Source organism: Candidatus Villigracilis sp., from assembly GCF_057083605.1.
The window spans coordinates 1-54403 of the sequence record NZ_JBXMTI010000079.1; the positions used below are offsets into that span (position 1 = coordinate 1).

The window sequence follows — 54403 nt, forward strand, 5'->3', positions numbered from 1 at the left end:
CCGCGTGTGGTGCGGATCAGGAAGGCATTCATGTTCATGAAGATGCGAATCAAGAAGTCTTTCATTCAAGCCACTCAAACAAGTATTTTACTTCATGATCAAATTGGAGTTTTTTTGAGGAAATATATATATTTTTCATTGAAAAGCCTGTCTTTCGTGACCTTGTCCTTGGGTTTAAGAGATAAGTTCGAAAGTTCCATCCAAATGCAGATAGAAGGATTCCACTTTTAATTTTGGGAATAACACCTTGATCTTGGTTTGCGCATCCATCAGGTCGTGCTTGTGACGTTTATAAGTCCCGTCACGCCCGTAGGCGCGGCAATCTTCGTGGTTGATCAGGCAAACTGTTTCAATGCTGTGGATCTGGTCCGCGAGTTGAACGTATTTCAAAACCATTTCATAATCGTGCACGCCACCCGCTAATGAAATGATATCAAAGTTGTCATATCCAAAGCGGACCGTGATCCACGGTTGCAGGAATTTTTGCAGGCGATAATCCATGCAATGGACGACTAATGCATCGCAATGGATGATGGGTTTGGATTTTTTCATGAACTCTCAATTAAGCCTGGTGGTCGAGTAGGTCGAGGCGATAGCCGAGACCGTACACTTGCACCGTACGCAAGTACAGGTGTCGAGACCACATACTGGAATTTTATTTTTACTTTTAATTGCTGGTTTCGATATGAGCGAGAAGAGCACTCGCTCTACTCAACCAGCGAGGCAGCTATAAAACTTCACCTTCGCTGCGTTTCAAGAACTGTCCATCCCCTCGTTTGCCCAACCATTGGTCACCGGCCACGATCAATTTGCCGCGCAGGAAAACTTTTTCGGGATAACCTTTTAATTCCCAGCCTTCGTATAAATTGTAATCAGTGCGCTGGTGCGATTTCGCCACGCCATAATTCACTTTTTTATTCGGATCCCATATCACAATATCCGCATCCGCGCCTACCAGCAGTGACCCTTTGCGCGGATATAAGCCAAATATCTTCGCAGGGTTGGTGCTTGTCAATTCAACAAATTGATTCTCAGTGATTTTGCCTGTATTCACACCTTGAGTCCATAGGACGGGCAAACGGTCTTGAATACCAGGCAAGCCGTTTGGTATCTTTGTGAAATCATTTTTACCAAGCTCCTTGCCTGCAATTATGATCTTATTTCCTTCATAACTAATCGGCTTCGTGCCGTCAAAGAAAAATGGGCAGTGATCCGTGCCAACAGTTTGGATGATGCCTTCGTGTAAGCCATCCCACAACCTCGCGTTATCTTCTTCCTTTCTCATCGGCGGCGAGCAGATCCACTTTGCGCCATCGGGGCGGCGCAAATGATCCATGGTGAAAAACAAATATTGCGGACAAGTCTCGCCCATGGCTTTGACGCCGCGTTCGCGCACGTATTTGAGCATGTCCACTTCGCCGCCCATATTCATGTGGACGATGTAAACTGCCGCATCAGACTCTGCGGCCATGCCTGCTACTCGTAAAGTCGCTTCCACTGCTCCCCAGCCGGGTCTGGTCAACGCGTGCCATTCGGGTGAGGTATGCCCTGCCGCCAGCGCCTGCTCAACGAGCGTATCAATCACATCTCCGTTTTCGCAATGAGCCATTACTAACATGCCGTTTTCCCTGGCAATCTGCATGGCTTTGAAAATACTGCCATCGTCAATGCGTAATCGTCCGTTGTAAGCAGTAAAGACTTTCAGAGTCGTGATGCCCATCTCACGCAGGGATGGAATCTCCTTGGCGATCTTGTCATTGAATTGCGTGAGGTTCATGTGGAAAGAATAATCAATAGCGGCTTTTGCGGCTTTTTCCAGCCACAGATCCACGGAATACTTGAAATCACCATCACCCCAACCCCTCACCCAAGGGGTGAGGGGAACAAAATCCATAACAGTGGTTGTGCCGCCAAACGCGGCGGCTTTGTGACCTGTGTAATGGTCGTCGGATGAAACGGTGTCGAACATCGGCAAATCCAAATGGACATGTGGGTCCACGCCGCCGGGCAGGATCAGCTTGTCAGTGGCATCCACCAGTTGATCAGAATCAACTTCCAGATTAAGTCCGAGGCGGGCGATCTTTTCATCCTCAATCAAAATATCTGATTGAAATGTATCAGCGGCGGTAATCAACGTTCCATTTTTGATCAGAATTTTCATGGCGTTCCTCTTTCCTCCTTATTTTATACCGAAAACGAATCTGATATATAATGCCCGTAACGGGTATAATTTTCCAAATGAATCCAAAGCGTTTTATTACCCTCTTAACCCTTGTTGGTTTGCTCCTGCTTGGGTTGTGGCTGCCAGTGAATGCCGCGCCCAGTGTGCAGCAGTTTTCCACGCCCACCCCGGGGCCAGATGGCCGCATCATTTATATTGTGCAGCCAGGTGATAATTGTTTTCGCGTGGCGGCTATAAATAGTATCTCCGTGGAACAACTTCGCCAGCTAAATGCAAACCTGGATGAGAACTGCACGCTGATTGAAGGACAGGAATTGCTGATCGGGATCATCTCTGTAGCGGCGACTCCTGCTGCCGGTGCATCTCCCACACCCGGGGCGCCGACGGTCACTCCTACGCCTTTATCTGGTACGACAGAAGTTTGCGTTTTGCTGTTTGACGATGTAAATGGCAACGCAATGCGTGAGGCAACCGAACCTGCTGTGGCGGGAGGCGCCGTCAGTCTGACGGAAATTAATGGCGAATATTCTGCTACTCAGGATACGATCATCCCAGCCGACCCTGAAGCGTATCAGGGAATATGTTTCACCGATATCCCCGAAGGGAATTACAACATCACAGTTGGTAAACCTGATAATTACAACCCGACCACGGAGTTGAATTATTCATTGGATGTAAACGCAGGTGACCGCGCCTCTGTGGATTTTGGGATCCAATCCAAGGATGTGGTGGTGGACCCCGGAGCGGCAGAAGAAAATGGGAAAGGCACCTCGCCACTACTTGGCATTTTTGGGGCCCTTTTCCTGCTTGGTGGCGCTGCATTAGGATATTATGCGTGGCGCTCCGGTAAACCTGAAAGCAAACTTTCGGGCGGTGGCTTCCTGAAAAGGTGAACGATGTAGCGCAGGATCAACCCTGCGTTATTTTGAATGTTTTTCGATGGATGGGGGAGTAACCTAGCTCGGCGATCTTCGATCTATGCCAGAGTGTGCCGTAACCTTTGTGGCGTGAAAAACCATACTCAGGATATTTTTCATCCAGTTCGATCATCAATGCATCACGGGCGGTCTTCGCAAGAATGGATGCGCTTGCAATGCTCAATGAACGCTGGTCCCCTTTGACCAGCGCGGTTTGTGAAATATCCAATTCGGGGAGTTCGAGGCGGAAATCTGTCAGTAAAAAGTTGGGGGTGAGTGAGAGCATTTCCAATGCACAGCTTGCGGCAAGCCTTGTGGCTGGTACGATGCCCATCAAATCAATATCCTCTGCGGAGGCAAAGCCAACTCCCCAAGCAAGGGCGGCTTCTTTGATGATGGGCGTAAGTTGGTAGCGCTTGCGGGGCGTCAACTGTTTGGAATCGCGTGCACCGCTCAAGGTTTGAGAGAGAAGCGGGTTGTCATCTGGCAGGATCACCGCACCCACGCAGACAGGTCCAGCCAGGGCGCCGCGTCCTGCTTCATCCAGCCCTGCAATATGTTTGTATGACAGCCAGAGTTGTTGCTCGTGGGAGAGGTCAGGGTTTGAGATCATACTTGCCGCGTATTGCATTGAGATGAATGCGGAAGATGTCGCCGATCATGCGCAGGGCATCGCGGATGGCATTGACCTTACTATCCGCGTCGAAATACCAATCGATTGGGATTTCTTTGATCCTGAATTTTTTTCGGCGGGCGAGATAAAGAAGCTCGATATCAAAGGACCAACCTGTAAGCGTTTGCTGGCGGAAAAGATCTTCGGTGATTTCTGCACGAAAACATTTGAAGCCGCATTGGGTGTCATTCAACCCCGGCAGAATGAATAATTGGATCACAAAATTAATGGCGCGCCCGCCCAAATGTCGATAGGATGGCTCGTTATAACGGATGGCACCTGGTGCTTCGCGTGAGGCGATGGCTATATCGAAATTATTCAAAGCAGGGGGGATGAATTTTTGAACTTCTTCAATCGGCATCGAGAGGTCGGCATCACAAATAAACCGATATTGGCCGTGTGCTGCCAACATGCCGAGGCGCACAGCGTTGCCTTTACCAGGTTGTTCTTCTTTATAAACAATCAAGTTTGGTTGGTGCAGGGCAAATTCTTGCGCGAGCTCAAGTGTGCGATCTGAGCTGCCGTTTTCAACAATGATGACTTCGTATGAATAATTTTGTTTCTCAAGAAAAGAAAAAATCTGCCCAAGCGTGCGGGGCAGGCGGCTTTCTTCATTATGGGCCGGTATGACTATGGATAGGAATGTAGTGGACAATTCGAGTTATTGGTTGAATGAAAAGAGAACAGCGCCAAACCCGATCAGAATACAAAATTCAATGATCGCCATGCCAACCAGCAAAACGAGCTGGGCATTGGTCATGCCGAATGTTCTTTTGACAGGCACAGGTTTTGGAGCGGGCAGTGGAATAGCTGGGTTCGGTTCGCGCAAATTTGGCGGAACAGCCTGCTGGGCGGATGTGGCGTTATCTTCTTCAAATGCAAAACCGAGGTCATTAGGGTCGAAGGATTTTGAAGGTTCGGAAGCATTGAAGATGGCTTGGGCACGAGAGACAGGTTGCTCTGGGGGAGGGGCTGCTTCTCTGCGCAGGCTTGGGTCCATGATCTGGTCTGCAAGATCATAGATCATGCCGGGAGACATAACGGGGCGTGCCTGCAAAAGCGAAGTGGCAAATTGCTTGATCGCATCACTTCTGACCACGCGCGCAACGGGGCGCAGCGATTCGATTTGCGCACCTGGGTCACTTGCGATCAAAACAGGCTCTATCGGCGCGGATAGATTGAATTTATTGATCTCCAAATATTTTTGAAAAGCGCGGTTCAATTGTGCCAGGCGGCTCAACAAATTAATGCTGGCAGGTTGTGTGCGTCCATTGCTGACTGTATTCCATTGATCCCCTTTGGCCTCAAAGAAACCCTTTGCATTGGTTACATAAATAACGAAGATACCACCCGTCCCAACCAGAATGATCGGAATCACGATCTCACTGTTTGGCAGGGTGAAATTGCGGATTAAAACAAATCCTTTTTCAAGCATGCGATCCAATTGTGCGATCACTGCTTTTTGAGCCTCAAGCTCGGCATACCAGTTCAATCCGTACTTCAATGTCCCCTGGATACGGGCCACAAAACTGATATTGCCATTTTCGTCTTGCAACGGGGTTTTATCAATAATCTTCATCAAAAATTCACTTAAAAGACCGGCATATCCTCAAGCTCATCACTGGCTGCGTTTTCACGTGTGGCAAGAAAATTATGATTATTATCCTTCACCACCAGGACGGGTTTTCCAACTTCGAAAGTACCTGCAAGCAGTTCCTTTCGTGTGCCGGTGACATATTGTTCACCTTTTTGAAGGCGTTCCAAAAGTGTTTTGCGGTCTAATAATACACGATCTGAAAATGTTGCGCCCCGCCGTTCATATGCACGAACTAATGTGATTTGCCCATTTTTGATACGGACTGCTTCGATAACGCCGTCAATCTTTTTTGCCATATTTGTCCTCTGGGGTAATTTTAGCACACACGCTTTAAAATATTAGAGACACAAGCAATCGAGTTAACTCTAAGCTTGTGTCTCTTTTTTGCTTTCAGTCGGGGCGAGAGGATTTGAACCTCCGACCTCTTGCACCCCATGCAAGCGCGCTAGCCGGACTGCGCCACGCCCCGATTTAGTGATTGGATGAGGTTGTCAGACTCGACATTGAAAGCGCCACGCGCTAGCTCTGTCTTTGACACTGCAACCACACCCCGATTGAGCGAAGCGGATTATAGCCTTGTTTCTTTTTTCTGGCAAATCGAATTTTCTTTCCCATTTCTTATCTTACAGCCAGGTGCTTTCTTCGGTCTTTATGCTAAAATATAAGTATTGGAGTTCCTATGTCAGATATGGTTGAAGTGATCATTGATAGTATTCGTGTGCACTTAATGGCACCGCAGCGCGTGGTCGTTCTTAAGCAGATCAATACCGAACGCTATCTTACCATTTGGGTTGGCCCCTACGAAGCGGAGGCAATCACCGTCGCTTTACAGGAAGTTGAAATGATGCGCCCGCTGACGCACGACTTGCTCAAAAATATCTTTGGTGCTTTCAATGCCCGTGTGATTCGCGTGGAGGTTGTCAAATTGCAGGATGATATTTTCTTTGGCAACATCGTTGCAGAAGTGGATGGGCGCGAGATCCATGTTGACTCTCGTCCCTCGGATGCGATTGCAATCGCTGTGCGTGCGCACGTACCCATCCTTGTCCATAGCAGCGTGATGGATGCGGCCAGCATGACGCCCGATCAGGATATGCCCGAGACCACCGCTCCCGCTAGAAATGAACCGCCGCCTCCGCTATCCGAAGAAGCCAGTGACAGATTATCCGTATTCAAGGATTTCATTGACAAGCTGGATATTGATAACCCCGACAAAGACAAACCCGATTCAGACTCAACGTGAAGCTGATACACCCAAATGACAGATTATTTTCCCCCCGAAGATTCAGCTCCCGCCCCCGCCAGCCCAATATCAACGGTAGTCCCGCATAGCCGGGAAGCCGAAGAAGCAGTTGTAGGGGCGGTGTTGATTAACTCCGAAGCCTATTACGACGTTGCCCAATTCCTGGCTGCTGATGATTTCTATATTCATCGCAATAAATGGATCTGGGAGGCATTTGCCCGTTTGCACGAGCAGCGCATCCCCGTAGACTTGCTGACCCTGGCCGAAGAATTGGACCGCGCAGGTCAGCTTGCGGAGATTGGCGGATCTGCCTATCTCACTTCGCTGATCAACCAGGTCCCGACTTCTCTGAATGCAGAAGCATACGGGCGGATCGTGGAGGAGAATTCAATCCGCCGCAAGATGATCAATGCGGCGAATCAAATTGCGTCTCTGGCGTACAAAGGTAACACCATAGACAACGTCATGAACGAGGCTGAAAAAGCCGTGTTCAATGTCAGCGAAAAACGGCTAAAGCATGACCTGTTACCGATTCGTTCTGTCCTCTCCGCTTATTATGACAGAATAGATGACCTCTCCAAACGACCCGATGATTTTCATGGAGTGCCCACAGGCTTTTATGATCTCGATAAATTATTGGGCGGTTTGCAGCCATCTGATCTGCTGATCATCGCGGGCCGTCCTGGTCAGGGTAAAACTGGTTTCCTGCTTTCGATTGCAAAGAACGCGGCACTGACACATAAGAAACATGTTGCTATCTTTTCCTTGGAAATGTCCAATGAGCAGGTGGTTCAGCGTTTGATCGCACAGGAAACAGGTATTGACTCGCAGCGCCTAAGGACAGGGAAATTGCAGGAGAGCGAATGGCCCCTGTTCACCCATGCCATTGAAGTATTTTCTGACACCCATATTTACCTCGATGATACGCCTGCCATCACGCCTCTCCAATTAAGAACCAAATGCCGTCGTCTGCATATGGAATTCGGTGTTGACCTCGTGATTGTCGATTACTTGCAACTGATGGGCGGTGACACTCGCAACGACAACCGTGTGCAGGAAGTCTCGCATATTTCACGCAGTTTGAAAGTGCTGGCGCGTGAGTTGAATGTACCTGTGCTCACGGCTGCGCAATTAAGCCGTGCTGTGGAACAACGTACTGATAAACGCCCTGTGCTTTCGGACTTACGTGAGTCGGGGAGTCTGGAGCAGGACGCCGACATTGTCATGTTCATTTATCGTCCTGATCAATATGAAAAGAATTCCGATAAACAGAACGTGGCCCAGATCCTTGTTTCCAAACATCGCAATGGCCCCGTGGGTGAAGTGGAATTGATCTTCCGCGGCGCGTTGGCAAAATTCGAGAACGCCGCCACGAAAGTGTTTAGACCAAATGAGTAGCCCTCGTCATTGCGAGGAGAGTGTTCGTCTCGACGAAGCAATCTCCCTCAATCTAGTTGGGGATTGCTTCGGGGCTATCGCCCCTCGCAATGACGAAAGACACACACTATGAATTCCTTCAACGGCTTCACCTCCTCTGAAGCATTTACCCAGCTGCCTGATTCGTTCATCCGGTTGATGAATGAGATCGACGATATTGCCGAATTGAAGGTGACCCTTTATGCCATCTGGCGCATCGAGCATATTGAAGGCAACTTTCGAGCATTGTGTGAAACGGATTTCGAGGCTGAGTCGCTTGGGTTGAGTCTTGATGAGATTCAGCGCGGGCTGGGAAAAAGCGTTGAGAGGGGAACCCTGCTCAAAGCTCGCCCTGAGCGTTTAGTCGAAGGGGCGGAGCACGAAGCGGATGTTTTCTACTTCCTCAACTCGCCGCGTGGACGTCTTGCAGCGGAGGCGTTTGCAAATGGTCAATGGCGCGAGGCTGGCAGGATCATGTCTGAACCTTTGAAAAAATCCAATGTGTTCAAATTGTATGAAGAGAATATTGGTCCGCTGACACCTTTATTATCAGACATGCTGCGTGAAGCTGAAAAAAAATATCCGAGTGCGTGGTTTGAAGAAGCCTTTGAAATCGCCGTGAGTCGCAACATCCGCAATTGGAAATATGTGCAAGCGATCCTGACGCGCTGGAAGGAAAATGGGAAAGATGAAAGAAAAGATCGACAAGACCCTGTCAAAGATGCAGACCGATACACCGACAGCGAGTTCTCAGAATTTATCAACCGAGAGTAATCTTGTGAAGACCCTTGGCGATCCGAACTGCCCACACTGCGGAGGTGCGGGCTACGTGCGTTATGACGTGCCAATTGGGCATGAGAAGTTCGGCAAATTGGAATCATGCGTATGCCGCGCAAAAGATGTGGCTGAAAGCGCGCGTTCGCGTTTGTTCGCCATGAGCAACTTGAATCGGCTGAGTCACTTAACATTTGAAAACTTTAATGCTTCTGGAAATGACAGAGCCAAGTTCATGTCTGCGCAGGACCGCGATAATTTGCATAAGGCATTTGAATTTGCCGAAGAATTTGCACGCAATCCCAAAGGCTGGCTTTTGCTCGAAGGCGGATATGGTTGTGGCAAGACTCACCTTGCGGCGGCGATTGCCAATTTTGCGGTGAATAATGGCACACCCACTTTATTCATCACTGTGCCAGACCTGCTGGATTCATTACGCTTTGCTTATGCTGACCCTGAAACTACATTTGAACAGCGCTTTGAAGAGATCCGTAATGCAGAATTATTGATATTGGATGACTTCGGCACGCAGAATGCCACGGCCTGGGCGCAGGAAAAATTATTTCAGATCATCAATTATCGTTATATCAACAAGCTGCCCACCGTCATTACGACTAATTTGATGTTGGATGAAATCGAAGGTCGCATCCGTTCGCGTTTGCAGGATGAAGATTTTGTGAATCATATTATGATCACCGCGCCAGATTACCGCCGTCCTGAAGAGACCAGCAACCCTGGTATTTCCATGCTCTCGCTGCCAGAGATGAAAGCGATGACCTTCAAGACTTTTCAAATGCGCGAAGATGAGATTGGGCAGGAAGCGGTCACCACCACAATCACGGAAAAATCCGATAAGTTTGGAAATAAATATAAAGACAAAGAGATCACCCGCATCAAGGTGACAAAAGAAGATGTGAGGACTCTGCACGAAGCCTATAGTGCAGCGGCGGGCTTTTCTGAAGAACCGAATGGCTGGCTTGTATTTTTGGGTCAATCGTTTAGCGGCAAGACTCATCTTGCTGCCGCCATTGGAAATTACCGCATCGCGCTTGGCGGCCAGGCACTGCTTGTGGAAGTAACAGCCCTGCTCGATTATCTGCGCCAAACTTTTCGCCCCAGTTCGGATGTCTCATTTGACAGACGCTTTCACGAAATCCGCACCACGCCTTTATTGATCCTGGATGATCTAAAAGAAAGCGGCGCAAGCTCGGTTTGGGCCGAAGATAAATTGTATAGCGTGTTAAATTATCGCTACAATGCACACTTGCCCACTGTGTTAACTTCCACCATGCGTCCTGATTCCTTTGCGCTTAGTTACCCTAACTTATGGAACAAACTGCTGGACCCATCCAAGTGCCAGGTGCTTGTGATCAACATGCCGCCCTACCGCCGCGTGGTGAAGGGCAGCAAGGCAACTTTACAGAAGAAGAAATAACACTCTGGAGTCAGGCAGCGAGCTGCCTGACAAATCCATCAGCACTCGCAGGGCAGTGAGCCGATAGACTCCAGAGCTATTCGTTCAAGCCGCCGTCCTCGGCGGCGAGGTTAGCGAAAAAAGATGATTGATGAACAGGCTGCGAGTTCAGTGTGAACTCGCAGCCTGTTTTTTGTTACAAAGTGCCCACAAGGGTATACTAGGATAATGAACACACTTCCCATCCCCTCTTTTTTTGAACCAGCCCGCGTTGGCGAAATTTGGAAAGTGGATTACGAGTCCCGCGCAAACGATGCCCGTGACTGGGCGCTTCAACATGACCTCAAGCCTGCTTCTGCCTCGAAGAAAAAGATCTGGCTGATGCTGGTCGACGTGCAAAATACATTCTGCATCCCGAACTTCGAATTGTTCGTCGCCGGGCGCAGTGGACGCGGCGCAGTGGACGATAACGTCCGTTTGTGCGAGTTTATCTATCGCAATTTGGGGAGTATTACACAGATCAGCGCCACATTGGACACTCATCTTTCACAACAAATATTTCACGCGCTATTCTTTGTGAATAAGGATGGCCATCATCCCGCGCCATATTCCGTCATTCAGGCAGAGCAGCTGGAACGGGGAGAATGGACTTTCAACCCGGCCCTGGCACCGCAGTACAAGATCACACCCGAATACGGGCAGAAGATGATGATCCACTATGCTGAAACATTACGCAAACGCGGCAAATATGCGCTGACGATCTGGCCTTATCATGCCATGCTGGGCGGAATCGGTCATGCACTGGTTCCAGCCGTGGAAGAAGCGGTCTTTTTCCACTCGGTTGCGCGGCTTTCACAACCGAAATTTGAGGTAAAAGGGAACGAACCTTTCACAGAGCATTATTCTGTCATCGGCCCGGATGTGACGAAAGGGCCAAAAGGCGAAACACTTGGAAAGCACAACCCTGCCTTTGTAAAGGAATTGCAGAATGTGGATGCCCTGATCGTAGCGGGGCAGGCCAAGAGTCATTGTGTGGCATGGACGGTTTCCGATCTGTTGGATGATATCCGTGCCATTGACCCGGACCTTGTCAGTAAGGTGCATTTGCTCGAAGATTGCACCTCCCCGGTTGTTGTCCCGGGTGCGGACTTCACCGACCAGGCCGATGAGGTATTTGAAACTTTTGCAAATGCAGGAATGAAGATCATTAGATCAACAGACCCCATTGAATGATCTATTACGCGTAATTTATGAAGTTGGATCGAGGACTGATGTCTATCTTTGACGGTAAACGGCTTACGAACGAAACTTTTAAGTTGGATATTGAACGCATGCGCCGCGGCTGGTACTCGGATAAATATTTCGAGAACATTAACCGCATGTTGATCGCATTATCAAAAGGCGGATACAGCTATTCAGGTCATTTTCATAATTTGCCGCAGGGCATGTCACCTGACAATATTGCCGTGGGTGATATTGAAGTAGAGATGCAATGGTTCACCCGTAGAATGGGCAAGACCACCGTGGTGGGTGTGGATAAAGCTCTCGCCATGCTCAGGCATTGCACAGGGTATTTCGATGGCGATAAATTCATGGATACCTCCAACAAGATTCAGGTCTGGGCGGTGCATGATGGTACGACCGTCAAATATGATGGCGATCCGACCATGATCCAACCCGTCATCAAGGTGCGCGGACGGTATCGTGACTTTGCCCTGCTCGAAACTCCAACGCTTGGCATCCTCACCAGGTCCAGCCGTGTGGCGACAAATGTTTATGAAACGCTGGTGGCTTCGCGCGGCAAACCTGTTCTCTTTTTCCCTGCTCGGTTTGACGTGCATGAAGTGCAGGCCGCGGATGGGTATGCCTATAACATTGCCCTGCAAAGATTTAATAAGGATCATGCACATGACCTGGGGGCCTTTGTCTCCACCGATGCGCAGGGTGACTGGTGGGGCGGCGCAGGCGGGGGGACAGTTGCTCATGCTGCGATTGCCTCTTTCCTAGGCGACACAGCCGAAGCGATGATGCAGTTCTCGCATATTTTGCCCGCGAAAATCCCACGTATTGCGCTGGTGGATTTTAACAATGATTCCGTCCGCGATACGTTGCGTGTATTAGATTCGATGTTTGCAAAGTATCGTGAATTGATGGATGCAGGCCAGAAGGAAGAAGCCGAGAAATATAAATTGTATGGCGTGCGTTTGGATACAAGCGGAAGCCTGCGCGACGTGTCTGTGCAGCCCTTGGGCGAGCCCGCTTTGGATTTGGGTGTTAATCCGCGGCTGGTGTTTAACGTTCGCCAGGCGTTGGATCATGCCTCAGAACGCTGGAACCTGCCCGAGGCGTGGAAGGAAGCGGCGATGGAGTTTTGTCGCAGTGTGAAGATCGTTGTCTCGGGCGGATTCAATCCAGAAAAAATTCGCAAGTTCGAAAAGCTGGAAGTCCCCGTGGATATTTATGCGGTGGGTTCGTATCTGTTCAATAATGGGAATTCGACCACCACCGATTACACGGCTGATGTGGTGCGCGTGAAAATTCACGGCGAGTGGATCGATATGGCGAAGGTGGGGCGCAAGGTGGGGGAGAACGAAAATTTGGAGAGGGTTTGGTGAATGCAATGGATGAAAGATGAAACAGGGCTGCCAATCTCGGCAGTCCTGTTTTGTTAAGTAAGTTAATTGCCACTTATTTCCCCTATATATGTTTTGATTGTATCTGCGTTACCTCCTTCCTTGGATTGATAATAATAGTGCGTGGTATCAATCCACGACAGAAAAAATCCGCCAACAGGAACAGGCGGGCTTCCATCCACTGAGCCAATAAAACCAGCAGGTGTGTTTGTGTTAGAAACAAAATGTTTGCTGTCTGGGCTCCATACACAGTTATACAGAGGCCATCCATTTTCTTCAAATGCTTGTGTGTGGCCATTGTTTAGATTTCCAAGATAATGCCATGTTGAATAGTAGCGGCTTTCTATATCTTTACCTGCAAATAATATCCAATTTCTGTCTGGGGAAATGCTCGAATTGTCGCCAAATTCACTTATGATAGTTCTATCAAGTGGTATTTGAGTTGCTGTGCCGTCTAGTATGTAGCGATAGACGGTATAAGTTGAAGGTGGTGTTGCCGGTTCGCTGTATTCACCATCGGATGCAAGAATTACTATTATTCCGCTGGAATCTGGAAGCCAATATTGTTTTGGTAAGTATTCATCGGGTTTTGTGCGCCAGTAAAGGATTGCATTTTGATATGCGATATGGCCGTCGAGAGGACCTGAAGACACGTGGTATATATCTATGTGTCCTGAGTTTGCAACAGATATATATCTTCCATTAGGGGAAACTTCAAAATTACGCTCCTGCATGGTGTTTCCGCTCAACCCTGCGAGAAATCCATCGATTTTCCCTGAATCTGTATCTATACTGTAAATACTAACTGTGCAATCAGAAGCGTTGTATAAAAATTCATGTGGATTACAAAGATAAGTATTAAAAAGCAAAAAGTGAGTGCCGGGTATAAAAATCAGAGATTTTATTTCACCTTGCCCAAGAACGGGAAGTGATTTGCTGGTTATGATCAACTGCTCACCGTTTCCATCCGTGTTGATTGAATATACGTTGTCGTTGTTTTCTCCGCGATAGAATGCAATCTTCTGTCCATCATCTGAAATAATGGGGTCTCGATCTTTTCCAGCATGGGTTAATTGTATTGACCGTCCTACACTGCTTTGAAAATATACATTACCATTTTCTATATAGACTCTATCCTTATTCATTATTGTTTGAGTGACAGGGGTTCTGATTGGCGTTGCAAAAGCGTTTTGAGTCAACCAAGATTCAATCACATCTTTGTTAACCAAGGGTGTGGGAGGCGATGTTGGTTGGTTTCGGGGATCAAAAGTTGAAAAAGGCATCAGAGTCAATGTTGGCAAAACAGTTGGCGACTCAACAACTGGTGTCACGGTTACAGTAGTTGGGATGGATGTCACTGGCGCTGATGGGGCAGTTCCACAGGCAGACACGAGTACAAGAATGACGACCCAGAAATATCGGTATACGGTTGATTTTATTTTCATTGAAACCCTCCTTTGGCTTTTCTAACAAGGATTGGTTGATTTTATCGGTGTGGATGTGTTGTTAATGGCCTTATCCGAATCTTCCCATAATGTAATCTTCAGTCTTCTTTTGTTTTGGCGTGGTGAATATCTTTTTGCCTTCATCGTATTCGATCAACTCGCCTTGTAAAAAGAATGCGGCCTGATCGGCAGTGCGTGCGGCTTGTTGAATGGAATGTGGCACAAGAATCACCGTATATTCCTTTTTCAATTCCTGTAGGGCAGCTTCTACTTTGCCAGTTGAAATGGGGTCGAGACCCGAGGTGGGTTCATCCAGCAAAACGATCTCTGGTTGAAGTGCAATGACGCGCGCAAGGCAAATGCGCTGCTGTTGCCCGCCTGAAAGCGCGATGGCAGGGTCATCCAACCTATCTTTCACTTCCTCCCAAATGGCGGAGAGTTTCAAGCTTCGTTCAACGGCTTCATCCAGCTTTGATTTGCGCTTCTCGCCCGCGAGTTCCAGCCCATAAATTACATTTTCACGAATGCTCATCGGCAAGGGGACGGGTCGCGCAAAGACCATGCCCACTTTACGGCGTAAGGCAACCACGTCCACTTTGGGGTCGAGGATGTTTTCTCCATCGATCAAAATTTGACCTGAACTGGCCTTGACCTCGGTCAGATCGTTCAAGCGATTAAGACAGCGCAGTAAAGTGGACTTCCCGCCTCCCGCCGGACCGAATAAAACTGTCACAGCGTGTTCACGGATTCCCATGCTGATACCGCGCAGTGACTCAGTGCCGTCGGAGTATTGGAGGGAGAGGTTTTCGATGATGATTTTGTTCATTTCATAAATACTCGGTGGTCGAGTAGGGCTGAGCGATAGCGAAGCCCGTATCGAGACCACGATATTAGAGAGATTATTCTTGAAATAGGTGGTCTCGATATGCCTTGCGAAGAACGCGCAAGGCTACTCGACTACCGGAGCACACTGCTACCATTGCCGCCTCGCTCTCGCCCGCGAACGAATGACTGTTGCGATGACATTCATGGTCAAGACAAAGATGAGCAATACCAGTGCTGTGCCGTATTGAATTTGGATTGGCATTTCAGGGACTTGCGTTGAGATCACGAAGAGGTGATATGGCAAGGCCATGGTTGCATCAAATGGAGATTGCGGCAGGCGTGGCAAGAAGAAGGCTGCGCCTGTGAAAAGAATGGGAGCAGTTTCACCTGCGGCACGCTCCAAGCCAAGGATGACACCAGTCAAAATTCCAGGGAGCGCTTCTTTCAGTACGATGCGGCGGATGGTCTGCCAACGGGTGGCGCCAAGGGAAATGCTGACCGTACGAAAAGCTTGCGGCACGGAACGAAGTGCCTCTTCCGCGGTGCTGATGATGACGGGCAAGGTCATGATCGAAAGTGTGAGTGATGCGGCCAGAATAGATGTGCCGAATTGCAGGAATAAAACGAAGAGTCCAAGCCCGAACAAGCCATACACCACTGAAGGAATTCCTGCCAGGTTGATAATCGCCAGGCGGATCATCCGAGTCACCTGATTGTCTTTGGCGTATTCCGCAAGATAGATAGCAGCAGCAATTCCAAGCGGGACGGAGAAGATGGCTGTGCCAATCGTCAGATACAAAGTGCCGATGATTGCTGGCAGAATTCCACCTGCGCGCATTCCGTCATGCGGGAAGCCTGAAAGGAATTCAAATGAAATAGCGGAGCTGCCTTTGAATAATATGAAGATGATCGTGCCCACGATGGGAAATACAGTCGCCACTGCTACGAGTGTGATGAGGCTAAAACCGAGTCTTTGAACAAGGTGTCGATTGCGGGATAAAAGTTTTATCATGTCTTATTAGCACGGTGGTCGAGTAGCCCGAATGTTCTTTGAGGGCGTATCGAGACTACCGATTTTCTAGGAAAGTATCCTCTCCGCTCTCTTCTTTGCGCGGAAGACCACTGAAGAGGCGATGATATTCACAACCAATGAAATGATGAAGAGCACCATGCCTATAAAGAAAAGTACATGATAGTGCGTACTGCCATTTGCAACTTCACCCATTTCTGCGGCGATGGTGGCGGTCATGGTGCGGACAGGGGAGAAGAGACTGCCAAGTTTTGTGGCTAAGACGGGCGCATTGCCTGTCACCATCATCACGGTCATGGTTTCGCCGATGGCGCGGCCAACGCCGAGCATGATGGCGGTTAGCACACCTGACTTTGCAGCAGGAAGTGTCACGCGCCAGATCGTCTGCCATTGAGTTGCACCTAGTGCCCAAGCACCTTCACGGTAGGCACGCGGGACAGCATCCAAAGCATCTTCGGCAACAGACACGACTGTTGGCACTGCGATCCCACCCAACAGCAGGGATCCTGTAAAGGCTGTCAGACCAGTTGGCAGGCCCAGAAAGACGCGCAGAAATGGCGAGAGGACGAGTATGCCAAGAAATCCCAACACCACGGAGGGAAGTCCGCCAAGCAATTCCACAAGTGGCTTTAAGATTTCACGCATCCAACGCGGGGCAATCTCGGAGATGTAAATGGCGGTGCCGATCCCAAATGGAACGGCGATAAGCGCCGCGCCGAGGGTAACGATCAGCGAACCCGTGATTAGCGGCAAAATCCCAAAATGATCTTCGATGGGATACCAGCGAATGTTGAGCAGCGACGAGGCGTCCACTTCGCTGAGGGTGGGAAGCCCCTCGCGCAGGAGAAAGAAAAAGATAAGCGCGACGAATATGATGGCTGAATAGCCAGAGGCTTGTATAAGTCTGGTGATGAGAAATTCACGAAAGGATAAAGATTTTTCCATAATTCTCCACATGTCATTGCGAGGAGCGCCCTTGCTCTTTGCGACGAAGCAATCTCCAATAACGTGAGGGAGATTGCTTCGGGTTGTCGCCCTCGCAATGACATCATTTTAGGACAGGCACAAAGCCCAAATCTGCAACGATCTGCTGCGCTTCATCAGAAAGGATCCAATCAAGATATTCTTTAATAATTCCTGTTGGCTCACCGTTTGTGTACATATAAAGATCACGTGCAATGGCATAGGATTTATCGTTGACAGTATCAATGGAAGGCAGCACATATGGCGCGCCTTCTTCTTTTGCAATACCGATCATTTTCAAATCGTCAGGCACGTACCCCAGGCCATCATAACCGATGGCATTCGGGTTATCGCGCACTTCCGAAATGATTCCCTCCGATGAAGGAAGCAGCAAGGTATCCATTGAAAATAAAGTTTTATCTTCCTTGCTTCCCAGCCGCAGAACGGTCTCCAAAAAATAAACATGCGTGCCAGAATTTGTTTCGCGCGATAGTTTTACAATAGGGCGGTCTTCGCCTCCCACCTCGCTCCAGTTGGTGATCTTGCCGCTATAAATATCTGCGATCTGTTGAAGAGTTAATTCGCTGACAGGGTTTTCTGGGTTTACGATCACCGCAATCGCATCACGCGCGATAATGTGCTCAACGGGTTCGATCCCCTTTGATCGTGCCTCTGCAATTTCTTCATCCTTGATCTGGCGCGAAGCATTCGCCAAATCCACCGTGCCATTGATCAACGCCGCAATTCCCGTGCCTGAACCACCGCCCGTTACAGAAATGCGCACGTCGGGATGTTCAGCCTGATATGCCTCAGCCCAAGCCAGCGCGAGGTTGACGATGGTATCTGAGCCTTTGTTTTCGATGTATTTTGTGGATGAGGTGGAGGTGGTTTGCGATGCAGTGGAGCTGCAGGAGGTGAGAAGGAAAGTGGAAAGAAGAAAGAAGATGGCAATACGTTTCATTGGGGTGGATTATAGCCGTTGGTAGACAGGGAAACAAGTACACAAGTTCAATCAACCAGAGACTCGCTTCGGACTCACTCTAAACTGTTCCTGCTCCAATTGGCATTCTTTCCTCTTTCATCTTTCTTTTCCATTTCATCCTTCATCATTCATCCTTTACCCTTTCTGATAAAATCACCCCATGCCCACAGACCAATCTACATTCTCCGTCCAAAACCTGGATTTTTACTACGGCACATCCAAGGCCTTGTCACAGATCAATCTTGAAGTTCAGCCGCAAAAAGTGACGGCGTTGATTGGCCCCTCAGGCTGCGGGAAGTCCACATTTTTGCGTTGCCTCAACCGCATGAATGACACCATTTCAGGCACTCGTGTGGAAGGGAAGATCCTTCTCAAAGGCGAAGACATCTATGGCGAAGATGTGGATGTGGTCAACCTGCGTCAACGGGTAGGCATGGTCTTCCAAAAGCCGAATCCATTTCCGCAATCCATTTACGACAATGTGGCCTTCGGCCCCCGTGTGATGGGCATGGAAGTGAACCTCGATGAAGTGGTGGAGAAAAGCCTGGTCGCCGCTGCCTTGTGGGATGAAGTAAAAGATGATCTGAGGTCAGACGCAATGGGGTTGTCTCTGGGTCAACAGCAAAGACTATGCATTGCGCGTGTGGTGGCTGTGCAGCCTGAAGTCATTCTGATGGATGAGTCCACTTCCGCGCTGGACCCTATCGCTACCCTGCGCGTGGAGGAGCTAATCGCAGACTTGAAGAAAGATTACACGATTGTCATTGTTACACACAATATGCAGCAAGCTGCACGCGTATCAGATTTCACGGGTCTGTTCTGGTTAGGGGAATTAGTCGAGTTCGCGCCCACCACTCAAATGTTCACAACCCCCAAAGAAGAATTAACCGAGGCATATATTACGGGCAGAATGGGATAAGTAGTTAGGTAGTTTAGTGGTTCGGTAGTTTGATAGTTTGATAGTTACTGTATTAAATCAAAACGAGTGGACAAAGACTCGCCTTATCCACTCGTTTTACGTTTCACGCATTACGTGTTACTTCTTCTGGCCTTTCCAAAACTCATCATCACTGGATTTGATCTCGGCAAATTCGCCTGTGGCAATGAATATTGTCCGCTCGCAGATGTTCGTGACGCGGTCCGCGAGGCGCTCCAGGTTATGAGCCACCCATAGCAACCAGTTTGCACGCTCGATCGATTTGGGGTCCTGAATGATGAACATCATCAACTCGTGATAGATCTGGTTGTAGAGCGCATCCACTTGATCATCTTCCACGGGAATGGCCTTCGCAGTTTCCACATCTTCGTTAATAAAGGCGGATAACGCACGATGGAGCATGTCCGTGCCAATCTGTGCCATGCGCGGGATGTCGATCAGCGGCTTGAGCAAGGGTTCCTCGCCCATGCGGATGTTGATGTTCGCGATACCTTTTGCGTAATCGCCCATGCGCTCCAACTCGGAGATGATCTCCATGCAAGAAGCCAGCAGACGCAAGTCATGTGCCATGGGCTGCTGTGTGGCGATCAGGATCATCAACTGATTCTCGATCGCGAATCGCTTTTTGTTGATCTCTTTATCTTCGGCAATAATCTTCTCGGCGCCCTTGATATCGCGTTTCTTTAACACTTCCACCGAGGCAATGATGGCATGTTCCACCATTGAGCCAAGCAGAAGCACTTCATCTTTTACCTGTTGTATCTCATGTTCAAATGTTTTACGGATCATAAGGCCTCTTTTCAAAACGACTTCCGGAGTCTGATTGTACTATTTTTTTGGTGTAATGCCTTGTTGGGTCAGCCAAAAGCGCAGGCGCTGCTCAATTTGGTCGCGCACGCGTCGGGTGGGGTCGAGGCGGGTTGCTTCGTCAAATTTTGCGGGGTCATCGAAGGGCCAGTGTTCGTGAGTCCCCATATTGAGAAAAACGGCAGGGCAGTTCTCCTCGGCATCCGCACAGACAGTGATGACATGCGCGAAGACAGCCTTGCCAAGATACTCCATCACGGATTTTGACCACTGACTTGAAATATCAATGCCCACTTCGCGCATCACCTGCTGGACCTCGGGCAGGATCCTGCCCTTCGGCTCTATGCCTGCGCTGAAAACTTCAAATTCATCCCCTGCCAATGTGCGCAGAAATCCTTCTGCCATCTGGCTGCGAGCCGAGTTGCCGGTGCATAGGAAAATTACTTTTGGTTTGTTCATCTTGGTTCCTTTTTCGTCCTGAGCGGAGCCGCGCGCAATTTTGCGGCGTAGTCGAAGGACATGCGCTTCGACTACATAAGCGCGAAGAGCACGCCCTCATTCCGCTCGGCGCGAATTACCCAAACCTTCCCGTTACATAATCTTCGGTGCGTTTGTCTTTCGGGTTGGTAAATATCTTTCTGGTCTCGTCAAATTCGATCACGCCGCCTGAGCGGTTATCGTCGATCATCATCATGGCCGTGAAATCGGAAACGCGCGCGGCCTGTTGCATGTTATGTGTGACGATGATGATCGTGTAGTTCTTCTTCAACTCCTGCATCAGTTCTTCGATGCGCAGCGTGGAGATCGGGTCAAGCGCCGAGGCGGGTTCATCCATCAGGATGATATCAGGTTGGATGGCGATGGTGCGCGCAATGCACAGGCGCTGCTGCTGCCCGCCCGAGAGTTCATAGGCGCTCTTTCTGAGTTTATCCTTCACTTCATTCCAAAGCGCCGCACTGCGCAGGGATTGCTCCACAAGTTCATCCATATTGGCTTTGTAGCCATTGATGCGCGCACCCCAGGCAATGTTTTCATAGATAGACTTGGGGAAGGGATTTGGCTTTTGAAAAACCATGCCGATCTTGCGGCGTACTTCCACGGGGTCAACTTCCTTGCTGTAGAGGTTTTGTCCATGCAAAAGGATTTCGCCGCTGACGTAGCTATTTGGCACGAATTCATTCATGCGGTTGAAAGCCCTCAACAAGGTGGACTTGCCGCATCCCGATGGGCCGATGATGGCGGTGATCTTTTGTTTTTCGATCTTTATGTTCACTTCGCTGACTGCAGCGAAACTGCCATAAAAGATGAAGAGGTTTTTTGTTTCGATTGCGTATTCTGATGTTTGAATATTTTGCATTTCTACACTTCCATTTTTATCCACAGATTTCGCAGATTATGCAGATAAAAAATCTGCCCGATCTGCGTAATCTGTGGATGTCTTAGTACTTCCTCTGAAAACGATTACGGAGCAGGATGGCTGCTGCATTCAAGGTGAGCAACAGGACGAGCAGGACAACGATGGCCCCCGCAGCGATGGCATGAAATTCAGATTGTGCGCGGGTTGTCCATTGATAGATCTGGATTGGCAGGGCAGTGAACTTGGAGAACGGTCCGCTGGGGTCTACACTGATAAAGGTAGATGCGCCCACCACAATAAGCGGCGCAGTTTCACCTAAAGCGCGGGAAAGAGCCAGAATGCTGCCTGTGAGAATGCCTGCAATCGAGTTTGGCAAAACGTGATACCAGACCGTCTGCCATTTTGTTGCACCTACACCGTACGCGGCCTGGCGCAAAGAATCAGGCACGGCTTTGATGGCCTCTTGCGCGTTGATAATGATCAGCGGCAGAACCAGCACACCCATGGTTAACCCAGCGGAGAGGATCGTGCGTCCGTTTGAATCAGTGACGCCGAACATGCTTCCGCTGGTGAGTGGCTCCAATGCGCGGACGAAGATCGCCAACCCCAACATGCCATACACAATGCTTGGCACACCCGCCAGGTTATTGATATTCATTTGAATGATGCGCGTGAACCAGTTCAACGGCGCATATTCCTGCAAGTAGATGGCCGCGCCTGTACCGATTGGCAGGGCGAAGAGAAGCGCGATTCCCACCAGCCATAATGAGCCTAATATAGCGGTGCGGACTCCAGCAAACTCCGCTTTGGATGACATGGGCGTGACCAGGAATTGCGGTGTAAGCCAGGAACGAAATTCCAAATTTGCATCTGGGTATTTCCGCGCAACTTCTGCGCGGATCTCTGCCCTGCGGATGATTGACTCTGTCATGCGCCAGGTTTGTTTGACATCGATCTGAACCAGGCGTTCGAGGAATAATGTATATAGATCCGCCTGCGAGCGGGTTTCCATGGCCTGCTCATTATCTAATTTTTTGAACGCACCAGATGAAAGGTTTTTCTTTAGTATGACGAGCAATTCATCCTTTTCCAAATCCGATAGGGGCGTGGAAGTGAAAGTTGTGGGGTCTTTTTTGTATTCAAATGCAATATAGCCAAAGGCCCCATCGATCACGTTATAGAGCAGAGCTGTCAGGCTGATAATGGCGATCAATAAACCCGAAAAGAACAACACCTGCCAAATGGATGCAATGCCATAGCGGTTCTTCAATGCGAAACGGAAGGAGTTGCCTTCAGGGTAATGCTTATGATTCAAGTTCATTCGTATCTCTCCCTGAATCTGCTCACGATCTGCTGGCTGATTAGGTTCAGCACCAATGTCACTAGGAACAGCATCAATGCAATCGCGAAGAGACTGGTGTAATCAATCGTGTTATAGGAAAGGTCACCGCCGCTGATGCGTGCGATATGTCCCGTCATCGTTTCAGCTGCCTCAAACGGATTGAAGGTGAAATTAGGCCCCGCACCCGCTGCCACTGCGACGATCATGGTTTCGCCAACGGCGCGGGAGATGCCGATGATGAGCGCCGCGCCAATGCCTGACAAAGCCGCGGGCAACACGACCTGGATACTCGTCTCAAATTTGGTTGCACCCATAGCGTAGGCTGCTTCCCGCAATGAACGCGGCACGGCACTCAGCGCATCCTCGCTCATGGAGGAGATGAGCGGCAGGATCATAATTCCCATCACGATGCCCGCAGAGGCCATGTTGTAGACTTGCACCACATCCCCAAATATTTTTTGTAAAATCGGGGTCATGAAGAGTAAGGCAAAGTAGCCATACACAACAGTTGGGATGCCTGCGAGAATTTCGAGAATGGGTTTTAACGCTGATCGTGCCCGGGGGGAGGCATATTCACTTAGAAACAGAGCAGATGCAAGCCCAAGAGGAAGCGAGATTAGCATCGCGATGAAACTAGTGATGAGGGTTGAAGTCACAAGTGACCAAATCCCGAATTGACCGATGCCAGGCTGCCAGCGCGTGGTTCCGAAGAATTTTGCAAAAGTCACATCGGGGTCGCCAAAGAAAAGCCAGGCTTCCTTGCCGAGTTCGTAAACAATCGCAACGGTGGTAAAGATGGACAAAATCCCCGCTATGAAAAGCAGGGCCTGGATCACATCTTCGCCGATGCGCGGTTTTTTACGCAGGTCGAAATTTTTGAATTGATGATTTTTCAATTCCTACATCCTTTCATCCTGAAGGCGGATGGAATGTGTTTTACAGCGTAAATGGGCTGGCCTCTGAAAATGAGGCCAGCCCTCTTTCATTTTGTTGATCGATTAGTTACCGGTGGCTGTCATCCAGGCATCCATTGCGCCTTGGAGATCAGCTTCAGGAGCGGGGAAGTAACCCACATCCACGATATTGTCGTTGACGTTGCTCAGATAGAAGTAGATGAACGCGGCCACCTGGGGTTTCTCAGCCATAATCGTTGCATCGGAGTAGATAAAGAGCGGACGAGCGAGCGGGTAGGTCCCATCGTCCACGGTGGTCTGGCTTGGTTCCACATCGTCAATCGCTACGGCTTTCAAGGCACCTTGATTCTCGTTGTAATATGCGAAGCCGAAGTAACCGATGGCATAGGGACTGCCTTCTACGCCTTGAACGAGGACGTTGTCATCTTCGGAGAACTGCGCGCCTTCGAGGGCGAGCAGGGCCTCTTCGGCAGCGGCGAGATCTGCCTTGCCATCAGCTCCAAGGGTTACAGAGCCGACCACAGATTCGATGAAGTAATCGAATGTGCCGCTGTCTGCGCCGGGGCTATAGATGCCAATGGCTTCGGCAGGGTAGGAGGGATCAACCTGGTCCCAGGTGGTGATCTCACCCTTGAAGATCTGGCCGAGCTGTTCTTTGCTGATGGATGTGAGGAAATCATTTTCAGCACTTACAACTACAGCGAGGGCATCTGTGCCAACGCGGAATTCAATCGGCTCGCGGCCAATGGCGGCACAGGCTTCCTTCTCGCTATCCTTGATAGCGCGGGAGGCATTTGCGACATCAGATTCGCCAGCGACACAGAAGCGTTCAAAACCAGCGCCTGAACCGATGCTATCCACGGTGATATTGCCGGTATAGCCTTCCTGTTGGAAGAGTTCGGCCATCCGCTCTGAAAGCGGGAATACGGTGGATGAACCAGCGGTGATGACGTCACCAGAAACGGCGTCTGGGGCATACATTGCCATCGGGTCTTCAGCGGGGGCCTCAGTGGCTGCAGCAGGAACTTCGGTGGCTGTAGGTTCAGCAACTGGTGTTTCGGTGGCGGGTGCACCGCAAGCCGCGAGCAAAAGGCTCATGGCTGTCATTACAAACATTAACGAACGAACAATTTTGGGCATTTCTCTATTTCTCCTTGTTATGTTTTTACGTTGTGATGGTATCAGTCGGGTCTTAAGGTCAAGGGAAGGATTGGTTAACGTCTTGTTAAATATTCTGCTCGTCATTGCGAGCCGCCGCTCTTGAACTTCGGCGGCGAAGCAATCTCTTACATAACGGATGAGATTGCTTCGGGTCGAAAGGCACCACCCTCGCAATGACGGGTAAAATATCCTCATGAACAAAACTCCCTTTTCCCTCGCTCCTGAATATCGTGACTATGTGTGGGGAGGAGCGAAACTCCGCCCTGAGATTGTTCCAACCGCCGAGGCGTGGATCATCTATGCCGGCAACCGCGTCGCTTCTGGACCTTATGCTGGGCGCCTCCTTTCGGAATTGGCAGAAGACTTCGGGACAGATTTGCTCGGCTCCCGCGCCATGGCGCAGACCGGGAAGCGATTTCCTGTCTTAGTCAAGATTCTGGATTGCGCTCAATGGCTGTCATTACAAGTCCACCCGAATGATGAGCAGGCGAAAAAACTGGAAGGGGAGGCAGCCTTCGGCAAGACCGAGGCCTGGCATATATTGGAGGCAGAGCCCAATGCCAAGTTGATCGCAGGCATGAAACCAAATATCACAGCTGAGATATTGGCTGATTCAATTAAGAACGGAAAAATTTTAGATACTGTTCAATCGATTGAAGTGAAAGATGGAGATACATTGTTCATAAGCCCAGGCATGATCCATGCGCTGGGGCCTGGGTTGCTAATTTATGAAATTCAACAGACATCGGATGTCACTTATCGAGTCTATGATTGGGGGCGGCCCGAAACAGAGACTCGCAAACTGCATATCGATAAGGCATTGGCAGTGTCAAACCCAAAGGCAAGCACCTCTGTTTTGCAAATGCCGCAAGTCAACGATGGCGAGGTCAAGACTCTGACTCAATGCGATTATTTCAAATTGGAAATGATTTTTGCTGAAAAGAAAACCATCGCGCTGGATACGTTGGCAGAATCCTTTCACGGGTTGACCGTGATCGAAGGACAGATTCAGGTATCGGCGGAGGGGGAGGCGTTTGTCCTCAATAAATTTGAAACGCTTTTAATTCCCGCAATTTGTGGCGCGTATCAAATCAGGCCTTTGAAAAAGAGTCATGTGTTAAAGGCGAGTGTGTAACTCTTAGTCATCCGTCATTGCGAGGGCGCACTTGTTCTTAGCCCGAAGCAATCTCCTGATCATGTTGGAGATTGCTTCGGGCTACGCCCTCCTCGCAATGACGATAAAATTTATTCTTCCTGCCACTTCCAGGTGCTCACATCGGATAAGGCGCGATAGGCAGTGAGATCAAGCTGTAGCGGGGTGACAGAAATGTAGCCTTCAGATAATACACCGACATCCGTTCCAGATTCAGGCACGCCCGTGGGGGCGTCGCCGCCGATCCAATAATAGGGACGATTGCGCGGGTCGATGCGCTCATCCAGGCGGCTGTGATAAACGCGCAATCCCTGGCGGGTGACTCGAAACCCTTTGATCTCGCTTTGTTCCAAAAAGGGGATATTAACATTTAACAAAGTGTCAGGTGGAAGACCGTGCGCGATAACGTTTCTTACGGTAATGCCTGCGGCTTGCGCGGCGGGTCCAAAATTAATTTGACCGATGAATCCTTCGGGGACTTCCAGTGAAACAGCCACGCCCGGAACCCCTGCGATCACTGCTTCCATTGCGGCGGTGACGGTTCCCGAATAAGTGACATCATGCCCCAGATTCGCGCCTACATTAATCCCCGATACAACCAGATCGAATTTCTCTTTGAAATATCCAAGCGTGGCAAGCGCCACACAATCTGAAGGTGCGCCGTCACTGGCAAAGGCTGGTGTGCCATCTTCGAGACGGAACTCACGCACACGCAGCGCGCGGTCCAATGTTTTGACATGTCCGCTGCCAGACCAGTTTCTGTCCGGCGCCAGGATGGTGACGTTGCCGAACTTTTTCATTTCCTGCGTGAGAGCCAGCAGACCTGGCGCGAGCACGCCGTCGTCATTTGTAACTAAAATTTGTTTTGTCATTTATTTGATTTCCTCATTATTCAGTCCCTCAATTTTATCCTAACCTCTTGCATAAGTATCTGTAGGTTGCCACCATACTCCCGTTGTGTCATGCTGAGGGGCGTTCTTCCCTACACCACCGTAGGACGGTGTGCCCCGAAGCATCTCTGACACCATGAACGGAGACCCTTCAGTCGCGGAAAACACGCTCCTTCACATCGTCCCGATGTCCTTCGGGAGGGTGACACGTTTCTTCTTATTCCAAGGTAGCAACTTAGGTTAGGTATCTGTAGGAGGTTTGTAACCCGCCAAAACTCAGATCTCAAAGGAGCGTCAGGCTGAAAGCCTGACCTACATGCTTTTATTCGCGCCATTTGTACATTCGTGTAATTCGCATTAAGCTTTTCCCGACTTTGCAAAAGCTGTGGCGCGGGCATTTCCAGTCATGCGCACCAAGGCGCTTTCAACATAACGATAACCCCAATTGCTGATCACGCGGAAGGCGCTCCATTCATTTTGTTTTCTAACTTTGGTTGTCCGATCTTTCAAGGCTTTTAGCAAATCCATTGCAGTGCGGCCTTCAAATTCCGTTGCGCCGAAGCCGATGGTGTCCAGCACATGCGCATCACTGTTTCCTGTTTGGGCAATATTCAATCTGTTTGCAAAGATGCGCGCGTAGTGATTGCTGACACGGTCAATCGAAGTTCCATTATATGCTTCGATGCCGATCAAGGTCTCCGCCACTTTGGGGTTACGCAATGCTTTTAAGATGCATCGAAAACTCAGGCTCGTCATGCCCATTCCGCCCGCCATGGGATGCGGCGCAATGCAGACGCCGCCAAGCTCACGAACTTTCAGAACAGTATCTATTAATGACAACCCCGCGTCCACTTTTTCGGTGATGAATAAAGCTAGCAGGTCGCCATCGGCGGTGGTGATCTCAACTCCTGGGATTACCTCCACACCATAATGAGGCGCGATCTTTACGGCTTCCAATGCGCCGCCAATTTCATCGTGGTCGGTGATCGCGATCACGTCCAGGCCAATTTCCCGCGCGCGTCGTAAAACAGCAGGGACAGTGGCCGTACCGTCATAACTGTAGATTGTGTGCAAGTGTAAATCTGCAAGTCCCATTCAAACTCCATTTCTTGATGATTAGACAAAACATCCGCAAAAAAGTTTCAACCTGCGAACGTATATTTTTTATTTCTCTGAGTGTAATCAATCGTTATTAAGAACATATCAATAGGATGTGATAATCTTGTTAACGTCAATAATGGATAAGGGAATGTGTCATGTTAAGCGCCGCTTTTCAGGCGCGAAGTATCTCGTGACTTACTTTCGAGACCCTTCAGTCGCTGAAGACCGCTCCTTCAGGGTGACACAAAGAAAATCCACCCGCCTGAGAGGGCGGGTGGAAAATAAAGGAGGAGGAGAAAGATAAGTTACGCGCGGCTTTGCTTTTGCAAAAACTCACGACGCTTGCGAGTTGCGTCTATGGTGAAGACGGTCAGCAAAGAGAGAACCAATGTAGAAGCTAAAGTTTCCATACGCAGATGATACATCAATGTTTGCATTCCGCACTTAAGAACCAGTTAACATCTGGTAAACAGTTATGCAAAGTAGAAATAGCTCAGGGCGTAGTTGGAATTTCAAAATAAAACGCACTGCCGTGCCCCTCTTCACTCTCTGCCCAAATTTTTCCGCCATGTGCTTCCACGATATGCTTTGAGATCGAAAGCCCAAGCCCCGTTCCTGAACCTGTGCGGGATCGATCCACGCGATAAAAGCGTTCAAAGATACGGGATAAACTCTCCGCTGGGATTCCGACTCCCGTATCCCGCACAGCGCATCTTACCCCGCCGTTTACTTCTTCTGCTCCGAGGATTATTTCTCCACCTGGCTTTGTGAACTTGACCGCATTGTGAATCAGATTCACAAGCACCTGCTCCAAACGCGCTTTGTCCGCGCGGACATGCGGCAGGCCCTCCTCACATACAACGGACAACTTTAATCCTGCCCGTTCGGCTTGCAATTTCATTCGGTCAGCGGCAGAAATAAGTAATTGCTTTGGAGATACAGGCGCAAGCACAAGTTCCACCTGCCCCGACTCGATGCGTGAAAGGTCGAGCAACTCCTGCGCCATTTGGGTGAGCGCGTCTACTTCAGTGGAGATTCGGCCCAGGAAACGCGGACCAGCTTCAGGGTCCAATAGAGCGCCGTTTTGTAATGTCTCGGTTAAAGCTTTGAGTGATGCGAGAGGAGTCCGCAGTTCATGTGACACATTTGAGATAAAGTCACGCCGCACGGTTTCGAGTTTACGCACGCGGGTTAGATCCTGCACGAGCAAAAGACTGCCGCCTTCATGTGTATCAGGGATGACGAACAATTGCAAAAAATGACGCCGCGCTGGCAATTCAACAGATTCGCTTTGCATCTCGCGGGTTTGTTGACAGCGCCGCCAAGCCTCAATCAACTGATGATTACGCATCACTTCAGCAACACTATGGTTGATAGGGTCGTTCATATCGAATAGTTTGCGGGCCGCAGGGTTCGCAAATTGAACCTGCCCGCTTTCATCTGCGATCAGCACACCATCGGTCAATTGCTCAAGCACAGTGGCGAGACGGGCGTTTTGAGAGTCGAGAGTTGAAAGCTGGAGGTCAAAGGTCGTTTTGAGTGAGACAATTGCGTTTGATAAATTCTCAAGACCTTTTAAATCAGTAGGGAGATTCTTCGGTTGACTGCGAATGAGACTCGCATAATCATTCATACGTCTCTTTACATCATAATATCGCCACGCAAACCAGGAAGCGATGACAATAAAAATAATGCTCAGCGACCAAAGAAATGAATTCATTATGACTTTCGACGTTTGACCTTTGACTTAGTGCTCAGCCTTCAAACCGATACCCGCCACCCCTCACCGTCACAATGCGGACTGGGTTGGCAGCGTCTTTTTCTATTTTTTGGCGAAGCCATCTTATATGAACATCCACCGTGCGGCTGTCACCGATAAAATCCCAGCCCCAGACTCTTTCCAGCACAAATTCACGTGAAAGCATTTGTCCCTTGTGTTCAGCGAAGAACAGGAGTAATTCGTATTCTTTGGGTTTGAGTTGGATGGGCTCGTTGTTAAGTATCACTTCACGGCGCGTGAGGTTGATGGTGAGATTGCCAAAATTTAGAGTCTCATGCTTCATTTCTGAAACGTTGTTTTGCCCCATTTCCTCACGCAGCATACGCGTGCGCCTGAGTTGTGCCTTCACCCGCGCCAGTAACTCGCGCATCGAAAAAGGTTTGGTCAAATAATCATCTGCGCCCACTTCAAGGCCAACGACGCGGTTAATTTCATCGTCACGTGCGGTCAGCATGAGAATGGCGGTGGTCATCTCCTTGCGAAGGATGCGCGCCACTTCAAAGCCATCCATTTCAGGGAGCATGATATCCAGCACGATCAGGTCAGGCTTCATCCTTCGAGCGGATTCCAATGCAGAGCGCCCATCTCCAACAGCCTCAACGGCATAGCCTTCTTTTTTCAGGCTATATGCGAGAGTCTCTTGCAGGGAGAGTTCATCTTCAACGATCAATATTGATTCAGTCATTGGTTGTGAATATACCACTAAAGAAATTTAACTCTGTTAAGGGTATGTTAATGGCAAATTGGTTGCAAACGTTATTCCATTGTAATGTCTCATCGCGTAAACACGAGTAAAATATTCTTCATTACCAACATCAGAGAACCTATGACAGAATATCATTACAAATGGACCTGGGATCTAACCGCCTCCCCCGAGGCGCTCTGGCCGCTTGTTTCGGATACGAACCGCTTCAATCGTGATACTGGCCTGCCGCCCATGCAATTGCTCGGCATAACCAATGGCGTAAGGCGAGTGAAGTTCAAAGTGCCAATCATCCAGGTTGAATGGGAAGAGGAACCTTTCGAGTGGACCTATCCCTATCGCTTCGGGATTTTGCGCCGCTTCCGAAAAGGTCCGCTGGCAGAAATGCGCGTAGATTGCAAACTTGAACGGCTCGTTCCCTCAGGCACACGCATTGTTTATGATGTATGGGTAAAACCTAAAAATATTTTGGGGGAGATTGCCATTCCGCTCGCGATAGGTATTGTCAGCGAGAAGAGATTTGGTAATGCCTTCAGGCTTTATGACCGCATCGCTTCACACGGCGGCTCGGTCTTGATCGTCTCAAAGGGTAGGAACCTCTCCTCGACTGGACACGCCAAGTTCAAGCTGCTGAGCGAGCGGTTAAAGTCTCAGGGTGTGAAAGAGGATGTGCTTGAACATCTTTATGAATTCCTTCACCGCGCAGATGATCTTTCCATTCAGCGCATGAGACCTTACGCACTGGCAGATGGATGGAGCTTGCCGCACCGTGATGTGTTGGAAGCATTCTTACGCGCCACACGAATCGGCATGACGGATCTCTATTGGGATTTGCTTTGCCCTGAATGTCGCGGCGTAGCGGAAGATTATGCGCGGCTGGGTGACGTTCATGCGACGGCGCATTGCAAAACCTGTCAGATCGATTTCAATGCGAATTTTGACCACAACGTTGAAGTGATCTTCCGTCCCAACCCATCTGTGCGCGCAGTGGATGCCGCAGTGGAATTTTGTGTGGGCAGTCCGCAGAGGCAGCCGCATATCATATTTTCATTGATCGTCCCGCCGCACGAAGAACTGCCACTATCTACCATGCTTCAGGAGGGACGATATGTATTGCGTGCTTCAGAATTGCCGGGGTCACAATTATTGCTGGCCACAAAAAACGGGCCTGATAAACTTGACCTGCGCGCAATGAATGGCGGCTGGCCTCAAGGCATCGTGCAATTGGGGCTTGAGCCGTATATCCGTTTGATCAACGAAACCGATCAAGCCCAGACCTTTGAACTGGAGCGAACAGCCTGGTCTGATCAGGCCGCTACGGCAGCCGATGTAACCACCTTGCAGGTATTCCGTGACCTGTTTTCAAGCGAAGTGCTGCGGCCCGGTGAAGAAATATCCGTGGGCTCAACCACGCTGATGTTCACAGATTTACGTAATTCCACCAAGTTATATCGTGAGATCGGCGACGCGCCAGCTTTCGGACGTGTGCGTGAACACTTTGAAATATTGGAGCGATCCATTGCCGCAGAAGGTGGTTCCATCGTTAAGACCATGGGCGATTCAATTATGGCGGCGTTCCGCAGCCCTGTGTCCGCAGTGCGGGCGATTTGGAGTGTGCAGAAGCAATTGTCGGTGCGGGGTGAGCCGCCCCTGTCCATCAAGGCAGGCATTCATCATGGCCCATGCATCGTCGTCAACTTGAATGAGCGGTTGGATTACTTTGGTTCCACTGTCAACATTGCAGCGCGCCTGCCGCATTTTTCGGTGGGTGGTGAAGTGATTTTCTCCGAGCCCATTCGCAATGACCCTGAAGTGGTGGAGTTTTTGGAAAAGAACGCATCTCCGAATTCACTGATCCGCTTTCAATCTGAAATTCGTGGATACGATCAGTCGATGGATTTGTGGAGAGTTAAGATGTAAACCACAACCGTCAGAGTTGCAACTCTGACGGTTGTGGTCATTGATTATTATGTGACCTTGTCAAATATCACACTTTTAATCGTGTCACCCTGAGCGACAGCGAAGGGTCTCTCCTCTTGAAAGCATAGACTCTTCGTTCGCAAAGGGCGCTCTCTCAGAGTGACACAGTATCTTGATTATGCAGGTTTATTTGGCTTGCGAGTGAACAGCTTCCAAAGCAACCAGACCAGGAATGCAGGCGGGGCAAGGATAGGGATAACCACCACAAAGATCCAGATGAGGAAATCTACAATACCTTGATATGCACGGATGACAGTTTCCTTTGCATCCTCAAAGGTTTCGCCGGGAGTCCAGGGTTTCGGTTCCGGGGTGGGGGTGGGCAGAATTTCAGGCAGTTCAGGTTCAAAATTGATCGTGATCGTGGAATAGGATGAGCGATCATCCAGATAATTCATGCGTCCCTTGATCTCCTCGATCTGGCGTTCGATCTCGGTCAACTCCGCATTGATGCGCAAAGCTTCGTCCACTGAGGTGGCACTATCAAGAAAGGATTTGATGCGTTCACGTGTGGCTTCAAGGTTGGTGAGTTGTGATTGCAAATCCACAAATTGGTCGGTCACATCTTCGCCTGAGGCGGTCTCATCCAATACTTGAACCGCGAGTCCACGCAAGCGGCTGAGAGTCCGCTCAAATTGCTGGACCGGCACGCCAATCGTGATGGTGGCATATTTATAATTCTCGCCATCATAATAAGCCTGATACCACACCCGGGAGCTAATGATATATCCGCCCGCATCGCCAACAACTTGCGTGACGCGGTCGACGGCATTGTCTGTGCTTTCAACCAGCAACTTGATCTCAGCACTTTTGATGATCATATGCGTGGTGGATGCTACAAGAGCCTCTTCCCCGATGTTATACACGGGCCCTACGGCCAAAGCAGAGGAAGGCTCGACATCCTGTTTGGCAACATCCGCGCCTGATGCACCTTCCGCCAATGGTTCTTCAGCTGCCAGGGGGGCCTCAGCTTCGATTGCATAACGCTCTACAGAAGCCTCGGTAGCTGGCGCAGCTCCACCACATGCACTCAGTAATAGCCCACCTAACAAAACGAACAAAGCAAGTATGTTGACGTGTGATTTCATTTCATCCTCCAATACAATAGAATTTAGGCGTTATGAACTAGACGAAGGATGATATGGAATGTTCCCCCAAAATGGATTGCTCAAGCTTTTGCGCTTCTTTTTCGGACTTTGAGCTGGTTGCTGCTGCGAGATATATTTCCTCCCTTTACACTTTTCTCATCTCCTTGCCTTTATTTCTTTTCCTCCAAAATGATAACGGGTTCGGCCTTCCAGCCTTCCTGGTGAGATCGAAGGACCAATTCCACCAGCTCACGCGGCAGAACGTTTTTCTTCAACGCATCTTCAAGCGGCATCCAGAGTGGAAGATATGTCCCATAAACGGGATCATAATCTCCGTATTCCTCACCTGTGCCAGTGCCAAACTCCCCGCTAAGTTTTTCTGCTAAAAAATAATACTGTGTGTTTTCGTTAAAAAACACTTCGGCTACTTTTTGTTTTATGGTGACGATGATCCCCAACTCTTCCTCAGCCTCGCGGATTGCGGTCTGCTCCGGGCTTTCCCCCTCGTCGATACCGCCGCCTGGAAAGATAAAGTAATGCAGGCCCGCGCGGTGACGTTCGATCAACGCCAGTTTGTTATCTTCGATTAGGATGATGCCAGAGCGGTTTCTCATGTGAGGATTACACGTGTCTTATCTATATCATCATGGATTTGCTCGACCAGGGCTTCGACGGAAGTAAATTTCAATTCGTCACGCAGGCGCGCCACGAACTCGAGTTTCACTTCCTCGCCATAAATATCGCGGTCAAAATCAAGTAGGTAGGGTTCGATACTTTGGATTTTCTTATCAGGTGTGAAGGTGGGGTTAAAACCAACGTTGGTGGCTGCCATGAGTCTTTCATCGCCAACGGTTGCCCAGCAGGCATAAATCCCATTGGCAGGGATGACCTTTTGCTTCGGGTAATCTATATTTGCAGTGGGGATGTTGATCCTGCGTCCGCGGCCATCGCCATGGATGACAGGGCCGCTTAAGTGATAAGGATAGCCGAGAAGTTTTGCCGCTTCTTCCACATTGCCTGTGGAAACAAGTTTGCGTATCTCTGTGGATGAGATCACACCACTTTCATCGCTTAGGGCGCTGATGACTTCAACTGCGTAATCTAATTCCCTGCCTAATTCGGTGAGGCGGGCGGCATTGCCTTCTCGTCCCTTTCCCAATGCAAAGTCATAGCCGATCAGCAGGTGGGTGAGGCCGAGAGTCGCCTTCAGACGAGACATATATTCATGGGCAGTGGCAGTTGACAGGTCCCGTGTGAAGCGTTGGGTGATGACCACATCCACACCAAGCGTCGCGAGCAAATCCGCGCGTTCATCGGGTGTGGTCAAACATCGAATCTCCTTGCCGGTAAGTACGTTGGCAGGGTGCGGATCAAAGGTGAGGACAACGGCTGGCAGGTTATTTGCATGTGCGCCGCTGACAAGCTTGTGGATGATCTCGCGATGCCCGCGATGGACGCCGTCAAAGACTCCGATGGTGAGCCATGAATTTTTCAGGGATGCCGCTTCGAGGGAATGATAATGTTGCATAGTATAAAAAAGCCGCCATGTTATGGCGGCGTAATGTCATTGCGAGGGCGTTAGCCCGAAGCAATCTCCCTTCATGTTATAGGAGATTGCTTCGTCGGGGAAATCACCCTCCTCGCAATGACGTGATATTTAATCTGATGTGAAGAAGACCTTCTTAGGCTGCCATTCGGGTGTGCCGTCTTCGCCTGTGATGAGTTCCATCAAAGCAACAAGTTCACCTTGTGTGCTTACACCACGCACCTTGGTCTCTTTGGGTTCACCAACTGCTTTTACACGATGACCGTGACGCACACCTTCCACTTCATCGGGGTTGAGTTCTATGGCAGGCCAGTCACCCAGCGCTTCGGCGGCAGGGATGAGATATTGATACCAGTTGCCTGCGGTGAAGGCTTCCTGCAATTTCCTCAGCGGCACGGAATCGCGCAATGAGAACCTTCCGCTTTTGGTGCGGCGTAAGCCCACGAGATAGGCACCACAACCGAGTTTTACGCCGAGGTCATTTGCAAGCGAGCGGACGTATGTGCCAGAGGAGCAATGAACATCGATCACTACTTCTGGCGGAGTCCATTCCAGCACTTCAAGATGATGCACGGTGATGGTGCGCGGGGCAAGGTCTACTTCTTCACCTTTGCGCGCCATTTCGTAAGCCTTCCGTCCCTGCACTTTGACGGCAGAGTAGGGTGGGGGAGTCTGTTCAATTTCACCGATAAATGATTTGAGCGCTTCTTCAAATTGAGCCTCGGTGACGGTGAGCGGGTCCTTCGATAAAGTGACCTGGCCTTCCGCGTCGAATGTATCGGTGGAACCGCCCAGGCGGATGATGGCCTGGTAGCGTTTATCTGAAGCTGAGACGTATTCGCTTAGACGTACTGCGGGGCCAACAAGGATAACGAGTACCCCGGACGCGCGTGGATCGAGAGTGCCTGTATGACCTGCGCGGCGTAACCCTGTACCGTTTCTAATAACTTGAACAACATCATGAGACGTCATCCCGACAGGCTTATCCACGACCAGTGCGCCAGAAATAGCATTCTTTATATCTTGGCTGTTCATGTTTTTATCTTCCTCCTTAATGGTTTTTTCCATACTAATTATGACATATTTATCCGAATTTTCAACAGGTGTCATCCGTACATGAGTACTATTCTTGGTTCTTTTTTCTTTACAGATTCAATAATTCGCGGGTTTTCATTAGGACTTCCTTTTGGACTTCGCTTAAACTTCCCTCGATGTCTGCTCCTGCGGCGGCGGCATGGCCCCCGCCTTTAAAGTGTTTTGCAACTGGTGAAACATCCACGCCTGGCTCCAGTGAGCGCCAGGAAATCTTTACATGATTATCACTTTGTTCGACGAAAACCATTCCGACCTTGTTCCCGTCTATGGAAGAGATCAGGTTGATCAGGTCTGCGTCGTCATTTCCACTATATCCCGATGACTTGCGGTCTGCGAGGGTGAGAGTTCCCCAGACAATTCCATGCTTGCTCTCAAGGTTTGAGAGCCCTGCGCCCCAATATTTTGCAGCGTGATAGGTTTTTCTAATAAGGGCACGCATATAGATCTCAGGCATATCTACACCGGCTTCCATCAATGTGGCGGCTTGCCTCAGCGATTCGGGTGTGGTGTTGGCTGTGCGGAAGCCAAGTGTATCTGTGATGATGCCAGTTAATAATGCGGCTGCAATGGGTTTGGTCATCTTTAATCCCCATTCTGGCATGTGGTTGGTGAGAATTGCAGCTGTGGCAACTTCGTCCGCCTCGATCAGGTTTAATTTTCCAAATTTTTCATTGGTAACATGATGATCCACATTAATATCAGGCTGGCCGAAATTTTCGAACACTTTCCCCAGGCGTTTGAAGTCGGCGCAGTCTACTGCTATGAAAGTGTCGTGATCTTCCTTAGGCTCTTTCTGAATGAGGTTGCTGCCTTCGAGATATTTGAAGGAGGATGGAACACCATCTGCGAGGATCATTTGCACAGATTTGCCTCCATCACGCAGGGCCAGGCCCAGTGCAAGTAAGGACCCGATTGCATCCCCGTCTGGTCGAACATGCGAAGCAATGACGATCTTGTTCGCGTTTGCTAATCTATCTTTTATCTCCCCTGTGAGCTGGTTATCCACTATTTCTTGTCCTCCAAAAATTTGCATGTCGTTGCGGTAGCGATGTTTTTTCGCCCTTGCAACGATATAATCTATTTCTTTTCTCTTATCTCTGTCAATATCTTTTCAATATGGTCTGCATGTTCGGGGGTTGGGTCCCAATGGAAGCGCAACCTTGGAAATGCGCGCACCTCTACTCTTGAAGCTAGGGCCCGCCTGATAAAACCAGAAGCAGATTCAAGTCCCGCGAGAACGTCAGGGGCGCGTGAAGCACCCTCCACTGCTGACACGTAGACATCCGCAAAGGCGAGTTCCCTGTCTATCTTTACGTCCGTAACAAAAATTTGTTTTAGGCGCGGGTCGCTTATCTCGCGGATGAGCATCTCTGCGAGTTCCTGTTTTACACGATCTGCAATGCGTTGTAATCGAATTCCTGATGGCATAATTTTTAGGGCGGAGTTTTCACTCCGCCCCCTGTATTTCTCTATTCTACTATGTAGCACACCAACATATCGCCTGGCTGAATGTCGTTGAAACTTTTGAAGCCCACCCCACATTCAAAGCCCTGGCGAATCTCTTTGACATCTTCTTTTTCATGACGCAGGGAGGAGAGGTCGCCTTCGTACACAATATCTGCGCCGCGTTGAAGGCGCACCTTTGCGCCGCGTCTGAGTTCTCCGTCCGTCACTTTGCATCCCGCGACTCTGCCAAATTTGGAGGCAGTGAATACCTGCAATACCTGAGCGCGACCGATGATTCTTTCCACAAGTTTGGGTTCGAGCATACCCTTAAGGGCTTTCTCGATATCCTCTGTCATGCGGTAGATGATCTCGTACAGGCGGATATCCACGCCTTCTTTTTCAGCCATGCGGCGCGCATCTACATCTGCCTGGACGTTGAAGCCAATGATAATCGCTTTTGAAGCGGATGCAAGCATGACATCATTATTGCCGATGTTACCTGTTTCAGCATGTAGAATGTGCAGGCCGATCTCGCCTTCGCCAAGTTTATTCAACTCGTTGACGATGGGGTCGAGAGATCCTTGTACGTCTGCCTTAACGATGAGATTAAGTTCCTTCGCCTCACCCGCCTGAACATTCGCGAACAGGTCTTCTAATGAAACTTTCTTGCGCATCTGAGCCTGTGTCTTAATGGCTTCAAGCCGTTCCTGCACAATGGCGCGCGCTTCCTTATCTGTTTTTACAACCTGGAAAATATCACCTGCTGAAGGGACGTCACTCAGTCCCATCACCGCCACAGGTGTGGAAGGGCCAGCTTTTTTGATCGGCTTGCCTTTGTAATCGGTGATCGCGCGTAATTTTCCGTGAGCTGTGCCAGCTACAACGTTATCGCCAGATTCGAGCGTTCCGTTTTGAACCAGCAAGGTTGCCATCACGCCCTTGGATTTATCCAATTCGGCTTCGATCACCGTGCCAATAACTTTTCCATTCGGGTTGGCCTTGATGTCTTTGCTGTCTGCAACGAGCAGGATGCCCTCGAGCAGATCGTCGATGCCCTGCTTCTGTTTGGCGGAGACCGGCACAACCATGGTGTTGCCTCCCCAGTCATCGGGGACCAGTTCCATTTCCGCTAATTGTTGTTTAACACGCTCCAGGTTGGCATTTGGTTTGTCAATTTTGTTCAAGGCGACCATGATCGGCACACGCGCAGCCTTGGCATGTGCAATCGCTTCTTTTGTCTGCGGCATCACGCCATCATCTGCAGCAACCACCAGCACGACAATATCTGCGCCTTGTGCACCGCGTGCGCGCATCTGCGTAAATGCGGCATGACCGGGTGTATCGAGGAAGGTGATGAGACGTCCCTTCTTTTCCACCTGGTAGGCACCGATATGTTGTGTAATGCCGCCCGCTTCACCTGCGGCCACTTCTGTGGAGCGGATCGCATCCAGCAGGCTGGTCTTGCCATGGTCAACGTGACCTAAAATTGTCACCACGGGGGGACGTACTTTTAGCTGTGCATTGTCTTCCCCAGCGATCATCTGACGCCACAGCGGTACTTCACCCGCTTCTTCTTTTTCTGCATCTGCTTCTGATGCTTCAAGTACGGCTTCGAATCCGTACTCGGCAACCACGATCGCCGCTGTGTCAAAATCCACAGTCTGGTTAATGGTCGCCATTACGCCGTTGGTCATCAGTTTTTTGATCAGATCAATGGGGCTTTTTTCGATTTTCTGCGCCAGATCGCGTATCACGATGTTGGCGGGTAATTCAAGTTTGTTACCGTTGCTACTCATAGGCCACCTCCTTCTCAAATTGCGGGCTTTTCTGCACATCGTTCGGTGCAGGGAAGTCCGCATATTTCTTAATTCCCAACAAGAGGTGCCTGTGAGCGAGTGGCTAATCGTTCACATGGCCGGTACTTGTTGGTCTGCACGATCCGTAGCATCGTGCGGCAGGGTGCTCATAAAATTTTCCAATTCACTGCGATCTTCAGCAGTCAATTCAGCTTTGAGCGCATGGGCCAAAGCTCCCCTCAAGCCGCGCTCCCAGCATTCGCGGCGGTCATGTAAATACGCGCCCCGGCCAGCCAGTTTACCGGTGGGATCCACACGTACACCATCAGGGGTACGCACGATCCGCAGCATTTGCCTTTTTGGCAAAACCTCGCGGCATCCCACACAAGTGCGTTGGGGCACATGCTTTACACGTTGGACGGGTTTCTTCTTCACCTTCAATCATCCCCCTCCTCCATCTAGGAGGAGGGATTAATTTCTTACCAGTCCTCGCCGCCGCCATCTTCGCCGCGCTTATGTTTCTTGCGGCCAACTACGGTGCCGAGGTCTTCGTCGAACTGCAACTCGACGCCTTTCTTCTTGACCTTCTTACCTTTTTTCTTATCAGCATCTTCCTCAACCGTTCCCGGAGTCTGGAAGATTTCTGGTTTCATCTTGAACAACTCATCCAAAGAGACGCCGTCTTTTGCATGTTCATCTTCTTCTTCGACGACTTTCTTCGCATCTTTCTTCCCCTCGGCCTGCTTCTTCTCAGCAGCCATTTCATCCTCTGGGGCAGTTTCTGCCATTACTGCTTCCGCAAGGGCAGGTTCATCAGCTTTCACCTCTTCAACCACAGGTTCAGGGAAGGTTAATCCACCGAGTACCTCTTCAATATTTTGAATGGCTTTCGAGCCAATGCCTGCAAGCCCGAGCACCTTATTCTGGTCAGTCTTCATGGCAAACATTAAACTGCCAACTGTTTCATAACCTGCTTCGGTGAGAATATTGAAGATATGTTCCTTGATGCCGGCCTGTTCGAGCAGCATGTTGAAAGCTGCAGCAGGAATCTCTGCGCGTGCGGCGGATGAGCGTTCCTCTTCCTCGCGGGCAGCCTCTTCCTTGATCTGAATAGTGCGGCGTTCAACGCGGTCCACGAATTGACCCAGTAACGTATATTCTTCCGGTGTGATCGCGCGGCTTTCCGCTTTTTTGGCTAGGATCTCTTCAATTTGCGGGACTTGTTCCACAGCTGTGGGCAGCATCGCCGCGAGCTCTGCATTGTTCTGTAACTTTTTCAGGGTATCGCCGGCAGCCTCAGACAAGGATTTGATGTCGATGCGCCAGCCTGTCAACTTGGCGGCGAGGCGGGCATTTTGTCCATCACGGCCGATGGCAAGGCTCAATTGATCTTCGCCCACCACCACCGTAGCGGTGTGCGCACCTTCATTATCAACCAGATAGACGCCATTCACGCGCGCTGGGCTGATAGCTTTGGAAATATAAACAATGGGGTCTGGATCCCATTGAATGATGTCGATCTTTTCATCGTGCAATTCCTTCACGATGGCTTGAATGCGTACACCTTTGATGCCTACACATGCACCCACAGGGTCGATGCCCGGCTGTGTGGCAGAGACAGCCACTTTTGCGCGCGCACCGGGTTCACGTGAGATCGCGCGGATTTCAACGATGCCATGATATATCTCAGGTACTTCATTCTCAAGCAATCGGCGCAGGAAGTTGCGATGTGCACGTGAGAGAATGATCTGCGGACCGCGTGTGCCGTCCTTTACTTCCATCACCACCGCGCGGATGCGGTCATGTAATTTCAGGCGCTCGCCCGGAATCTTTTGGTTATTCGGCATCACACCTTCAGCCTTCATATCCAGGCCGATGGTGACGCCTTGCGCATTAATAGCCTGCACTATACCTGAAACGATCTCGCCCACCTGGCGCTCGAAATACTGCATTTGATTCGAACGTTCGGCCTCGCGGATGCGCTGCTGGATCACCTGGCGCGCGGTCTGAGCCGCCACACGGCCAAAATCTCCGGGGGTGGTTTCAACGATAATCATGTCGCCGGGTTGAACCTCAGGGTTGACCTTGCGCGCCTCATCCAAAAGCACTTCGGTGCGTGCATCAAAGACCTTGTCTTCAACCACTTCCTTCTCGGCGTATACAGTCACGAATCCTGTTTCAGGGTCCAGTTTGGCTTCCACGTGCTGAGCCGTGGATGCGCCCACTGCGCGGCGATAGGCGGATACCATCGCCGACTCAATAGCCGAAACGACGATATCCTTGGCTAATTGTTTTTCTTCAAGCACTTCATTAAATGCTAATGCAAAATCATTTTTTGCCATGCTACTTGCTCCATTACTCCTACATAGTACCGCATAAATTACCAAAACAGAGTTGCCAGATCTTCTCACGATCTTATCAAAAGCTTGGTTATTTACACGACGGGTGGTATTAACAAGCGAAGAAGTGGGGGCTACCCACTTCTCGGTGTTTTCTTTATTGGGTTGTCCTTACACCCAAAATTTTAGCATAGAGGCCGTGAAGACGCAAGGTATAATCTTCGTCATGACTGAAAGAGACATGCAGAAAGCCGCGCTGCGCGGCGAGCCTTCCTATGTGTGGCGGGAGGGACAGCAGCGCCGCCTTGATATGATTGTGAAATTTGCAGGGGAACGCATTCATGGGTTGGTGTTGGAAAACGGCTGCGGGGTGGGAATGTATATAGAAAAAATCTCCGCCCTGAGCGGAGTTCCGAGTGATCCCCGAGGAACACAGTCGAAGGGCTATGTGATCGGTTTGGAATATGATTTTGAACGCGCCCGCGATGCCAAAGTCAATTCGGATAAGATCATCAACGCCGCAGGCGAATCCATCCCGCTTCCTGCTTTAACGTTTGACCTGATCCTCAGCCATGAAGTGATCGAACACGTACAGAGTGACCGCTTCGCGATTGAAGAGATGGTGCGCGTGCTCAAGGTGGGTGGGCGCGCGGTGATCTTTTGCCCCAACCGCGGCTACCCTTTTGAAACACATGGGGTCTTTTGGAAGGGGAAATATTATTTTGGAAACAAATTATTCGTGAATTATCTACCGCGTGCCCTGCGCGATAAACTTGCACCGCATGTGCGCGTGTATTCGCGGCGCGATCTGCAAAAATTATTTCACGGCCTGCCCGTGAAATTCATCGAACGCACAGTCATTTTCGGCGCCTACGATAACATCATCGCGCGCTTTGGCGCGTTGGGAAAATTCCTGCGCGCAGTGCTGCAATTTTTGGAAAAGACGCCATTGAAGATATTTGGTCTTTCGCATTTCTGGGTAATAGAGAAGATTTAGTAGGGCGGGTTTGCAACCTGCCATGTTTGCAGCCTCATAGAAATGTCAGGCTGCAAGCCTGACCTACCGCTACGATTAAATAAGAAACATCCGAGTTCGTTAGAACTCGGATGTTTCTTTACTCATCACCTTCACCACCTGCACTGCCGGGTTGCTCCACTCGCACAATTTCACCGTGATAATTGATGACCACCTTGAAGCCCATCATGCCGAGATAGGCGCGCATATCCTCTGGGATGCCGTTTTGCATGAGCGCATCGAATTGCTTGTCGATGTTCTTGAGCTGCTGTTCGATAATGGCTTTCGAGAAGGGATCCTCCTGCCCAAGCATTTTTGCGGTCTGCTCGGAGATGAGGTCTTCGCTGCCTTTCATCATTTCAGCCATTTGCGCCAGTACGGCTCGGTCCACTTGCTCGGCAGGGATGTGGCGTTTGAAACCAGCATCATCCACTACATAAGCGGGTTCGCTGCCAATAAAAGCGGATTCGGCAAGGTTGCCGGCTTCATCTATGACGAGTCCAGCGAAGAGGGGAGTGTTAGGCATGAGGTTCATATGTCATTCCCCATTCGGGGACGATGTGCGAGGAGGGTATTTTCCCGACGACGCAATCTTCAAATACTATGAGATTGCTTCGTCGCTAAGAGCAAGAGCGCTCCTCGCAATGACGAAGAATTAACTCTGTTTACCTTCAACCACAGCCAGAAGAATTGCGGCGGCGATGCCCATGCGGCGATCCATGATGTGAGCAACATCCATGCTGAAATCCAGGTTCAATTGATAGGCGAATGGATTAAAGTTTTGTTTCAAGTCTGCTACGCGGGTTGTACCAAAGGTGATGTCGTAGTTTTGAGGAACGAGCCCTGTCAGGAAGCGGCGTACCAGGGCAAGGCCCATGCTGTCTTCGAATAATTTACCGACAACATTATCGCTCACATCAAGCACTTCCCATTCATCACGCAGTAGGGATGCGAGTCCTTTGCGGCGCAGTGCCCCGATCTTTTGGCCCGTGGCACTGTCTACTACATCGAATGCGGCGGAGAAGTCAATGATCTGGCGCGCTTTGACCATGAGCACTTCCTGTGTTTTGCTTTCATCGGAATACACGCGGATGTCCTCGCGCAGTTTGAACATCTTTTGTTCACTGAACAAAACAAGGTTTCCACTCGGGTCATAAAAGCGGAATTTACCTGTGAATGCAAAGACCTGTCTTTTGAGCAAATACTGATTGTGTTGAAAAACTGAATTCATCTCTTCTCCTCTTTTGGTTGTTATTATTTGGAACTAAATTAGTGACCTTCATCTTATTGTGATTCCCTGAGCGGAGCGACACATGCACCGCGTTGCCGCGAAGCGTGCAGTGCGGTGAGGGTCTCTACTTCTGAAATCCAAGATTCTTCGCTTCGCTCAGAATGACACCATATAAGCTAAGTACATTATACAACCTGGACTCTTGTCCCCTGCCCAGGTTGATTTAGATAATCCTCGTTCGGTGGGACAAGGGGGTTGGTCCAGCGATAAATCCATTTAGCGACATCTGACGGCAGGTTGACACAACCATGGCTGCGCGGACGTCCATAGTCATTGTGCCAATAAGTTCCGTGAAAGGCATGGCCTGCACCTGTAAAGAAGGAAACCCACGGTACTCCGGGTAAGCTATATGGAGTATCTTCAGCATCACCCTGGTTGGTCATGTGAATGGATGGCCCTTTATGGAATGTTTCAAATTGACCTAAGGGTGTGTCGGTGCCTCTTTGTCCGCTGGCGCAACGGGCGGAGAGCACCATTTTTTCGCCTTCAAATGCGGTGACCAATTGTGTGGTGAGGTCTACGTGCAGTAATTTATCAGCGGCGGGAACTTCCGGGGAAAGCTGAGTCAGTTCATCGTCTGGGATGAGGCGCATGTTGTAGGTTGGGATGTAGAAGGAGGCCTTAAGTTCCTTGTCATAGATTTCATACCACACGCTTTTCTCTTCACGAGTGACGATGACACGATTTACCCAATGTGTGGTTCCGTAAAATAAACGATGGGCGTTCTTGGCAAACATATAAGGGGCACGATAGGTCAGGCTCATGGGCACACTGATCTCGGCCAGTTTTCCTTCAACTGGAATATCATAAACTGGTTTTTGATAATTCGTTTCCACAGGTTGTATCCAACCTGAGTACGTATAACCCCCATCCAATTGATACCAGGTCTTGTTGTATGGGTTGTCAATCGTGCCGCCTTCCACTTCACCGAGCAGGTCGACAACCGTATCTATCGGAAAGAGATAAAGTTTATTTGCGATCAAGGCGGGCGCATCATAAAGAGGAATGCCGCTCCAGGTGATGCGTCCCTGCGATGTGGGGGGAGCGGCTAAAGCGCGACCAAGGCCTAATTCGGAGAGAGCAAGCCCGAGCACGCCTGAAGCGGATAGTTTTAAAAAGTCACGGCGGGAGAGTTGAGAGATGGTCATGATTCAATTCTAATCATAAAAGTTCAGAGGAAGTTTAGAGAATGTGCCTTTCGTACTGCGACATTTATGTCGCGTTTCTCTACCGTACATGAAGTTATTTTTACCGCTAAGAGCGCAAAGAACGCAAAGAAAGAAAAGATTTTAAGGTTTTCTTAGCGTACTTAGCGAGCTTTGCGGTGTAAATTTAGGTAGCAAATCGCGTTACTCGATGATTTCAACTTTCGTTCCAATACCGCCGAAGGAAAATTCCTTATTGAGGGGCACTTGTGGAGAAGTCCAGCGGTAGAGCCATTTTGCGGCGCTTGAGGATAGGTTGATGCAGCCGTGTGAACGCGGTCTGCCGAAATCATTGTGCCAGAAGGTGCCGTGGAAGGAAATCCCACTTTCGGTTATGTATTGCACCCAGGGGACGCCAGGCAGGTCGAAACCGCTTGCGGCAATATCGCCTGCGGCCATGTGACGTGATGGACGTTTATAGTATGTGTAGAAATTTCCTGTGGGCGTCGTATAGGTTCCAACCCGCAGGATGCCGCCTGTGGAGGCTGGCGTTACGAAGACAGGAATATCGTTTTGGTAGGCAATGACAATTTGCTGATCGAGACGCACGACTATTTTTTTATTCTTGTTTGGAACTTCCGAGGAGATGGGAGCAAGCTCCTCCGCGTTCATTATGCGGATGTGTTCCCCGCGAGCATAATAGTTCTTGTCCTTTTTATCGTCCCGTACCTGATACCAAACCTGACCATCCTTCGGATTCGTGGTCACAGACTTGACCCAGTGAGTCGTTTCATAATACATGCGATAGATGACTTCGGATTCTTTATCAGGCGCTTCGAATGCATCGGTGTAAGGCACGCTGATTTCAGCCAGCAGACCTTCTTTTGGAATATCCATGCGAGGCGTGTTCAAGATGGTGCGGACAGGTTGAATATTCGCAGAGTGGACGTAGCCTTCCGTGCCGACCTGATACCAGACACGATTGTTGGCTGTGGCGTCATCGCTGATGGCGGTGTTGCTGATATCCAAAACCGCATCACGTTGACATAACCTGACTTGCTCTGCTTCTGTGGACGGATAATCATACAGCCAGACGGTGCGCACGGTCACACGTCCCTGCTGGGAGGCGAAGGGATCATCAATATCAAAATTGAGCGGAGGCGCAAATAAACCTGCCAGCCCTAGTCCGCTCAATTTTAGAAAGTCTCTTCGTGATAAGTTTGTTGAATTCATAGGATTTCGTCATTGCGAGGGCGATGCCCTTCCGCCCGAAGCAATCTCTACTATTGCGCAGGAGATTGCTTCGCCGAAGTACACGGCTCGCAATGACGTAGTATTAATAATGCACATTCACCACCGTGCCAACCTGGGTGAAGTTGTACACCCATTCGGCATCGGGGATGGTGAGGTTCACGCAACCATGACTCATGGGTGTGCCAAAATTATTATGCCAGTATGTGCCGTGGAGTCCGTAGCCCTTATAGAAATACATAATATAAGGTACGTCAGGCAAATAGTACCCAGGCCCAGACATGGCCGCCGAGCGCAGTTTGATCCAGATCTTATATTTGCCCGTCACAGTTGGGGTTTGCCATGTACCAGTTGACACGACAAATGAATTAACCATCGTATCGCCTTCATAGGCATACACGCGCTGCTCTGAAAGGTTAACGTCGATCCAATGCGCGCCGCCGTTGCCAGTGGTTGCTGCTGGTGGGACGTAAGCCAAAGCAGTTGGCGGAGGGACGTATTCAGGCGTGGGTGTATCCGGGATGATCTCCGCGGAGAGCACAACAGACTCGCCTGTCGCCTCTACGGGAGGCGGGGCAACTTCAACAAAAGGTGTATCGGTTGGCAGCACCACCGCACCAATACTTGGAAGATTTGTTGGAAGAATGTTCGCAATCTCTGGCAGTGGTTCTTGTGTTAGCGTGGCTGTCGGCAAGATCACCTGTGCCATGGGTTGCGAGGCGTCAGGCGTATAAGTCGGCTTTGCTATATCAACTTGCGCGAAGGATTGAGCAGGCGCTCTTTGCTCCTGCTTAGGTGCAGATGAAAGACTCAAGATGGATGCCAGCACCGGTGAATTCACTGCGGACCAGGCCGCGAACATAAAGACTACACATCCCATCACAATCAGGAAGATGGGAAGAATCAGACTTCGTTTCTTTTTGACATTTCCGCTTCTTACTGGACCTTTTGCCTGGCTACCGTTCCCCGAACCGACTCCACCCTGCGGCATTTTCCCATTATGCTGCGCACCTTGTTGTGCTTGAGACATGGATTTGGGTAGTTTTGAAAGAGAGTCGTTCATAGGTCACCTTTGAGAAAATCCACTATTAAATGCGTTAATAAATATTATAAACCTATATTGCTTTATGTCATTGCGAGGAGCGTACTTTGCGACGAAGCAATCTCATATACTGAGTTGGAGATTGCTTCGGGCGAAAGAACATCGCCCTCGCAATGACATGATTCATTACCACCGAATTTCAACGGGCGTACCGATCTCTGCCCAGTCATACAGCAATTGCGCTTCATCCACCCCAAGCACCACGCATCCATATGAAATGGGCACACCGAGATAGCCAGCCCACAACTGACCGCCGTTCGGCAGGATCGGCAGGGCATGGATTCCATTTTGCAAACTGCCTGCCCAATAAATGCCAAGCCAGTTGGGCATCCAAATATTCCATGTAGCTCCATAAGCGCTTGGGACTTTGTTCAGTACACTGAAATTGCCGACACGTGTGGCGTTGTTCATGCCAGTGGAAGAGACAAAACTAAACACAAGCGCATCGCTTTCATAGACGTACATATGCTGTTCAGAGATGTCCACCAGAATGTATTTGTTCCCGCCATAAGATAGTGGTGCTTCAACGTCCGTATTGCCTTGCTCGTACTGGCTGACAGGCGCATCCAATACGATCTCAGCCTGTACCATTGGTTCAGGTGTTACGGTTGGAATTTCAGTTGGGAGTGGGGTTTCTGTTGGCAGTGCGGTGTAGGTGGGCTTTGCAATCTCTGCAAAGGCAAAGGAATGAGAATAAGTTGGGATGAAAACTGGTTCGCTTGACCCCATTGCCGGTGATGATGTTACCGTCCACGCCGCGATGCCAACCGCAGTAATAATAAAGGTCACGCTGATGACCGAATAAAGCGGGTTTCTTCGCGGAAGCGGAGCGGAGGTACTCATGGTGTAAAAGTAGGCAGGGCCGTTGGCAGTACACTTTCGTTATTGATGAAGCATAGAACGCCTTGTGTAACTCCCTCAGCCACCAGGTCTGTTTGTTTGGTTAGGATGTCTCGATCCAGGTTCAGGAATCCCGTTTCAATAATTGCGGTAATCGTGTTTGGGTCAATTTCAGAAAAGGCATGATACTCGCGCATGTCAGATGTGATACTTCCTGAGTGGAAGGTCATACCTGTGATTTGGCGGTAACGATCTGTCAGGCAGGCGATCAGGCGTTGAGCGCGGTTCACATCGCGGGTCTCCAGCGAAGCCGCCACTTTGAAACCTGTCGCTTCATCATTAACATATTCACATGAATCATTATGGATGGAAACAAGCGCCACGGCGCGATAACCGTTCAAGCGGGTGTCAAACTCATTGAGCAGGTCCACTTGATAGCCTTTGGCGATTAGGTTTTCCTGCACCAGGCTGGCGATCTCAAGGTTTACATCCACTTCTTTAATATCCGCCTGACCGTTCTCGTCCAAACAGACCGCGCCTGAATCATTACCCGTATGACCTGCGACGATGCCAATGCGTAACTGCGGCTGGGATGTGGTAACAGCATTCGGCGCGGGCTGAGGCGTAAGTATCAAACGTAGCTGCTCCTGCAAATTGCTGGCAAACAGACTATTCGGAGTCCACGCAGTAAAAAGAGTCGCAAGCAATATTGCTATACCGAGCGTGGAAGCGAATGCATTGGGTGTGCGCGGTTTTCTGGTTGGTCGTGGGGCAGGTCTTTCTTTTGTAGATTCCATGTTCTATATAATATTACCTTAAAACGGACTCGTAAGATTAATTAGATTTCGCATGGGCTTCAAATCCAAAACAGGCAACGACAGATTTTTCACACGAGTATGTTCGTATTGAAACACTTTTGAATTTGGCAAAAGAGATTTTGCGCGCTGACCAAACTCTTCATACGAAATATAACCTGCCAGAAAAATCTTGGTGCCATAGACCCAAATGTTTCCCCACTCCAACGGCGAAATGACATGCGCTTCTTTTATCGATTCGCAGCGAATACCGACTCGTGCATCAGGCATACGGCGGATATGCAGACTCGCCAATGAATAAAAAGATTCATTCATTACCACTTTTGTTTTCGGCGGAAGGCTGACAGTACATCGCTTCAATTCCCGCCCCTCATCCTGCCCGCTGATTTCGATCAGCAACTCCTCCTCTGAATCAGACTTCAAAGTCAGCGCCCCAAGTGGATTCCAGTTCAACGGCTTACGCCATCCCTCAGGCATGGCATGGACAAGGTAATGCGGTTGTTTGGTTTCGATAGCTTTTTTGAGATCGGTCTGTGAGGCGGCGATCAGGCCAGATAAAAACGCAAATAAGTAAAGGTCATTGCGTGAATGTCCATCGCCTGCATGTTGATCCGAAGGGACAAGTGCGGGCGCGTTCAATAACACGGAGGGGTTGCGCTGCATCTCTGCGATTTGTGCGGAGTGCGAGATGAAATACGATTTGATATCACATCTGCGCCCACCCAAAGTGACATCATATCGTTCATGGTCTGTGAACGGAGTTGCTGTTTGTACTTCAAAGGGAATATTCTGTTGGGAGAGATAACGCCGAAAGGCAAGTTCCACAACTGTGCTTGCAACTACGCGGCGCAATTTATCGTAAGGTGAACTTCCTGAACGTTCGAAAGAATGAGTGAGCGAACGAAGCGCGTATTCAATTCCGCCTTCGGTTAGGTCGGGGGTGTAGGGCAGGCGGAGCAGGTCGTTAGCGCTGATCATGGTTAATTTGCATTCATCTAAATAGTTAATATCACCCTGAGCGATAGCGACAGCGTGCCCGATAGGGTAAGGGTCTCTACTTCATAAATGCGAGACCCTTCAGTCGCAACGAACGCTCCTTCAGGGTGACACATTTATTCATTCCTAAACTGCAAGCAATAATGATGAAAGGTATTGCTGACCCAGGCATTGCCCAAACCAAACGGAGCCAGAGGTTGGTTATCTTGCAGCCAAATCTTTTCATCTTTCAAAGTATAGGTTTTGCCGAGTTCGCGGGCGATGTCCCAGGCCAGGGGATATATCTTTCCGCCCTTCTTGACGTTCTTGACGATGATTGTAAGGTAGGCCCTTTCACGGAGCAAGGGTTTTAGGCCTGCATAAATATTTACAAGCCTTGCCAGAAACTCTTCATATTCGTGGATGTTGCCCAGGTCATTTGGGTCTTCTGAATAAACGACATCCAATTCTTCGTCTTCGCGGCGTTTCTTTTGATTATCTGCGCCTCGTGCGTGAAGCATGTCCCAGTAGGGAGGGGAGGTTAATATGTAGTCAAAGGTCAAAGGTCGAAGGTCAATTGCATGCGCGGCATCAATATTAATGATTTCCGACTTTAGATCTTCGACTCTTTGACCCAATATTCCGCGTTCTTCTTCTATTAATTGTTTTGCGATCTCCGCATATTTGGGGTTTAGTTCAATGCCATAAGAGTTTCGCCCGGCGCGGAGTGCGGCGATCAGGGTGGAGCCCGTCCCTGCCATGGGGTCAAGCACGGTTTCGCCCGCTTTGGTGAAGAACTCAATGAATTCCTGCGCCATGGTTTCAGGATACTTGGCCGGGTGCACAAGCGCATCCTTTTTGCGCCTGGGCGGGTTGTGAATGAACCATGACTTTTGAAATTTCAGCCAGGTTTTTGGGTCGAGGTCGTTGAGTTTGTTTTTGGTCATTGAAAACCTTTTAAACACGAAGGTTGTTTTGTTATCCTAAATTGTGGTCTCGATATGAGCGAGAAGGGCGCTCGCTCTACTCGACCACCGGATGTTATGGCAACGGTGTAGCTGTCGGTGGGACGTAGTCTACATTTTGGATGCTGAGGTCGGAGAATGATACTACTACAGCGGAGGCGCTGCTCGAACGGACAAAGACTCCAATTGCGCCGCTTGGAAAGCTGGGATCAATGACGCTAAATTGATAACGTCCATTTAAGAACAGACGCATTTCCTTGCCAACGGCCCACACCCCAATGCGGACCTCGCCCGGTGCGCCGGGAGGCACGTCACCGCTGGGGAGAGGTTGCTGCAAAGTGATACGGTTCCCAGCTGTGACTCGTTCCGCGCGGACTGTGCCATTGCAGGCCAATGCGAAACGATAATAACTCGTTGCGTTGGCGCGCACCAGCAGCCCGTAGTTATCTTCACCACGGCACAGGCTTGGACGGGCGGTGATCTCGGCGTAATAATTATCGAGCACGAGGTCATGCTTGAGGCTAAGCATATAGACCTCGCTTTGTACCGCGAGGGTGATGCGATTATTCTTTACATCTGCGCTGGCCTGGTTGGAAGCGGCGATGTCCCATTGCGAGGGGTCGGAGAAATTGTCGGTGATGATCTCATCCCCAAGCCCGGGGCGCATCTCTGGGGTTGGGGCGCTGGTGGAAAAAACTTTCAGGGTAGGCGTGGCTGAAGCGGGGAACCAGTTGATGGTCGCAGTCGGAAGCGGGGTTTCCGTCTGCGTGGGAGGGATGGGTGTGGCGAGGATCGCATCCAGTGTGGAACAGGAGGTTAGTAATGTCATTGCGAGTATCGTCATTGCGAGGGCGATGCTCTTTCGCCCGAAGCAATCTCCAACTCGACAATGAGATTGCTTCGTCGCAAAGAACAAGAGCACTCCTCGCAATGACGGAGAAGAAGATGTAGAAAAAATCATATGCATTTGATGACATCAATTCTTTTATTATGTCGTAAAATTCAGCCACTTCATTCTAGCATATCAGGAGTAAACCATGAGCGAGAAGCAAGTGCTGATAACAGGTGCATGTGGTGAAATTGGGCAGGCGCTCGTGCAGGAATTATCGAAGAAGGGCGGGTATCGGATCGTTACGGCTGATATGATGCCCCTGCCCGATTCGATCAAAAATCTCTCGGCAGAACATGTGCAGGGGGACCTGGTTTATAAGATAAAAACTTTTTATGATTACGATTTCGATATCATCTTTCACCTAGCGGCTTCGCTTTCCTCCAAGGCGGAGATCGCAACCGAAGAGGCGCATCGCATCAACGTGGAAGGGACGATGCAACTGCTGATGCTGGCGGCCTATCGTTCTGAAAAATATAAAAAGTCGGTCAAGTTTTTATTCCCAAGTTCGATTGCGGCCTACGGAATGCCAGACCTTGAATCAAAGCAAAGAGCGGGCGCGGTGAAGGAAGAGGATTGGGATAACCCGCACACCATGTACGGCTGCAATAAATTGTATTGCGAAAAACTGGGGATATATTACAGCAAGTTCTACGGCCAGAAACATCTGGATGAAAAACCACCGGTCATGCTGGACTTTCGAGCGCTGCGCTTCCCGGGCCTGATCTCCGCCTTTACCCTGCCCAGCAGCGGCACCAGCGACTATGGTCCCGAGATGCTTCATGCGGCGGCGCAGGGCAAAGCCTACTCCTGCTTCGTGCGCGCGGATTCAAAGATCTCCTTCATGGCCATGCCCGATGCGATCAAGTCTTTATTGATGATCATGGATGCGCCTCGCGAAAAATTGACAGCCAACGTGTATAACGTGGCGGCCTTTGCCATCACAGCCGATGAATTCCGTCAGCGTGCGCTTAAGGCCTTTGCAGATGCAAAGATCACCTTTGAACCAAGCCCGCGCCGCCAGGGCATTGTCGATTCCTGGCCCGAAGACGTGGACGACTCCCGCGCCCGCAAGGATTGGGGTTGGAAGCCCGATTATGACATGGATTGTTTCTTTGATGATTACTTCCTGCCTGAGATACGGAAGAGGTATGGCAAGTAGGAGATATAATGCTGCATATAAGGCGTTATCCTGCAAGGGGACTTTACAGCATGCTGTATAAACACTAGTCAGGCGGCCGCAAATCAATCACATCATTGGATAGGAAGTACGATGTCAACTATCAAAGATTCCGTTCGATCCAAGAAAAAAACAGGCGTTCCTCTCCGAAAGGCAACGAAAGGGATCGCCGTTGTAGATGTAGTCCAGAAAAAAACAGAATTACCGCTGCATAAGGCAAGAAATGGAGCTTTGGCCGAAGTTCTATTCATATTTCTCCCACTTATTGTTATTTCCATTACCCTTGCGACCAAAAATAATTTATTAGGTATATTTAGCCAAGCCGAATGGGCATTTGCATCAACTGTGTTGTCGGGGCAAGCAATAGTGCATTCTGTCTTGGCAACAACATCCAAGAGGCAACCTCAGTTCACTTCTAACAGAAAAAACAATGTCATTGTACTGATTTCTGCAATCATTGTATTTTTGCTGGTGCCATCGCTTGTAGTACTTACAGCAATCCTACTCCTTGATACCCCTCCTACTTTTCTCGTAACTCTTCAAATGGTTTTGTTTGGATTGTCAGTCCTTGCATTCTATTATTGTCGAATGGCTAGTGAATATCTCAATTGATAAGAATGCCTGCTAGTCACCGCCTACCGATGAGTAGCAGTCCGCAGAGTTAGGGCCCTTACGATGTTATAGAAAGTTGACATAGAGAAAGGTTACCTCAATTGCCTCATTTTTATAGTCACTCACATGAAAAAACATTTGGCAGAATAACAGTTACTCCGAAACCGTGGTGGAGAAACATTTTCAGGCTAGGCGATTATTCTGTATTCCCTTATTTCGTAATGGGAACGATTGAGTTTGCGGTGGAATTTGAAAAACTCCCTGAACCCACTAACAGTCCTTTTAAATACACTATATGCGAAAAATTGGGAGACAGCAGTTACAGAAACATTTTGACGATTGAACAAAATAAGGTACAAGTCAAGGGGTTGGCCGAATGTACTGGCGACACAAAGTTCTTTATAGGCCGTAGTAATAGACCTATTGAGGGAAGTGAGCAATTGGGAGAGACACTGTTTTTCGACAATATACTCTCACTCAATACTTATGTTTTTGGCATAGGTGGTATTGTGATTAGTGCCATACTTTCTTGTATCGTAGGAATTATTCTCAGCTTGGTCGTTTTCAGACCATTTTGGGAAATATGGATACCGACAAATTAAGAATGTTGTCTAACACATGTGCACTGGATGCTGGGGATTCTGCGCACATCTCAAGCAGTTTTCTACGCCTCAGCCTTTTTCTGGCTGGACGGCTTCGCCGTCCAAAGCCCCAGCGCAGGTAACGCAAACTGTTGAGACTGTCGAAAAAGTCACTTTTCAAAAATAATTTTTGAAAAGTGGGACAGAAACGCTGAA

At 49.6% G+C, this 54403-nt stretch carries 54 protein-coding genes and 1 tRNA gene; 14 read left to right on the plus strand and 41 right to left on the minus strand.

Going from position 1 to position 54403, the window contains the following annotated elements; genetic code table 11:
- Positions 1-174 precede the first annotated feature (174 nt).
- Entirely contained in the window at positions 175-552 is a 378-nt protein-coding gene (locus tag AC14M5_RS12060; protein WP_484029914.1) for a carbonic anhydrase, read from the minus strand.
- A gap of 175 nt (positions 553-727) precedes the next feature.
- Positions 728-2161 carry a dihydropyrimidinase gene (hydA, locus tag AC14M5_RS12065; RefSeq protein WP_484029915.1) on the minus strand — a complete coding sequence of 478 codons (1434 nt, stop codon included), beginning with the start codon at positions 2159-2161 and terminating at the stop codon, positions 728-730.
- A gap of 77 nt (positions 2162-2238) precedes the next feature.
- Between hydA and AC14M5_RS12070 the strand changes: the two genes are divergently transcribed.
- Positions 2239-3075 (plus strand): SdrD B-like domain and LysM peptidoglycan-binding domain-containing protein, encoded by an 837-nt coding sequence (locus AC14M5_RS12070; protein ID WP_484029916.1) that lies wholly within the window; start codon positions 2239-2241, stop codon positions 3073-3075.
- Between the two features lie 16 nt (positions 3076-3091).
- Here the strand turns inward: AC14M5_RS12070 and AC14M5_RS12075 are convergent, their stop codons facing one another.
- The 5 genes from AC14M5_RS12075 to AC14M5_RS12095 form a co-directional block, all read right to left on the minus strand.
- Positions 3092-3712 (minus strand): ribonuclease HII, encoded by a 621-nt coding sequence (locus AC14M5_RS12075; RefSeq protein WP_484029917.1) that lies wholly within the window; start codon positions 3710-3712, stop codon positions 3092-3094.
- A complete protein-coding gene (locus tag AC14M5_RS12080) occupies positions 3696-4427 on the minus strand; it encodes a dolichyl-phosphate beta-glucosyltransferase (RefSeq protein ID WP_484029918.1) in 732 nt (243 codons plus the stop codon). The genes AC14M5_RS12075 and AC14M5_RS12080 overlap by 17 nt, the downstream gene beginning before the upstream one ends.
- A 6-nt stretch (positions 4428-4433) precedes the next feature.
- Positions 4434-5351, minus strand: coding sequence for a nuclease-related domain-containing protein (locus AC14M5_RS12085; protein ID WP_484029919.1), 918 nt, complete (start codon positions 5349-5351; stop codon positions 4434-4436).
- A gap of 11 nt (positions 5352-5362) precedes the next feature.
- Entirely contained in the window at positions 5363-5665 is a 303-nt protein-coding gene (locus tag AC14M5_RS12090) for a hypothetical protein (RefSeq protein ID WP_484029920.1), read from the minus strand.
- A gap of 98 nt (positions 5666-5763) precedes the next feature.
- A tRNA-Pro gene (locus tag AC14M5_RS12095) sits at positions 5764-5838 on the minus strand.
- Positions 5839-6048: 210 nt separating this feature from the next.
- Here AC14M5_RS12095 and AC14M5_RS12100 point away from each other — a divergent pair.
- From AC14M5_RS12100 to AC14M5_RS12125, 6 genes are all read left to right on the plus strand, one after another.
- A complete protein-coding gene (locus tag AC14M5_RS12100) occupies positions 6049-6612 on the plus strand; it encodes a bifunctional nuclease family protein (protein ID WP_484029921.1) in 564 nt (187 codons plus the stop codon).
- A gap of 15 nt (positions 6613-6627) precedes the next feature.
- On the plus strand, positions 6628-8010 hold the full coding sequence (gene dnaB, locus AC14M5_RS12105; protein WP_484029922.1) for a replicative DNA helicase: 1383 nt from the start codon (positions 6628-6630) through the stop codon (positions 8008-8010).
- A 108-nt stretch (positions 8011-8118) separates the two neighbouring features.
- On the plus strand, positions 8119-8802 hold the full coding sequence (locus AC14M5_RS12110) for a DnaD domain-containing protein (protein ID WP_484029923.1): 684 nt from the start codon (positions 8119-8121) through the stop codon (positions 8800-8802).
- Entirely contained in the window at positions 8717-10237 is a 1521-nt protein-coding gene (locus tag AC14M5_RS12115; RefSeq protein WP_484029924.1) for an ATP-binding protein, read from the plus strand. Before AC14M5_RS12110 ends, AC14M5_RS12115 begins: the two co-directional genes overlap by 86 nt.
- 207 nt (positions 10238-10444) lie before the next feature.
- Entirely contained in the window at positions 10445-11449 is a 1005-nt protein-coding gene (locus AC14M5_RS12120; RefSeq protein ID WP_484029925.1) for a cysteine hydrolase family protein, read from the plus strand.
- A 38-nt stretch (positions 11450-11487) separates the two neighbouring features.
- Positions 11488-12831, plus strand: a complete 1344-nt coding sequence (locus tag AC14M5_RS12125; RefSeq protein ID WP_484029927.1) for a nicotinate phosphoribosyltransferase — start codon at positions 11488-11490, stop codon at positions 12829-12831.
- Positions 12832-12893: 62 nt separating this feature from the next.
- Here the strand turns inward: AC14M5_RS12125 and AC14M5_RS12130 are convergent, their stop codons facing one another.
- The 5 genes from AC14M5_RS12130 to AC14M5_RS12150 all read right to left on the minus strand — a co-directional run bounded on the left by AC14M5_RS12130 (position 12894) and on the right by AC14M5_RS12150 (position 18073).
- Positions 12894-14294, minus strand: a complete 1401-nt coding sequence (locus tag AC14M5_RS12130; RefSeq protein ID WP_484029928.1) for a hypothetical protein — start codon at positions 14292-14294, stop codon at positions 12894-12896.
- A 70-nt stretch (positions 14295-14364) separates the two neighbouring features.
- A complete protein-coding gene (locus AC14M5_RS12135; protein ID WP_484029929.1) occupies positions 14365-15120 on the minus strand; it encodes a phosphate ABC transporter ATP-binding protein in 756 nt (251 codons plus the stop codon).
- 147 nt (positions 15121-15267) lie between these two features.
- Positions 15268-16131 carry a phosphate ABC transporter permease PstA gene (gene pstA / locus AC14M5_RS12140; protein ID WP_484029930.1) on the minus strand — a complete coding sequence of 288 codons (864 nt, stop codon included), beginning with the start codon at positions 16129-16131 and terminating at the stop codon, positions 15268-15270.
- 66 nt (positions 16132-16197) lie between these two features.
- Positions 16198-17094 carry a phosphate ABC transporter permease subunit PstC gene (gene pstC, locus AC14M5_RS12145; RefSeq protein ID WP_484029931.1) on the minus strand — a complete coding sequence of 299 codons (897 nt, stop codon included), beginning with the start codon at positions 17092-17094 and terminating at the stop codon, positions 16198-16200.
- A 103-nt stretch (positions 17095-17197) separates the two neighbouring features.
- Positions 17198-18073 (minus strand): phosphate ABC transporter substrate-binding protein, encoded by an 876-nt coding sequence (locus AC14M5_RS12150; RefSeq protein WP_484029932.1) that lies wholly within the window; start codon positions 18071-18073, stop codon positions 17198-17200.
- Positions 18074-18254: 181 nt separating this feature from the next.
- Between AC14M5_RS12150 and pstB (AC14M5_RS12155) the strand changes: the two genes are divergently transcribed.
- A complete protein-coding gene (gene pstB, locus AC14M5_RS12155; protein WP_484029933.1) occupies positions 18255-19013 on the plus strand; it encodes a phosphate ABC transporter ATP-binding protein PstB in 759 nt (252 codons plus the stop codon).
- Positions 19014-19130: 117 nt separating this feature from the next.
- Here the strand turns inward: pstB (AC14M5_RS12155) and phoU are convergent, their stop codons facing one another.
- The 6 genes from phoU to AC14M5_RS12185 all read right to left on the minus strand — a co-directional run bounded on the left by phoU (position 19131) and on the right by AC14M5_RS12185 (position 24591).
- Positions 19131-19820 (minus strand): phosphate signaling complex protein PhoU, encoded by a 690-nt coding sequence (gene phoU, locus AC14M5_RS12160; RefSeq protein WP_484029934.1) that lies wholly within the window; start codon positions 19818-19820, stop codon positions 19131-19133.
- A 39-nt stretch (positions 19821-19859) separates the two neighbouring features.
- The gene (locus AC14M5_RS12165) at positions 19860-20297 is read right to left on the minus strand and encodes an arsenate reductase ArsC (RefSeq protein WP_484029935.1); all 438 of its coding nucleotides are present in this window, start codon (positions 20295-20297) and stop codon (positions 19860-19862) included.
- 115 nt (positions 20298-20412) lie between these two features.
- Positions 20413-21195 carry a phosphate ABC transporter ATP-binding protein PstB gene (gene pstB / locus AC14M5_RS12170; protein ID WP_484029936.1) on the minus strand — a complete coding sequence of 261 codons (783 nt, stop codon included), beginning with the start codon at positions 21193-21195 and terminating at the stop codon, positions 20413-20415.
- A gap of 82 nt (positions 21196-21277) precedes the next feature.
- Positions 21278-22516 (minus strand): phosphate ABC transporter permease PstA, encoded by a 1239-nt coding sequence (pstA, locus tag AC14M5_RS12175; RefSeq protein WP_484029937.1) that lies wholly within the window; start codon positions 22514-22516, stop codon positions 21278-21280.
- Complete coding sequence (gene pstC, locus AC14M5_RS12180; RefSeq protein WP_484029938.1) at positions 22513-23433, minus strand: phosphate ABC transporter permease subunit PstC; 921 nt, start codon at positions 23431-23433, stop codon at positions 22513-22515. Before pstC (AC14M5_RS12180) ends, pstA (AC14M5_RS12175) begins: the two co-directional genes overlap by 4 nt.
- A gap of 102 nt (positions 23434-23535) precedes the next feature.
- Positions 23536-24591: a PstS family phosphate ABC transporter substrate-binding protein gene (locus AC14M5_RS12185; RefSeq protein ID WP_484029939.1), complete on the minus strand. Its 1056-nt coding sequence runs from the start codon at positions 24589-24591 to the stop codon at positions 23536-23538.
- Positions 24592-24805: 214 nt separating this feature from the next.
- Between AC14M5_RS12185 and AC14M5_RS12190 the strand changes: the two genes are divergently transcribed.
- The gene (locus AC14M5_RS12190; RefSeq protein WP_484029940.1) at positions 24806-25747 is read left to right on the plus strand and encodes a type I phosphomannose isomerase catalytic subunit; all 942 of its coding nucleotides are present in this window, start codon (positions 24806-24808) and stop codon (positions 25745-25747) included.
- A 110-nt stretch (positions 25748-25857) separates the two neighbouring features.
- Here AC14M5_RS12190 and surE read toward each other — a convergent pair whose 3' ends face one another.
- The 4 genes from surE to AC14M5_RS12210 all read right to left on the minus strand — a co-directional run bounded on the left by surE (position 25858) and on the right by AC14M5_RS12210 (position 30221).
- Positions 25858-26637 (minus strand): 5'/3'-nucleotidase SurE, encoded by a 780-nt coding sequence (surE, locus tag AC14M5_RS12195; RefSeq protein WP_484029941.1) that lies wholly within the window; start codon positions 26635-26637, stop codon positions 25858-25860.
- A 375-nt stretch (positions 26638-27012) separates the two neighbouring features.
- Positions 27013-27750, minus strand: a complete 738-nt coding sequence (locus AC14M5_RS12200) for a PHP domain-containing protein (RefSeq protein ID WP_484029942.1) — start codon at positions 27748-27750, stop codon at positions 27013-27015.
- Positions 27751-28249: 499 nt separating this feature from the next.
- A complete protein-coding gene (locus tag AC14M5_RS12205) occupies positions 28250-29476 on the minus strand; it encodes a sensor histidine kinase (protein WP_484029943.1) in 1227 nt (408 codons plus the stop codon).
- Positions 29477-29510: 34 nt separating this feature from the next.
- Complete coding sequence (locus AC14M5_RS12210) at positions 29511-30221, minus strand: response regulator transcription factor (protein ID WP_484029944.1); 711 nt, start codon at positions 30219-30221, stop codon at positions 29511-29513.
- 141 nt (positions 30222-30362) lie between these two features.
- On the opposite strand from AC14M5_RS12210, the gene AC14M5_RS12215 reads away from it, so the two are divergent.
- Positions 30363-32159, plus strand: coding sequence for a DUF5939 domain-containing protein (locus AC14M5_RS12215; RefSeq protein WP_484029945.1), 1797 nt, complete (start codon positions 30363-30365; stop codon positions 32157-32159).
- Between the two features lie 176 nt (positions 32160-32335).
- On the opposite strand, the gene AC14M5_RS12220 is transcribed toward AC14M5_RS12215, so the two are convergent.
- From AC14M5_RS12220 to nusA, 9 genes are all read right to left on the minus strand, one after another.
- Positions 32336-33304, minus strand: a complete 969-nt coding sequence (locus tag AC14M5_RS12220) for a DUF4349 domain-containing protein (RefSeq protein WP_484029946.1) — start codon at positions 33302-33304, stop codon at positions 32336-32338.
- A 170-nt stretch (positions 33305-33474) separates the two neighbouring features.
- A complete protein-coding gene (locus AC14M5_RS12225; protein WP_484029947.1) occupies positions 33475-33918 on the minus strand; it encodes an NUDIX hydrolase in 444 nt (147 codons plus the stop codon).
- Positions 33915-34832 (minus strand): bifunctional riboflavin kinase/FAD synthetase, encoded by a 918-nt coding sequence (locus tag AC14M5_RS12230; protein ID WP_484029948.1) that lies wholly within the window; start codon positions 34830-34832, stop codon positions 33915-33917. The genes AC14M5_RS12225 and AC14M5_RS12230 overlap by 4 nt, the downstream gene beginning before the upstream one ends.
- A gap of 129 nt (positions 34833-34961) precedes the next feature.
- Positions 34962-35885 (minus strand): tRNA pseudouridine(55) synthase TruB, encoded by a 924-nt coding sequence (gene truB / locus AC14M5_RS12235; protein WP_484029949.1) that lies wholly within the window; start codon positions 35883-35885, stop codon positions 34962-34964.
- Positions 35886-35994: 109 nt separating this feature from the next.
- Positions 35995-36951: a DHH family phosphoesterase gene (locus AC14M5_RS12240; RefSeq protein ID WP_484029950.1), complete on the minus strand. Its 957-nt coding sequence runs from the start codon at positions 36949-36951 to the stop codon at positions 35995-35997.
- A 71-nt stretch (positions 36952-37022) separates the two neighbouring features.
- Positions 37023-37373 (minus strand): 30S ribosome-binding factor RbfA, encoded by a 351-nt coding sequence (gene rbfA / locus AC14M5_RS12245; protein ID WP_484029951.1) that lies wholly within the window; start codon positions 37371-37373, stop codon positions 37023-37025.
- A 41-nt stretch (positions 37374-37414) separates the two neighbouring features.
- Complete coding sequence (gene infB, locus AC14M5_RS12250; protein ID WP_484029952.1) at positions 37415-39187, minus strand: translation initiation factor IF-2; 1773 nt, start codon at positions 39185-39187, stop codon at positions 37415-37417.
- A 111-nt stretch (positions 39188-39298) separates the two neighbouring features.
- Entirely contained in the window at positions 39299-39622 is a 324-nt protein-coding gene (locus AC14M5_RS12255; RefSeq protein WP_484029953.1) for a YlxR family protein, read from the minus strand.
- A gap of 44 nt (positions 39623-39666) precedes the next feature.
- Entirely contained in the window at positions 39667-41529 is a 1863-nt protein-coding gene (nusA, locus tag AC14M5_RS12260) for a transcription termination factor NusA (protein ID WP_484029954.1), read from the minus strand.
- A 223-nt stretch (positions 41530-41752) separates the two neighbouring features.
- On the opposite strand from nusA, the gene AC14M5_RS12265 reads away from it, so the two are divergent.
- Entirely contained in the window at positions 41753-42523 is a 771-nt protein-coding gene (locus tag AC14M5_RS12265) for a class I SAM-dependent methyltransferase (protein ID WP_484029955.1), read from the plus strand.
- A 118-nt stretch (positions 42524-42641) separates the two neighbouring features.
- Here the strand turns inward: AC14M5_RS12265 and AC14M5_RS12270 are convergent, their stop codons facing one another.
- The 10 genes from AC14M5_RS12270 to AC14M5_RS12315 all read right to left on the minus strand — a co-directional run bounded on the left by AC14M5_RS12270 (position 42642) and on the right by AC14M5_RS12315 (position 51754).
- Positions 42642-43076, minus strand: a complete 435-nt coding sequence (locus AC14M5_RS12270; protein WP_484029956.1) for a hypothetical protein — start codon at positions 43074-43076, stop codon at positions 42642-42644.
- A 120-nt stretch (positions 43077-43196) separates the two neighbouring features.
- Positions 43197-43772 (minus strand): LURP-one-related family protein, encoded by a 576-nt coding sequence (locus AC14M5_RS12275; protein WP_484029957.1) that lies wholly within the window; start codon positions 43770-43772, stop codon positions 43197-43199.
- A 185-nt stretch (positions 43773-43957) separates the two neighbouring features.
- Positions 43958-44980 (minus strand): L,D-transpeptidase family protein, encoded by a 1023-nt coding sequence (locus AC14M5_RS12280; RefSeq protein WP_484029958.1) that lies wholly within the window; start codon positions 44978-44980, stop codon positions 43958-43960.
- 201 nt (positions 44981-45181) lie between these two features.
- Positions 45182-46210: a L,D-transpeptidase gene (locus AC14M5_RS12285; protein WP_484029959.1), complete on the minus strand. Its 1029-nt coding sequence runs from the start codon at positions 46208-46210 to the stop codon at positions 45182-45184.
- A gap of 103 nt (positions 46211-46313) precedes the next feature.
- A complete protein-coding gene (locus AC14M5_RS12290) occupies positions 46314-47291 on the minus strand; it encodes a L,D-transpeptidase (protein WP_484029960.1) in 978 nt (325 codons plus the stop codon).
- Positions 47292-47456: 165 nt separating this feature from the next.
- A complete protein-coding gene (locus AC14M5_RS12295; protein WP_484029961.1) occupies positions 47457-48173 on the minus strand; it encodes a L,D-transpeptidase in 717 nt (238 codons plus the stop codon).
- On the minus strand, positions 48170-48967 hold the full coding sequence (locus tag AC14M5_RS12300) for an N-acetylmuramoyl-L-alanine amidase family protein (protein ID WP_484029962.1): 798 nt from the start codon (positions 48965-48967) through the stop codon (positions 48170-48172). The genes AC14M5_RS12295 and AC14M5_RS12300 overlap by 4 nt, the downstream gene beginning before the upstream one ends.
- Positions 48968-48985: 18 nt before the next feature.
- Entirely contained in the window at positions 48986-49963 is a 978-nt protein-coding gene (locus AC14M5_RS12305) for a hypothetical protein (RefSeq protein ID WP_484029963.1), read from the minus strand.
- 134 nt (positions 49964-50097) lie between these two features.
- Positions 50098-50925 (minus strand): DNA methyltransferase, encoded by an 828-nt coding sequence (locus tag AC14M5_RS12310; protein ID WP_484029964.1) that lies wholly within the window; start codon positions 50923-50925, stop codon positions 50098-50100.
- 76 nt (positions 50926-51001) lie between these two features.
- Positions 51002-51754 (minus strand): hypothetical protein, encoded by a 753-nt coding sequence (locus tag AC14M5_RS12315; protein ID WP_484029965.1) that lies wholly within the window; start codon positions 51752-51754, stop codon positions 51002-51004.
- A gap of 208 nt (positions 51755-51962) precedes the next feature.
- Here AC14M5_RS12315 and AC14M5_RS12320 point away from each other — a divergent pair, with 208 nt between their 5' ends.
- The 3 genes from AC14M5_RS12320 to AC14M5_RS12330 all read left to right on the plus strand — a co-directional run bounded on the left by AC14M5_RS12320 (position 51963) and on the right by AC14M5_RS12330 (position 54208).
- Positions 51963-52976, plus strand: coding sequence for an NAD-dependent epimerase/dehydratase family protein (locus AC14M5_RS12320; RefSeq protein WP_484029966.1), 1014 nt, complete (start codon positions 51963-51965; stop codon positions 52974-52976).
- A 111-nt stretch (positions 52977-53087) separates the two neighbouring features.
- Positions 53088-53606, plus strand: a complete 519-nt coding sequence (locus AC14M5_RS12325) for a hypothetical protein (RefSeq protein ID WP_484029967.1) — start codon at positions 53088-53090, stop codon at positions 53604-53606.
- Positions 53607-53707: 101 nt separating this feature from the next.
- Positions 53708-54208, plus strand: coding sequence for a hypothetical protein (locus AC14M5_RS12330; protein WP_484029968.1), 501 nt, complete (start codon positions 53708-53710; stop codon positions 54206-54208).
- The last annotated feature ends 195 nt before the right edge of the window (positions 54209-54403 follow it).

Excerpts from the sequence above, each read along its gene's own strand:
- pstA (WP_484029937.1), bottom strand. The coding sequence starts at position 22,516 with ATGAACTTGAATCATAAGCATTACCCTGAAGGCAACTCCTTCCGTTTC.
- AC14M5_RS12060 (WP_484029914.1), bottom strand. The coding sequence starts at position 552 with ATGAAAAAATCCAAACCCATCATCCATTGCGATGCATTAGTCGTCCAT.
- surE (WP_484029941.1), bottom strand. The coding sequence starts at position 26,637 with ATGACAAAACAAATTTTAGTTACAAATGACGACGGCGTGCTCGCGCCA.
- nusA (WP_484029954.1), bottom strand. The coding sequence starts at position 41,529 with ATGGCAAAAAATGATTTTGCATTAGCATTTAATGAAGTGCTTGAAGAA.
- AC14M5_RS12305 (WP_484029963.1), bottom strand. The coding sequence starts at position 49,963 with ATGATCAGCGCTAACGACCTGCTCCGCCTGCCCTACACCCCCGACCTA.
- AC14M5_RS12100 (WP_484029921.1), top strand. The coding sequence starts at position 6,049 with ATGTCAGATATGGTTGAAGTGATCATTGATAGTATTCGTGTGCACTTA.
- AC14M5_RS12295 (WP_484029961.1), bottom strand. The coding sequence starts at position 48,173 with ATGAGTACCTCCGCTCCGCTTCCGCGAAGAAACCCGCTTTATTCGGTC.
- AC14M5_RS12135 (WP_484029929.1), bottom strand. The coding sequence starts at position 15,120 with ATGAACAAAATCATCATCGAAAACCTCTCCCTCCAATACTCCGACGGC.
- AC14M5_RS12075 (WP_484029917.1), bottom strand. The coding sequence starts at position 3,712 with ATGATCTCAAACCCTGACCTCTCCCACGAGCAACAACTCTGGCTGTCA.
- AC14M5_RS12090 (WP_484029920.1), bottom strand. The coding sequence starts at position 5,665 with ATGGCAAAAAAGATTGACGGCGTTATCGAAGCAGTCCGTATCAAAAAT.
- rbfA (WP_484029951.1), bottom strand. The coding sequence starts at position 37,373 with ATGCCATCAGGAATTCGATTACAACGCATTGCAGATCGTGTAAAACAG.
- AC14M5_RS12325 (WP_484029967.1), top strand. The coding sequence starts at position 53,088 with ATGTCAACTATCAAAGATTCCGTTCGATCCAAGAAAAAAACAGGCGTT.
- hydA (WP_484029915.1), bottom strand. The coding sequence starts at position 2,161 with ATGAAAATTCTGATCAAAAATGGAACGTTGATTACCGCCGCTGATACA.
- AC14M5_RS12130 (WP_484029928.1), bottom strand. The coding sequence starts at position 14,294 with ATGAAAATAAAATCAACCGTATACCGATATTTCTGGGTCGTCATTCTT.
- AC14M5_RS12210 (WP_484029944.1), bottom strand. The coding sequence starts at position 30,221 with ATGACTGAATCAATATTGATCGTTGAAGATGAACTCTCCCTGCAAGAG.
- AC14M5_RS12265 (WP_484029955.1), top strand. The coding sequence starts at position 41,753 with ATGACTGAAAGAGACATGCAGAAAGCCGCGCTGCGCGGCGAGCCTTCC.
- AC14M5_RS12150 (WP_484029932.1), bottom strand. The coding sequence starts at position 18,073 with ATGAAACGTATTGCCATCTTCTTTCTTCTTTCCACTTTCCTTCTCACC.
- AC14M5_RS12215 (WP_484029945.1), top strand. The coding sequence starts at position 30,363 with ATGACAGAATATCATTACAAATGGACCTGGGATCTAACCGCCTCCCCC.
- AC14M5_RS12115 (WP_484029924.1), top strand. The coding sequence starts at position 8,717 with ATGAAAGAAAAGATCGACAAGACCCTGTCAAAGATGCAGACCGATACA.
- AC14M5_RS12220 (WP_484029946.1), bottom strand. The coding sequence starts at position 33,304 with ATGAAATCACACGTCAACATACTTGCTTTGTTCGTTTTGTTAGGTGGG.
- AC14M5_RS12270 (WP_484029956.1), bottom strand. The coding sequence starts at position 43,076 with ATGAACCTCATGCCTAACACTCCCCTCTTCGCTGGACTCGTCATAGAT.
- pstC (WP_484029931.1), bottom strand. The coding sequence starts at position 17,094 with ATGGAAAAATCTTTATCCTTTCGTGAATTTCTCATCACCAGACTTATA.
- AC14M5_RS12125 (WP_484029927.1), top strand. The coding sequence starts at position 11,488 with ATGTCTATCTTTGACGGTAAACGGCTTACGAACGAAACTTTTAAGTTG.
- AC14M5_RS12225 (WP_484029947.1), bottom strand. The coding sequence starts at position 33,918 with ATGAGAAACCGCTCTGGCATCATCCTAATCGAAGATAACAAACTGGCG.
- AC14M5_RS12070 (WP_484029916.1), top strand. The coding sequence starts at position 2,239 with ATGAATCCAAAGCGTTTTATTACCCTCTTAACCCTTGTTGGTTTGCTC.
- AC14M5_RS12280 (WP_484029958.1), bottom strand. The coding sequence starts at position 44,980 with ATGACCATCTCTCAACTCTCCCGCCGTGACTTTTTAAAACTATCCGCT.
- AC14M5_RS12190 (WP_484029940.1), top strand. The coding sequence starts at position 24,806 with ATGAACAAAACTCCCTTTTCCCTCGCTCCTGAATATCGTGACTATGTG.
- AC14M5_RS12285 (WP_484029959.1), bottom strand. The coding sequence starts at position 46,210 with ATGAATTCAACAAACTTATCACGAAGAGACTTTCTAAAATTGAGCGGA.
- pstB (WP_484029936.1), bottom strand. The coding sequence starts at position 21,195 with ATGCAAAATATTCAAACATCAGAATACGCAATCGAAACAAAAAACCTC.
- AC14M5_RS12230 (WP_484029948.1), bottom strand. The coding sequence starts at position 34,832 with ATGCAACATTATCATTCCCTCGAAGCGGCATCCCTGAAAAATTCATGG.
- AC14M5_RS12165 (WP_484029935.1), bottom strand. The coding sequence starts at position 20,297 with ATGAACAAACCAAAAGTAATTTTCCTATGCACCGGCAACTCGGCTCGC.
- AC14M5_RS12120 (WP_484029925.1), top strand. The coding sequence starts at position 10,445 with ATGAACACACTTCCCATCCCCTCTTTTTTTGAACCAGCCCGCGTTGGC.
- AC14M5_RS12320 (WP_484029966.1), top strand. The coding sequence starts at position 51,963 with ATGAGCGAGAAGCAAGTGCTGATAACAGGTGCATGTGGTGAAATTGGG.
- AC14M5_RS12290 (WP_484029960.1), bottom strand. The coding sequence starts at position 47,291 with ATGAACGACTCTCTTTCAAAACTACCCAAATCCATGTCTCAAGCACAA.
- AC14M5_RS12275 (WP_484029957.1), bottom strand. The coding sequence starts at position 43,772 with ATGAATTCAGTTTTTCAACACAATCAGTATTTGCTCAAAAGACAGGTC.
- AC14M5_RS12110 (WP_484029923.1), top strand. The coding sequence starts at position 8,119 with ATGAATTCCTTCAACGGCTTCACCTCCTCTGAAGCATTTACCCAGCTG.
- phoU (WP_484029934.1), bottom strand. The coding sequence starts at position 19,820 with ATGATCCGTAAAACATTTGAACATGAGATACAACAGGTAAAAGATGAA.
- truB (WP_484029949.1), bottom strand. The coding sequence starts at position 35,885 with ATGAACAGCCAAGATATAAAGAATGCTATTTCTGGCGCACTGGTCGTG.
- AC14M5_RS12300 (WP_484029962.1), bottom strand. The coding sequence starts at position 48,967 with ATGGAATCTACAAAAGAAAGACCTGCCCCACGACCAACCAGAAAACCG.
- infB (WP_484029952.1), bottom strand. The coding sequence starts at position 39,187 with ATGAGTAGCAACGGTAACAAACTTGAATTACCCGCCAACATCGTGATA.
- pstB (WP_484029933.1), top strand. The coding sequence starts at position 18,255 with ATGCCCACAGACCAATCTACATTCTCCGTCCAAAACCTGGATTTTTAC.
- AC14M5_RS12200 (WP_484029942.1), bottom strand. The coding sequence starts at position 27,750 with ATGGGACTTGCAGATTTACACTTGCACACAATCTACAGTTATGACGGT.
- AC14M5_RS12205 (WP_484029943.1), bottom strand. The coding sequence starts at position 29,476 with ATGAATTCATTTCTTTGGTCGCTGAGCATTATTTTTATTGTCATCGCT.
- AC14M5_RS12185 (WP_484029939.1), bottom strand. The coding sequence starts at position 24,591 with ATGCCCAAAATTGTTCGTTCGTTAATGTTTGTAATGACAGCCATGAGC.
- AC14M5_RS12085 (WP_484029919.1), bottom strand. The coding sequence starts at position 5,351 with ATGAAGATTATTGATAAAACCCCGTTGCAAGACGAAAATGGCAATATC.
- pstA (WP_484029930.1), bottom strand. The coding sequence starts at position 16,131 with ATGATAAAACTTTTATCCCGCAATCGACACCTTGTTCAAAGACTCGGT.
- AC14M5_RS12315 (WP_484029965.1), bottom strand. The coding sequence starts at position 51,754 with ATGACATTACTAACCTCCTGTTCCACACTGGATGCGATCCTCGCCACA.
- dnaB (WP_484029922.1), top strand. The coding sequence starts at position 6,628 with ATGACAGATTATTTTCCCCCCGAAGATTCAGCTCCCGCCCCCGCCAGC.